Source organism: Clostridium sp. AN503 (assembly GCF_040719375.1).
Classification (GTDB): Bacteria; Bacillota; Clostridia; order Lachnospirales; family Lachnospiraceae; genus Brotaphodocola.
The window spans coordinates 115,344-173,014 of the sequence record NZ_JBFDTP010000002.1; the positions used below are offsets into that span (position 1 = coordinate 115,344).

Sequence of the window (57,671 nt, forward strand, 5' to 3'; positions counted from 1 at the left end):
CGGGAAAATCGGGGCGACCACCGCGGATGAGGATAACAGATGGGGCGTATTTGCAGGCGGCGCCAATGGTGAAGTGAAGAAATCCACTGTGATCGTGGATGGAGGAGACGTGAGCGCCTTATCCATCGGGCAGCGCGCATATGTGCAGAAGGCTGCTTATGAGCTGAACGGCGGTAAGATCGGAGAGATATACGCAGGTTCCTGGTATCCGGGCGGCGAACGCTTTGAAAACTATGAGAAAGGAACCAGTCGCGGGAATTTCCATTATGGTAAAGCGGAAAAGATGGATATTTCCATTGGACAGGGTGTAACATACAACGGTCTGTATGCAGGCTTCCATCTGCTGGATTCAGAGCGGGAAGGTGCTTTGGAATGGCTGGAAAAAGGCGGTTACGGATTCGTGACGGAGAATTATTACGGCAGTTCCAATAAGCCGGCGGTTACAGTTTCCGTAGGAGCATCCCCGGTGGAGGAACCGGGGGTCAGCGACTGGCTGGACGGCAATGACATGATCCATAATGGATTTGATGCTTCAAAAGAATACAGCGTCTATATGACGCTGAATCTTCCGAAGGTCACAGCAGAAAATGCGGCAATAAAAGTCGCAGACGGGGAAGTGGCAAAAGGGACCGCTGGGGAGATGTACATACTTCCGGGCACAGAAGTGAGCGTTATGGCAGATGAAGCGGAACAGGATCACAAATTCAGCGGCTGGGAATTTGCCGGCGCGGATCTGTCGGATGAGTTTAGCGGAAAAGAAAAAGAAGTGATTTTCACAATGCCGCAGGGAATGTCTGATATTATACTGAAAGCGCTTTACGCAGAAAAGGGACTGGTTCTGGATACGGAAACCCTGAATCTGGATCTGTATCAGAACAGTGGGGAAATGGATCAGGCAGACATTATGATCGAGGAGTCCGATTATGCGACGCCCAGCGTTGCGGATTATGATAACTCCGTTATTTCCATAGATGAGATCAACGAGGACGGAACAGTAAGCGGCTGGAGGGTCACTGCCCTTAAGACAGGAGAGACAACCATCACATTTACCGCGGCGGACAGCTCCAGAATCCTGGCAGAGGTTATGGTTACAGTAGTGGACACCACCCCGGAGCTTAAGGTAGAAGGCGGCAGGATCACAGCTGTAGACGGGAATCCGGTATCTGGAGGGATAACAACCGGGAATTATCCGGAAGGCGCGGACATAACCTTGAGCCCTGATACACTGCCGGATAAGATATTTACGGGGTGGAAAGTGACAGGAAGCAGCGGCGCATCGGTTGATGGTGAGAATATACTGGTGATGCCGGACAGCAGCCTTACTGTGACGGCACAGTACCGGGATAAAGTATTTAAGCTGGCAGACGGGACAAAAGAAGAAGTGAACCTGAATGTGGACCGGGCAGAGACCAATACGGACAAGACGCCGGACACCTATACATTCAGCATTGAGACTGACTATGGGACTGAAAGCATTAAGGTATACAGCGCAAACGAAAAATATGCGGCGGTGAGCATCAATGAGGACGGCTCCTACACTATAAAAGCGGTTAGCGCAGGGATAACTACGATCCTGGCAGCCCTGACAAAAGATAATGGTAATATGACCATGATAGGCATCACGGTCAATATCGCCGATACGGCCAAAAAGACTGAGGCCGGAAACGGAAAAGCAGATATCAACGCAGACAATGCGCAGATTGAGCAGCCGAAAACGCCGGATGGTATGGACGCTGAACAGGCAGAAGAACTGGAAAACGAAGCAGAGGTAAAGACACAGGAAGCCATAACCAGCCTGGTGACAAATGAGGCGGCAAAAGAAGGTGTCAGTGGTTTTGATCGGATCGGTGAACAGGCTTTGCTGGAAGCGGGAATACCGGCAGGCTCCAGTGTGGTGATCTATCCGAAACAGGAGCTTAAAAAGATTGAAACCGTGTTTGAGGAAACTAAAACCATAGATCCGGTGACAAAAGAAGAGACTGTTACCTACACTCCGGTAGTTAAAAAGGTTGTATTTGATATCAAGCCTTATGCAGCTTCCCATACCGGAGCAGGGACAGAGAAGCCGCTCAACAACCTGCGGGGCAGCTTCCGGTTCAGAATCCCGGTTCCCTCTGCAGTCAGCGCAAGCGCAAGATACGCGAAGCTGACCCATACTTCCGATAAGGGCGGCGTAGTATCAAATAACCAGTACCTGGCGATCCGGGAAGAGAACGGACATAAATATGTGGATGTGACAACTACACATTTCAGCATCTTTGAACTGGAGTTTACAGCCAGCAAACCGTTCGACGGATATTCCGGAGGCGGCGGTGGAGGCGGAGGAAGCCGGACCACAACCGTTACGGGCAAATGGATTCTGGACGCAACGGGCTGGTGGTATCAGTACGCGGACAAAACCTATCCCGCAAATGGTTGGGCCTACCTAACCTATACGACCAATGAGAACCGGTGGTATCATTTTGATGCAAACGGCTACATGCAGACTGGCTGGTTCACCGATACGAACGGACACCGGTATTACCTGCATGCGGTTTCCGACGGAACCATGGGCCATATGTATACAGGTTGGCATGAGATCGATGGAAAATGGTATTATTTCACCGTTGCAAAGACGGAAACCAATCCGGTCGGGTCTCTTCTGGTCAATGCCGTAACCCCGGACGGGTATCAGGTGGGCGCGGACGGAGCCAGGGTCCAGTAGCAATATGCAATTATGAAATACGGATTATCAGTTGCGGTTTAGCAATTGAGACAGTGGGATCAGAAAGCTCTGTGAATCGGCTGAGGGTGGCCGATCACAGGGCTTTTGTTAGTTTTTAATGTGCTACAGATAAAATAAAATTCGCTATGTCGTTCATATGAGTTTACTTAAAATACCTATTCTGATAAACTATATCCAGGATAAACAAGTGTATAGGATGATTTGTTATAGGGGGGATTACATGAATATAAGTAAATTGACAGCAAGAGATGATAAAAGCTGTTTTTTAGTGGACGTAATTGTGGCAGATTTTTGATTGAATTATTAATCATACCACTTACAATTGAATTGTGCATATTTTCATATAAAGAATATTGGGAAATATATCGATCCATAATTTCTAGAACTATTCGCTTGGTAAAAGATAATTGAATTACACTTAACCGGAAGTTATTTATTGGCAAAATCAAATAGATGATCAATTTATAGATAACAGAAATTATAATTTTAAAATTGAGTCGGATTTTTGTTATACTTGTATATTACTTGCGATGTTTGCAATGATTGTAAGTAGAGCAGAAATTTTTATTTATTAACTTTAACATCTTAATTAAATAATAATGAGTCTAAGAATAATAAATATTTATTTTGGCAGAGAACAGATATGAAAAAGCACCAGATAAGCAAGCGATACGAATAAATATATTGCGCCAGAAGACAAAGTTATTATTGGCCAGGAAGAATTTGAACCTAGAGATGAAGAATTGGAGTTTGCAGGAGCTATATAAGTTAGATATGAAAAATAAGATTACAATATTTTGAGTGATTTTTAGCTGATTTTTATTCGCTACTAATCTTGAGGATTTCCATACGCTGTGGTAGGATTTAAGATAGTTGTCGAAATGACACATCCACAAGAGGGAGCAGAAACGATTGTGAAGTATTTGAGAGAGAAACTATTTATCGCAGCGGCGGCCGCTGTGCTGTTGTCGCCGCTTTTGCTGGCCGGGACGGATGGACGGTTTGCCTTCCACGGCGTGGAGAATAAAAAGGAATTTCCGCAGATCACGGCGGATTCCCTGCTTAGCGGACAGGCCCAGACAGCCTTTGAGGAATATGTGCAGCAAAATTTGCCGGGAAAACCGTTTATGGTGCGCCTGCGCAATGAGATCACGTTTTCCCTGCTGGGGACTGTTTCTAATAATAATTACAGTATGAACCGGGACAGGAACCTGTTTTCCTGGGAGAATGTCAGCTATTATCTGCAGTATTTTGCGCCGGTGTCTGAGGAAGGGGCCGGAGAGCTGGTGGGGAAGCTTGAGCGGCTTGAGGCATTGCTTGAGAAGCAGGGAAAGCAGCTCTATCTGTTTATCACGCCCTGTAAGGTGCGCTATATGGAGGACGAGCTGCCCTGGGTGGACAAGGTGATGGCTCCTGAGCGGCAGGACGGGAACTATGAGCGGCTGACGGCGGCCCTTTTGGGGAGCGGGCTTAAGTATTTTGACAGCATTGCCTATATGGAGGAGCACCGGCAGGAGTTTGACAGCCGGGTTCCGCTGTTTTACAGGACGGGGCTTCACTGGTCCGTCTATGCGGGCAATGTGGTGGGCGCGGCCTTCGGGGATTTCCTGGAGGAAAAGAGCGGGTATAACTTACCGGAGATGGAGGTTGCCGCGAAGCCCTGTGAAGATCCGGTTTACCCGGACGCGGATTCTTTTGAGGTGTTTAACCTGCTGCAGAAGCCATATGATTCCTACTATGAGCCGGTGTTTACCGTGACGGATGAGACTACGGACGCTCCGGGGATGCTGTGCCGGGGCGGCAGTTTTATGGGGCAGAGCCTGGCGGCGCTCACCCGGAACCATTATTTTGGAAAAAATGTGTCCATAGAAAATAAACAGGTTTTCACCGATGAATTTGCCAATACGGTGGGATTTGACAGCTATGACCAGTTGGATCTGAAGGAGTATTTTAAAGATATTGATATTGTGATCCTGGAGGTCAATGAGACGGCGGTCTCGGAGATGAGCTTTGGATTTATTGATTATGTGCTGGAGCATCCGGAGTTATTGGAGGAATAATCATGGTATTTTCATCACCTGTATTTTTATTTTTGTTTCTGCCGTTTACCCTGCTGCTTTATGGAGTGGCGGCGAAGACGGGCAGCATCCGCGTGAAAAATGGCGTGCTGCTGTTTTGTTCGGTGTGTTTTTATGGATACGGCGGGCTTTCCTATCTGGGGCTTTTGTTCCTCTCGGTGCTGGTGAACTGGATCGTGGGTATCATGCTGGAGAGGCAGGAAGACGGCGGACGGCGGAAGCTTGTGTTTATCGCCGGGATCGTCTGGAATGTGGGGATCCTGGTGGTTTTTAAATACTTAAATTTATTGGGGGATTCGGCTGCATGGCTGATAGGTACGGTGACGGGCGGTCAGGTGGAGTCTGTGATTCCCAATATCGTGCTGCCGATCGGGATCTCCTTTTTTACGTTCCAGATCATGTCTTACGTGATCGATGTGTACCGGAAACAGGTGCCCTGCCAGAAAAGCCTGATGGATCTGGCGCTGTATGTGATGCTGTTTCCCCAGTTGATCGCGGGGCCGATCGTGCGATATATCGATGTGGAGCGGGAGATCGGAAACCGAAGCTCCAGGCTTGAGGATGTGTACGAAGGCGTATTCCGGTTCCTGGTGGGATTTATCAAGAAGATCCTGCTGGCTAATGCCATGGGGAAGGCGGCGGATCTGGCGTTTGCCAAGGATCCGGGTGTGGGGATGGTCTATGCCTGGATCGGGATCGTCTGCTACGGGCTTCAGATCTATCTGGATTTCTGGGCCTATTCTGATATGGCGATCGGGTTGGGAAGGATATTCGGATTCCATTTCCGGGAGAATTTTGACAATCCTTATTTATCGAAAAGCGTCAGTGAATTTTGGCGCAGATGGCATATCTCGCTGTCCTCCTGGTTCCGGGATTACGTGTATATCCCGCTGGGAGGGAGCCGGTGCAGCCTGGGGAAAAACTGCCGGAACTATCTGATCGTGTTTGCCCTTACGGGCATCTGGCATGGGGCCAGTTGGAATTTCCTTCTGTGGGGGCTTTATTTTGCGGTGTTTCTGATCCTGGAAAAGATCGGGGTTAAGAAGGCGCTGGAGCGGATTCCGGCAGTTTTACGTCGTATGTATACGCTTTTTGTGGTTGGGATCGGCTGGGTTCTGTTCCGGGCGGATAACCTGGGGCTGGCGGTCGGATATCTGGGGGATATGTTTTCCGGAAAGCTGGTCGGGACCTATGACCGGGAACTGGCGGAGCTGGTCGTGGGAGGTAAATTTATCCTGCTGTTTGTGGTTTCCGTCCTGTTCTGTACGCCGTTTTTTACGAAGGCGCATGAAAAGCTTAAGGAAAAGGGACTGGCTGCTGTTTCGGATACGGTAGTGGCGGTGTTATTCTTCCTGGCGGTCTGCGAGATGATGGCGAGCGGCTACAATCCGTTTATTTATTTCAGGTTTTAGAAGAGGATATGAAAATGGAGACGAATTACATGTATCTTCTGGAGTGCGCCGACGGTAGCCTGTACTGCGGCTGGACCAACCATCTTGAGGAGCGGGTGCGGGCACACAATGAGGGACGGGGCGCCAAATATACAAAAAGCCGGAGGCCGGTGACGCTGGTTTACTATGAGGAGTTTGCCACGAAGCAGGAGGCCATGCAGCGGGAGTGGGCGGTGAAGCAGTTGGACAGGAAGAAGAAGAGGGAGCTGATTGACGGGCAGAGGATAGCGGGCTTATGACCCCGCAGGGAGGTACAGATGGAGAAAGCCAATGTATTGGTCATGGGGAATTCAGGCACGGGAAAGAGCACGCTGATCAATGCGGTGTTCAAATTCGACCGGGCGAAAACGGGGGACGGCCCGGCGGTCACCCGGGAAATGGCGATCTATGAGAATGATCTGGTGCCTTTTCGCGTGATTGACACGAGAGGGCTGGAGTATGGGCTGATCGAACAGATGAAGACCAGGAACGCCATTAAGAAGTGGTCTAAGACCAGCGTGAAGTCGCAGGACAAGAAACGGTATATCCATTTGATATGGTATTGTCTGGATGCGACATCGAAGCGGGTGTTTAAGAAGAATCTGGAGACGCTTAAAAATGTCTCGAAGTTATGGAAGGATATTCCCATCATTGTTGTTCTGACGAAATCTTATTCTCAAACGGAGCGGGTGGATAATGAGGCGATGGTTCGGGCGGCTTTGGACAATTATACGAAAAGCAGTTTGAATGTGAAGGGGATCGTTTCGGTGGTGGCGCGTCCATATCGGATCAATGATGAGGTGATCGTGCCGCCGGTGGGGCTTGAGGATCTGATTGAGATGACCAATCAGGTGATGCCGGAGGCGCTGCGGCTGAATGAGACGGCGGTCTCTGCGCTTCAGATGCGGATCAGGCGGGGGAATGCCAATGCACTGATCGGTGCCGCGACGGTCAGCGCGTCTTTGATCGGTGCGATTCCCATACCGATCGCGGATTCTGCGCTGTTGGTGCCGCTGCAGTCAGGGCTGGTGATCGGGATTGCAAAGATTTATGGAGTGAAGAAGGATGATTCGGGGGTTAAGGATATCGCCGAGATCGTGGTGCAGAGCGGGATGGTGTCGGTGGGCGCAAAGACGCTTTTGTCCGGGTTAAAGGCGATCCCGGGGATCAATATTGCGGCGGATCTGTTGAATGCGGCGGTGGCGGGAGTGATCACGGCTGTGGTGGGGGAGATCGCTGCCACGGTCATGGAGAAGATCGCCAGGGGTGAATTGAGTGCGGAGGATCTGGATTGGGTGAAGAAGTTTGCGGACAGCGAGTTTTCAAGGTTGATCGCCGGGTATCTGGGGGGACTTGGTAAGGAGTTGAATGGGAAGGACGCGAAGGAGATTGGGAAGGTGATTGTTCGGTTGTTTGAGGGGAAGAGGAAAGGGTGAGGTGATGCGAGAGGTCAACGCTACGCTGGACCGCGGGGAGGGGGGCCGGGCGGGGAAAGTTTGATGGGGTACTGGCGGGAGTTCGCGGTGCGCGCCACCTCCATTCCGCTTCGCTCCATGCCCTCTGTGCGCTTTCACACTAGGCTCGGAAGACCTCGCCAAGTGTTCAATGCGTCGGTCGCGCGGGCTTCGCCCTATGAAAAGCCAGGTAAATAAATTACCGGAGATGAGCAAGCTCCCCTCCGGTAATTTATCTACCCGTCTTTTCGCACCGCTAAGCTACATACGCGTACATCATAACATAATGGCACAAACTGCCGCCCATGACGAACAAATGAAATATCTCATGTGAGCCAAAGTTTTTATGCATTTTATTAAATATCGGCAGCTTTAAAGCATAGATGATTCCACCCACCGTATATATGATGCCCCCGGCCAGGAGCCAGTAAAAGGCGGTTCTGGGGAGGGAGGAGGTGATCTTGCCGAAGGCCAGGACGCAGACCCAGCCCATGGCGATGTAGATCAGGGAGGAGAACCATTTGGGGCAGGTGATCCATAGGGCGTTGATGAGCATGCCTACGACGGCGATGCCCCATACCAGTGCCAGCATGGTCCAGCCGGTGCGGTCGCCCAGGACCAGTATGCAGATTGGAGTGTAGGTGCCGGCGATCAGCATGAAGATCATCATATGATCTACTTTCCGCAAAACCTGGTTGACCTTTGGGGAAATGTCCAGGGTGTGGTAAATGGTGCTTGCTGCATAGAGCAGTATCATGCTGATGATAAAGATGGTCACGGAGAGTATGTGGGTGTAGCCCGGCGCTTGCGCCGCTTTGATGATCAGTGGGGCAGAGGCAAATAACGCCAATAGCATACCGATAAAATGAGTGAGGGCGCTGCCTGGATCTTTAACTTTGAATTTCATAAAATGCCTCCTTTATGGATCTCAGAACGTTCTTTGGATGACGTTCCTGTCGATTTGAGTTTTAAAAACTTTAATATGTAGTAATCAAAACTACATATAACTGTTTAGTATACTATACATCTGTTGGAGAAAAAATGCAAGGTTTTTTAAAAAAGAATCATTAAACTTTGATAATCAAAGTAATGACCTGGAATATTTCTGATCTATGTCAGAAAGAAACTTTTAATCAAAAGAAAAGCGGAGGAAAAAACATGCTGCGCATTTTATATGAGGATGAACATATGATTGTGGTGTGGAAGCCGGTGGGGATGGAATCCCAGTCCAGCCGTGGTTTTGGGGCGGATATGGTCAGTGAGATCCGGCGGCATATACACAAGTTATCCACAAAGACATCCCCAAAAACCGGAGAACCCTATGTGGGAGTTATCCACAGGCTGGATAAGCCGGTCAGCGGCGTGATGGTGTACGCCAAGGAGAAGAAAGCCGCTGCGGTCTTAAGCAGGCAGGTGGCGGAAGGGAAGATGAAGAAGCGTTATTTGGCAGTGGTTTGTGGAAAACCTGTGGATAATGTGGAAAACTATGTGGATTATCTGTTGAAGGACGATAAAATGAACGTATCCCGGATTGTGGATATGGGGATAACCGGGGCGAAGCAGGCGGAACTTATCTGCCGGACGCTGGAGACAAAGCAGGTGGAGCCATATGGACTGCTGTCTTTGGCAGAGATCGAGCTGCTGACCGGGCGACATCACCAGATCCGCGTGCAGATGGCAGGCCATGGACTGCCGCTCTGGGGGGATAATCGGTATAATCCGCAGTTTGGCGGGACATGCGGCCCGGCAGGAGCGCCTGGCAGAGCGCCGTCAGTTCCATTGGCTGGACTTATCCACAACGGATCACGGGGACATTTGGCGGAGCCGGCGGCCAGTGTGCCTCCAGTCCCGTCCGTCCGCAGCCGTGCGGATGTCGCCCTTGCGGCATACCAGCTCACCTTCGCCCACCCGGTGACGGGAAAAACCATGACATTCCGGCAGGCTCCGGACGGAAAGATCTTCCGGGAATTTCATATACCTCAATAAACTGTGGAAGCGAGACAATATAAAATTACATCGCATAAAGCTGCTGAATATAAAGCTACTCAACATAAAGATACTTAACATAAAAATACCCAACATAAAAATATCCGATATAAAAATATCTGACAAAAAAATACAGGGGGATGAAACATGGACATACTCGAGACCAATCGAAAAAGCTGGAATGAAAAAGTAAAACAGGGGAATCCCTGGACACTGCCGGTAACGGGCGAGCTGATAGAAAAAGCCCGCGGCGGGATATGGAGCATCGTTGTGACAGCCACGAGACCGGTTCCTGCAGGGTGGTTTCCACCTGTCCGTGGAAAAGATGTTCTGTGCCTGGCATCAGGCGGAGGACAGCAGGGGCCTGTTTTGGCGGCGGCAGGAGCTAAAGTAACCGTGCTGGATTTTTCAGAATCACAGCTTGGGCAGGACCGTATCGTGGCAGAGCGGGAGAATCTTGATATTCGGACCGTATGCGCGGATATGCGTGATTTGAGCATGTTTGAGGACCGGCAGTTTGATCTCATTATCCATCCGGTCTCCAACGTATATATTCCCGATATTCAGCCGGTGTGGAATGAGGCATTCCGCGTATTAAAAGAGGGCGGGGTCATGATCAGCGGATTTATGAATCCCGTGTTTTACCTGTTTGACTGGGATCTGCAGGAGGAGGGGATCCTGCAGGTGAAGTATCCGATCCCCTATTCCGATCTGGATCATCTCACGGAAGAACAGAAGAGTGACCAGGAAAACGGCGCGATTGAGTTTGGACATACCTTGGAGGCACAGATCCAGGGCCAGATGGAGGCGGGATTTTATCTCACCGGTTTTTATGAAGATACGTTCGGCGGAGAAAGGCTGCTGGATCAATATTGCAGTTCCTTTATAGCAACCAGGGCAGTGAAACCGGCAAAACAGCGGTAGAAGCGGTAGAACAGGGCATATCCAGAAAAGGCAATCCATGTCAGATTGTCGATATCTGTTGACGCAGGCACAGATTTTCTTATATAATGGGTAAGAATTTGAATTCATAGTAATATACTATGGATAAAATTTCCCAAAAAGGAAATTGAAAAAGCTTTTCAACTGTAGGGATACAAAACAGTTCTAAAGCAGCGTGAAAACAGATGGAGGTAAGGAAATGAACAACAAAGCAGCAAAGAGAGAAAAGCTGACGTGGTTTGCCAGATTTTTGAATATAGTTGAAACTGCCGGCAACCGACTCCCCCATCCGATTACCATGTTTGCCATCCTGGCGGTGGCAATCGTATTGATTTCCGGTTTGTGCGCGGCACTGGGGGTGTCGGCTACCGGGGAAATGATTGATGCAAAGACAATGGAAGTATCGGAACAGACCATCACGGTAGTCAGCCTGATGAACCGGGAGGGACTGGCCTATATGCTCACCCAGGCGGTGAACAATTTTACAGGATTTGCACCTTTGGGCGTGGTGCTTGTGACCATGCTTGGGGTGGGATGCGCGGAGGGCAGCGGATATCTGTCCGCCCTGATGAAAAAAGCGGTGTCCGTGACGCCAGCCATGATCGTGACACCGATGCTGGTATTTTTGGGCGTCATGTCCAATGTGGCCTCGGATATCGGCTATGTGGTGCTGATCCCCATCGGCGCCGTGGTATTTATGGCATACGGAAGGCATCCGCTGGCAGGACTGGCGGCGGCGTTTGCGGGAGTTTCCGGGGGATTCTCCGCCAATCTGCTGATCGGCACCTTAGATCCGATGCTGGCAGGCTTAAGCACGGAGGCGGCCCGTATGGTGGACCCGGCCTATGTGGTGCAGCCTACGGCCAACTGGTATTTTATGATCGTGTCCACGGTGGTCATTGTGGTCATCGGGACCCTGGTGACGGACCGGATCGTGGAACCGCGCCTGTCGGCCCACCGGCATACCGGTGAAGATGTGGAGACGGCCACGGCGCTGAGCGGGCAGGAAAAAAAGGCCCTGCGGCTGGCGAATCTGACTCTGTTCGGATTCATTGCAGCGGTGGCGCTTTTGGCTCTGCCGCAGAACTCATTTTTGAGAAATGCAGAGACAGGGAGCCTGATGAACAACTCCCCGTTCATGGATGGTCTGATCATTCTGATCGCTCTTCTGTTCTTCTTGCCGTCCGTGGTATATGGCAGGGTGTCGGGCAATTATAAGGATGAGAAGGATGTGTGCAATCAGCTTGGCGTCAACATGTCCGCCATGGGAAGCTATATCGCCCTGGCCTTTGTGGCGGCCCAGTTCATCAGTTACTTTAACTATACGAAGCTGGGGTCCGTGCTGGCCTTAAAGGGCGCGTCCTTTTTAGAGCAGGCGGGCGTTGGCGGGCCTGTACTGATGATCTGTTTCATCCTGTTCTCAGCCCTGATCAATCTGGTGATGGGATCTGCCTCCGCCAAGTGGACGATCCTGGCGCCGGTATTTGTGCCCATGTTCATGCTGCTTGGCTACTCACCGGAGCTGACCCAGGTGGCGTACCGCATCGGCGACTCCTGCACGAACCTGATCACCCCCTTAATGACGTACTTTGCCATGATCGTGGTATTTGCCAAAAAGTACGACAAGGATTCCGGCATCGGAACCCTGATCTCCACCATGCTGCCCTACAGCCTGTTCTTTATGATCGGCTGGTCGGTGCTTTTAGTGGTATGGATGATGCTCGGGCTTCCGCTGGGGCCGGGCGCGGCCATGACATTCTGAGGAGTTAGGGCTGCTCCACTATGGTGTAAGCTTATTCTGCGCTCTCCACTCCCTGGGGGAGATCCCGTACACATTTTTAAATGCTCTGGAAAAATGGAGCTGGCTGGGGTATCCGACGGCGTTGCTGATATCCCGGATCGCCAGCTCTGTCAGCTTCAACAGCTCCGCCGCCTTGCTCATGCGGTAGCTGATCAGGAATTCCTGGGGGCTTTTGCCCGTTGCATCCCGGAAGATCTTTCCAAAATAACTCCTGTTTAAATTACAGAAAGCGGCAATATCCTCAACCGAAATATCATTCTGGAAGTTCTGTTCAATAAAGGACAGGGCTTCTTTTACATAGAAGTCCCGCATCTTCCCGCTCTGGAGAAGCTTGCGGGAGGCACAGGAGCGGGTCAGATAATCCAAAAACAGGTACAGATGCCCGATCAGGTGATAGGGGGACTGGTTTGGATTCTGAGCGATGTAGAGCATCTCGTTCTTTAACTGGGCCGTCAAGTCCCGCGCGTTGGAGTGGTAGACCGGATGATCCATATCCAGTCCCGCAAGCTCTATGGCTTCCTTCACCCGCAGCCCGTCGAACTCCAGCCAGGTGTACTCCCAGGGATGGTCCTTGTCCGCGTAATAGGTGTTCACCTGCTTGGGAAAGATCATAAAGCCTTCGCCGCTCTTGATCTTGTAAGTGTTGGTGATCCCCCTGGAATCGGTGGACTGGAGCGTGCCGGTTCCGGAGATCACATAGTGGAACAGATAATGGTTCCTGGCATAAGGGCCATAGGAGTGCAGCGGTTCACATTCCTCCCACCCATATTGATATAAACCAAGGTCAACAAACCGTTCATTTGGAAAAATAGAAAACATCATATGGTCCATAAAGCATCTCCCTTGTCACGAAAATCCACATAATCTGCAATAATCATCCCTATTATATACCAAAATGCGTCCTGACATCAACCATAAGAGAGAAAAACAGCATTTTGGTATATAATCCACAAAATCCATACATTTACTCTGAGCTTTGCAGATAGTATGATATCCATGTAAAGCATTACCGCGCGGGTAACCAGTAGGAAACAGGGGGTAGATATTATGCTGAAATGGAAGAAACAAAGCATTGCCGCAGGACTGGCGGTCCTGATGGCTTCTTCGGCTTTAAGCGGATGTGCAGGCGCCGGACAGGACGGCAAGGTCAGCCTGTCCTTTCAGATCTGGGATAATGCCCAGCGTGGAGGAATGCAGGCCATAGCGGACGCCTACATGGCAAAGCATCCCGAGGTGACGGTGGATGTACAGGTCACCAGTTGGGATGAGTACTGGACCAAATTGGACGCCGCGGCGGAATCAAACCAGCTTCCGGATATATTCTGGATGCATACGAACCAGATCTTGAAATACGCAGATTACGGGATGCTGGCAGATGTGACGGATCTCTATGACGATGTGGACCCGGATTATTACAACAAGCATTATTCCGAGATCTCCCAGGACAATGCCAGAGGCTCCGACGGCAGGATGTACGGTGTGCCGAAGGATAAGGATACCATAGGCCTGGTCTACAACAAGGTACTGTTCGACCAGGCGGGAGTCGCCTATCCGGATGAGACCTGGACCTGGGACGATCTGTGCAGCGCTTCCGCAGCCATCTATGAGAAGACCGGAAAATACGGTTATATGGCTTATGCGGACGACCAGCTCGGATACTGGAATTTCGTGTACCAGGCCGGCGGGTATATTTTAAACGAGGATAAGACGAAGGCGGGATTTGATCAGCCGGGTACGAAAAAGGGCATGGAATTTTATATCAATCTTCAGAAAGAACCCTGGTGCCCGGATCAGAATTATTTTGCGGAGACCAACCCGGGCACGGCATTCGCCTCCGGGCAGGGAGCCATGTACTTAGAAGGCAACTGGAACCTGATGTCCATGATGGAGAACAACAAGGATATCGAAGGCCAGTGGGACATCGCGGTGCTGCCCAAATGCCCGGATCCGGTGAGCGGGGACGGAAGGGCTACCATTTCCAACGGCCTGTCCTACGCTACCGGCGCAAAAGGGAAAAAGCTCTCCTACGCCCTGGACTTTCTAAAGTTCTGCGGTTCTGAGGAAGGGCAGCGGGTACAGGGAATGTCCGGCGCGGCCATCCCTGCCTACATAGGGCTTGAAGATACCTGGATCCAGGCGTTTGACCGGTTTGAACACAAGCTGAGCGTGGAGCACTGTGTAGAGATGTTCCCTTACGGCGTGCAGAGCGTCAACAATGCATCAAGGCCTAACTGGAAGACGCAGGTAAATGATATTCTGCTTAAGATCTACAGCGGCGAGCTGACCCTGGAAGAAGGGCTGGCGCGGATGCAGAAACAGGTTGACGAGGCGAAGGCGCCGTAAAAGGTTGACGTCTAGAGCGCTCAAGAACAGGAGGAAATCATGGGAAAGAAAAAATGGCTTACAGAAGATGCAAAATGGGGCTATCTGCTGGTAGCGCCAACGATCATCGGCCTGGTACTGTTAAACGTATATCCGTTTATCCAGACCCTGGTCTTAAGTTTTTCCACCACGCATCCCTTTGGATATTATGAGATCACGGGTGTCGGGAACTATGTACAGATGTTTTCCGATAAGGAATTCTGGAAAGCGACCTGGAATTCCATCTACTTCTGCATCCTGACCGTGCCGCTGGGAGTGTTCCTCTCCCTGCTGACGGCGGTCCTGTTAAATGCGAAGATCGCGGGCAAGACGGCGTTTCGGGCGATCTATTTCCTGCCGATGGTAGTGGCGCCCGCGGCTATCGCTATGGTGTGGAAATGGATCTTCAACGCGGAGTACGGGATCATCAACCAGATCATCGGAACCAAGGTAAACTGGCTGACCAACCCGGCGCTGGTGCTCCCGGCCTGCGCGGTGGTGGCGATCTGGAGCGCCGTAGGGTATGACGCGGTGCTGCTTTTATCGGGTATCCAGAATATTTCCAAAAGCTACTATGAGGCGGCAAGCTTAGACGGGGCCAGCAAGGTGCAGCAGTTTGAACTGTCCCCCTTGTCAAGGACATTTTTAAAAGTGGGGCAGTTTATTTTTCCTCCTCTTTTACCTACATCCTGTTCTCAGATGTCCTGTTTTCTATTATTATGGTATTCTATGATAGTTTTAAGTAATCTTGTTACTTTGAAGTATTCTGCCTCCTAATTCCTCCGGCCTTTTTGTAATCACCGGACAGGACGGCCTGTTGGGGATATCCAGTGGATACTTCCCAGTGATGAAAAAGTCATAAAACTCGTTTGGGGCTAACTTTGCAAGTTTCCATTGGTAACGCTCATTATTGTAGTACTCCATATAGTCATCTATCACACACTTTACTTCGATGAACGCAGCACAATCCGCCAGGTTTCCCCTGATGTGGTCCTTCATATGCCCGAAGAAGCTTTCCTGCGGGGCATTGTCCCAGCAGCAGCCCTTGCGGGACATGGACTGGCGCAGTTTTCTGTCATAAAGGATGTTGATAAAGCTTCGGCTGGTATAATGACAGCCCTGGTCGCTGTGGATAATTGTTTCGGCATGCAGGGAGATTCCATGGTCTGCGATCAGCCTCTCCACTGTTTCCAGTACGAAGTCCACTTCCAGCGATTCGCTGAGCACATAAGAGAGTATCTGTTTCGTAAAAGCATCCAGGATCGTAGACAGATAAGCAAACCTTCCGGCATAAGGCAGGTAAGTGATATCTGTCAGCAACACCATCCTCGGCCCATAACTTTCGAACTCACGGCGGAGCAGGTTATCCGAAACACTTCCAGTCCGGAGCGCTTTTGCGAGTCTCTTATTGGGATTCGGGCCCCGGTATGGGCAGGACAGCCGGAACTTTTCCATCAGCCTGCGGATCTTTTTCAGGTTCATGATGACCGGAGGGTCACTGTGGAGCAGAGCCATATGGATGCCCCGGGCTCCTTTGGGATAACCGTGCTGCTTATAAGCGGACAGTACCAGCTCGAAATCCCGGCGGTCCTCCTCTTCCTTCTGCTCACGGACCGGGGCAGCTTTCAGCCAGGCATAATAGCCGCTCCTGGAAACCCCGGCTGCCGAACAGAGTTCTTTGGCGGAGAGGGTGTTCCCGTTCTGTGCCAGGGTCTGCTGAATAATCTCAAAAATACACGAAGAGTCGTTCATGAGCAGTGCACCTACTTTCTGGTAGTTCTGACTGCAGAAATTTTTTTTAAAAACTCCACTTCCTGTTTCAGGTAATCGACCTCATGCCGAAGCTGTTTCAGTTCTTCTTTTTCAGATGCATGGTTATCACCCGTCTGCTCCTGGGGCTGCCTCTTTCCATGTGTGTAGTTCCCTTCGTAGAAACAGCCGTACTTCTTGTACTGTTCCCGGATGTGGCCGGAAATACTCCAGATCCTGCGCTCCCCCAGGATGGCCGGGTTATAGCCGTGATCCTCCAGAATCTTCCGGGGAAGTTCCCCTTTCTGGTATTCTGAATAAAAGATCTCTTTGAACTCTTTGGTAAGGTTCAATTGAAACTGGGTCACGCTGTAGGTGTAAGGGTTTTGTCGCAGCAACAGTATTTCTTCTTCGGTAAAGGGTTTTCTGCTCATGGTATTCCTCCTGTTGTTCTTAATTTAAGAATACCATAAGGAAAGTGAATATGCCAAAAGAAAACGGGGGCCAGGCTAAAGTTCCGGGGTGCAGTCCAATAAAACGGGTACACCAGCAGAGTGTGTGCATTATAAGGGGACGGGAATGCAGGGGGCTGTTCATATTTAAGGGGCTGACAAGGCGGTCTGTCTAAAAAGAGGGTCCCCCACTTTCCAATGTGTCCACACTTATGGGTACATTATAGTTCTTTCAGATCACCCTGCCGATGGTGTCCCCCACTCTGTTTGTGGTGCTGATCATGCGGCTTATGGCATCCATCAAGGTGTACGACCTGATCTACATGATGGTGGATCAGAGCAACCCGGCGCTGACCAGCGCACAGTCGCTCATGTATCTGTTCTACCGGGAATCCTTTGTGGCGGGCAACCGTGGATATGCGTCTGCGATCGTTGTCTGGACCGTGCTCCTCATAGCAGGTGTGACGGCGCTGCAGTTCTGGGGACAGAAAAAATGGGTCAACTACGAGGTATAAGGAGGGAAAATCATGGATTCGTTACAGAGAAATTACCGGAGAACAAAGATGCTGGTCTATCTGACGCTGGGAGCCGGGGCAGTGCTGATGATCTTCCCGTTTTTATGGATGCTCCTCACCAGCTTCAAATCAGCCGGGGAGAGCGTACAGATCCCCCCGACCATCCTTCCGAAGCAATGGCTGACGGACAATTATACCAAAGCATTGACCAGCCTGCCCTTTATGAAGCTGTATCTCAACACGACGCTGCTGATCATATTCCGCGTGATCCTGGCGGTAGCATTTTCCTCCGCAGCCGGATTTGCGTTTGCGAAGCTTCAGTTTAAGGGAAAGAACCTGCTGTTTGGCATCGTGCTGATGCAGATGATGCTGCCGTCCCAGATCTTTATCATTCCCCAGTATCAGATGCTGGCGAAGATGGGGCTGACCAATACGATCTTTGCCCTGGTGTTCCCGGGGATCGTCAGCGCTTTTGGGACCTTCTTCCTGCGCCAGTCCTATATGGGGATTCCCGACGAGGTGGGCGAGGCGGCTTACCTGGATGGCTGCAATAAATGGCAGGTATTTACAAAGGTGATGATGCCTCTCACAAAGGCATCCATGGCGGCCCTTACGATCTTTACGGCAGTATTTGCTTATGCTGACTTGATGTGGCCGCTGATCGCCAACACGGATTTAAATAAAATGACCCTGTCCGCAGGGCTTTCCACTCTGCGCGGACAGTTTACCACCAATTACCCGGTTCTGATGGCAGGCTCCATGCTGGCCATGGTCCCGATGGTGATCCTGTATCTGGCGTTCCAGAAGCAGTTTATTGAGGGAATCGCCATGACAGGCGGAAAATAAATACAGAATATTGACAGGCAGAAGGGAGACAGTTCCATGGGGATTACTTATCAGGAAAACGGACGGTTATTTACACTACATACGGAGCACACCACCTATCAGATGAAGGTGGACCAATACGGCTATCTGCTCCATCTCTATTACGGAGGGCGTGCTGACGGCTCCATGGAGTATCTCTTAAACTATGAGGACAGGGGGTTTTCGGGGAATCCATATGAGGCGGGAAGCGACCGCACCTATTCCCTGGACGCCCTGCCCCAGGAATATCCGACCCAGGGGACCGGCGATTACCGCAGCCCGGCCCTGGTGGTGAAAAACGGGGACGGGAGTGTCAGTACGGTCCTCAAATATGCCGGTCACAGCATCGTGGCGGGGAAATACGGGCTGCCGGGGCTGCCGGCTGTGTATGCGGAGGCCGGGGAGAGTGCGGAACCGCCGGGAGCTGCGGGCGAGGCAGACCGCGCGGAAACTCTGGAGATCTACCTGGAGGATCGTGCAAACGGGCTTCGGGTCACGCTGTTCTACGGCGTTTTGCCAAAGCGGGATGTGATCACCAGGGCGGTCAAGGTCGAAAACCGGGGCGGGGCGGATCTGGAGCTTTTAAAGGTGCAGACGGCCTGTCTGGATTTTCTCTACGGCGATTATGACCTGATCAGCTTTTATGGGCGTCATGCCATGGAGCGGAATTACCAGAGGACGGCGGTAGGTCACGGCGCGCAGGTGATCGGGAGCAGGCGGGGAACCTCCAGCCATCAGTACAATCCATTTGTGATCCTTGCAGGGCGGGAGGCCACGGAGCGTCACGGGGAATGCTATGGCCTGTCTTTTGTATACAGCGGTATGTTTAAAGCGGAGGCGGAGAGGGACCAGTACGGACAGACCCGGATCAGCATGGGGCTTCAGGATGAGCTGTTTTCCTGTGTCTTAAAAGCAGGAGAAACATTCTACGGCCCGGAGGTCATCTTAAGCTGCACCACAGAGGGGCTTTCGGCCCTGTCCCACAATTTCCACCGGGTGATCCGCCATAATCTCTGCCGGGGCATCTATAAGACGGCGCGGCGTCCGGTGCTGATCAACAACTGGGAGGCCACGTATTTTGACTTTGACGGGGAGAAGCTGTATCAGATCGCCAAGCAGGCGTCGGAACTGGGCGTGGAGATGTTCGTGCTGGACGACGGATGGTTCGGGAATCGGAATACGGACACAACCGGTCTGGGAGACTGGTCCGTCAATGAAGCAAAGCTTGGATGCACGCTGGGGGAGCTGGCGGAGCGGATCAACGGCCTTGGCCTGAAATTCGGCCTGTGGGTGGAGCCGGAGATGATCTCCGAGGACAGCGGGCTTTACCGGGCCCACCCGGACTGGGCATTTGCGGTTCCCGGAAGGAGACCGGTGCGTGCCAGGGACCAGCTTGTTCTTGATTTTTCAAGAAAAGAAGTGAGGGAGCATATTTTTGAGAGTATCTGTCAGGTACTGGATCACGCCAATATTGAGTATATCAAGTGGGATATGAACCGGAGCATTGCGGATGTGTATTCAGCCACCGCTTCCAGGGAGGACCAGGGGATGGTCATGTACCGGTATATGCTGGGGCTTTATGATTTTCTGGAGCGACTTCTGGCCTGGTATCCCGGACTGCTGATCGAGGGATGCAGCGGCGGCGGCGGACGGTTCGACGCGGGGATGCTTTACTATACGCCTCAGATCTGGTGCAGCGACAATACGGATGCGGTCGACCGTATCCATATCCAGTACGGGACCTCCTTTGGCTATCCGGTGTCGGCGGTGGGTTCCCACGTCTCGGCGGTGCCGAACCATCAGAACGGCCGGATCACATCCATGGAAACCAGAGGCTGCGTCGCCATGGCGGGCAGCTTTGGGTATGAGCTGGATCTAAGCCGCCTCACTGAGGAGGAAAAGGTTTGTGTGAAGGAACAGACGGCGGAATATAAAAAGTACTGGAATCTCATTCACAATGGGGATTATTACCGGCTTACCTGCCCGCCTGCGGGCGATGCGCTGGGGGCCTGGATGTATGTGAGTGAAGATAAGGGTGAGGCGCTTATGCAGGCGGTGACACTGGAAGCCCACGGAAACCCGCTGACCCTGAGTGTGAGACTGGCGGGGCTGGACCCGAAGGGCATGTATGAAAATACGGAAACCGGAAGCCGGTATTGTGGGGCGGCGCTGATGGAGGCAGGCATACCGCTTCCCCGGTTAAAGGAAGAATACCAGAGCTGCAAACTGCATTTGCGGCGGATCCAGGCGGAACACGGATGACAGGGAAAGCGCAGGAGGACGGATACGGATATGAAAAAAGGGGAGCAGACCTTCAGGGCGCGTCTGGAGCGCCACTTAGATGAGTTAAAATGGCTTTACATGGAACTTTATGATGATGAGTCACAGTTTGCATACCTGCTGGAACAGCTCCACCAGTTCTACGAGGAGCGCAAACCGGCGTTAAAAAGGCTGGATGAGCGGAGGGAACAGGACGGAGACTGGTACAGGAAACCGGGAATGACCGGGATGATGCTGTACGTGGAGCAATTTGCCGGTACATTGGCCGGGGTAAGGGAAAAGCTTGATTACATCCGGCGGTGCGGCGTTAACTACCTGCATCTGATGCCGCTTTTGGACACGCCGGAGGGGCGGTCTGACGGAGGGTACGCGGTGGCCGATTTCAGGAAGGTGCAGCCGAAGCTTGGCACCATGGAGGATTTAGAGACCCTGGCCGATGCCTGCCGCAGGAGAGGGATCAGCCTCTGTCTGGATTTTGTCATGAACCATACCTCTGAGGACCATGAGTGGGCGAAACGGGCCAGGGCAGGGGAAAAAGAATACCAGGACCGTTATTTTTTCTTCGGGGACGGATCTGTGCCTGCCCAGTATGAACGCACGGTACCGCAGGTGTTTCCAACCACGGCGCCGGGGAATTTTACCTGGCTGCCGGAGACCGGACATTATGTGATGACCACCTTCTATCCCTACCAGTGGGACTTAAATTACCGCAATCCGGTGGTGTTTGGGGAAATGATGTTTAACCTTTTATATCTGGCTAACCGGGGGATCGATGTGATACGGATCGATGCGGTGCCCTATATCTGGAAACAACTGGGGACCAACTGCAGGAATCTGCCGCAGGTGCACACGATCGTCCGTATGATGCGCATGATCTGCGAGATCGTATGCCCGGGCACCGTGCTGTTAGGCGAGGTGGTGATGGAACCGGATAAAGTGGCGCCTTATTTTGGCACAGTAGAGAAGCCGGAATGCCACATGCTCTACAATGTGACCACCATGGCGACTACCTGGCATACCCTGGCAGCCCGGGATGTGCGGCTCTTAAAGCGCCAGATGGAGATCGTGGGAAGCCTGCCGCCGGAGTACACATTTTTGAACTATCTGCGGTGTCATGATGACATCGGCTGGGGGCTTGATTATCCGCTTTTAAAGACCTGGGGCATGGAGCAGGTTCCTCATAAGAAATTCTTAAATGACTATTTTACCGGGAAGCGGGCAGACAGCGTGAGCCGGGGGGAACTTTACAATGAAGACCCGGCGACCGGTGACGCCAGGTTCTGCGGAACGTCGGCATCCATGTGCGGGATTGAGAAGGCGGGATTTGAAAATGATCAGGCGGCTATGGAGACGGCAATTCGGACCGATGTGATGCTGCATGCATTTATGCTGTTTCTGTCCGGCATCCCCATGATCTACAGCGGGGACGAGATCGGGCAGGTCAATGACTACAGTTACCACGATGACCCGCTTAAAGCCGCGGATTCCCGTTATATTCACAGGGGCAGCTTTCAGTGGGATCTGGTAGGGCGGATCGATCTGCCGGGAACGGTCCAGAACGGGATATTCCACGGACTGAGGAAACTGGAAATGATCCGGGCGCAGCAGACGGCATTTGACGCCTCAGCATCCTTTGGCACACTGGACACCGGAGACGATGCGGTGCTTGGCCTTGTGAGGGAATCAGGCGGCGAGCGGATCATCGGAGTATTCAATTTCAGCGGACAGCAAAGGAACATAAGGGTGAGCGGAGAGGAAGGCAGTTATGAGGATCTTATGGATGGAGCAATCCGTGAGCTGCCGCAGGCAGAGCTGGAGGCCTATGGATTTTGTTGGTTAAAACGATTGGAGCCGTTGTTATAAATGGAAAAATATCCCGCCGGTGTTATTTAAAACCTGTTTGAAACGTCGTATATTTTTAGTTGTGACGGACAGAATAAGACGTGTACAAAGGAAGTACAAATCAGAAACAGGTGAGTCCATGGGTAAACCGGAAAAGAAACTGAAGAAAATTATATTAATACTGGGAATTACAGGCGCAGTATATGGGAGCTTCCGCTTCCTGCTGCCCCTTGTGATTCCCTTTTTGCTGGCCTGGGGGCTGGCGGTTCTTCTGCGGCCGTCGGCGCAGTGGATCGCCGGACACTGCCGGGTGCGGATACCAAGGGGGATTGTTACTCGATGGTTTGCAAGTCGGGCGGGCGGGAAGCCAGGACCGCCCGGTGTAAAGGCCGGGGAATATTACATTGGCATACCTGTCGGCGTGGCGGGGGTGCTGGAGCTGCTGGTCATTACAGCAGCGGTCTCTGTGGGAATATATCTGGGCGGCCGGAAGCTGTGTCTGGAGGCCAGTCTTTTCATAAACCGCATACCGGAATGGATCGGGATACTGGATACATGGCTGACAGCGGTCTGCCATGACATGGAAGATATCTTCTGTCTGAAGGCCAATGTGCTGGTGGTTTTGATGCGGGAAATGTTAAAAGGGCTGATGGGCAGCATCAAGAATGCGGCTATGCCGTATGTGATGGTGAATTCCGTCTCTGTGTTTAAGTGGGGGATCGGCATCTCCGTGATCCTGGTGGTGGTGTTAGTCTCTGTGGGACTCTGCCTGCAGGAGATGGACCGGTGGAAGAAACGGTGCGCCATGTCCATTTACAACCGGGAATATGCATTGATCGGGCGGCGGCTTGCGATCGTTGCCAATGCGTATCTGAAGACCCAGGGAATCATCATGATGCTGACCGCGGCGATCTGCACCGTGGGCTTTTGGCTGCTCGGGAATCCCTATTATATCCTGGCGGGAGTGGGGATCGGGATACTGGATGCGCTGCCCGTGTTCGGGACAGGGACCGTGCTGATCCCCTGGGCGGTGGTCATGTTTTTTAGCGGACGCTGGGGACGGGGGATCGTACTGCTGGCGCTATATCTGATCTGCTATTTTTTGCGGGAGATCCTGGAAGCAAAGCTGATGGGAGACAGGGTGGGCCTGTCCCCCTTAGAAACATTGATGTCTATGTATGTGGGCCTGGAACTGTTTGGGATCGTGGGGTTTTTGCTGGGGCCTGTGGGGCTGCTGCTCATAAAGGATCTGGTGGAGGCGCTTGAGTAGACATTTCCTTAAAATACCGGATCATCTCATGGGTTAAGCTGGCATGGTCGTCGTCCTCTAACGGGATGTCCTCACGTTCAAACCATTCCGCCAGCGCCAGCTCATTTTCATCCAGCCGGATCTCTCCCGGCTCTGCCAGATCGCAGAAATACCCCACCAGCAGCGTGCCGGAGAAGGACCAGGGCTGGCTTTTGTAGTAGCGGACATTGGAGACCTTAAGGCCCACCTCCTCCATGACCTCACGTTTCACCGTCTCTTCTAAAGTCTCTCCGATCTCCGTAAAGCCTGCCAGCAATGCGTACTTTTTATAGGTGCGCCCGTTGTATTTGGAGAGCAGCAGGCGGCTGCCGTCTGTGACCCCGATGATGACGGCGGGGGAGATCCGGGGATAATCCATCTGATGGCAGGCGTCGCAGTACATCATGCGCTCGGTCTCATGGGGGCGGAGCGGCGCCCCGCAGCGTCCGCAGTAGCGGCTGCTCTCGTACCACAGGTACAGCTGGTGTCCGGTGATCCCGGCAAAGGCCAGGTGGCGCGGCGCGCTTCCCCGGAACATGCGGATATTTTCCATCGTAAAGCCGGAGGGCGCCGGCACCGTGATATGGTCCAGCAGGTAAAACGGCCTGCCGTCAATGGAAAACAGATAGGTGTAGGTGTGGTAGATATCATTATTTAAAGCTTCTAAATCTCTGAATTTCGGAAAATCAAACGTGCCGTCCACTAAAAGATCCACGAGTACGGTTTGTCCCTCGTAGTATAAAGCATAGCTGTCCGGCCCCGGAGCCGGATTCCTGTAAGCGTTGTCAAATGTGTGGGGTGCGATGTCCTGTATCATAAATGCCTCTTTTCTCACGGTTTATTTTCATCTACCGGCAATTATAGTACGGAAAAGGAGCGGGCGCAATAGAGAAAAAGAATGATAATTTTCTAACAAATAAATAAAATGAAATTAATTTTTAGTGATTAAGAGGATTTTTAAGATACATACAGAAAACGAAAATGGTTGTTGCATATAGTGAAACAACCGCCGTAAAATGGGGTGAAATTGGTGTTTTTTGATGGTATAGTGAAATTACAAGAGAAGTAAAGCTGAGGCCCAAGAAACAGAGGAGGAAAAAAATATGCTTCTAAATGAGCAGCTGGCGGTGGATGTGGGAAATAAGATTTTAAAAGAAGCTGTGACAGAACAGGATTTTGACGACGTGTTCCAGGCGTTTGAGGAAATCTGTAACAGCGATGAGATCCTGCTGTTTACGCTGAAAGGATACTCAGAGAGTTTCCAGTTTGTATTTGATGAGTATTCCTACGTGATCCTGTTTGAAAACGGAGTATGCAGGACCTTGAAGGGAACGGTCCAGTTTCCGGCTGTGACGTTCTGGATCCATAAGGATGCGGCGCTGGAGATCATAAACGGGCAGGTCTATTCGGCGGTCGCACAAATGAACGGCGATGTGGATTACACAGGCTATAAAGACGGAGCCATCCGGTTTATCCCGATTCTGGAAAGCGCGCTGGACGGGATCGCAAATATTGCAAAAGAAAAGGGGGCGGGAGCATGAGGAAGGTGAGATTTGGCGTAGTCGGCGGAGGCGGTGCGTTCTATTTCCATGCCAACGGCATCCGGGATTCCGAGATCCTGGAGTACACGGCGATCTACGATGTCAACTATGAGAATGCAAAACGCATGGCAAAGAAGTATAAAAACAATCCGATGACCGCATATGAGACCCTGGATGAGATGCTTGAGAGCGATATCGACGCCGTGCTGGTCATGGTACCGCACATTTTCCATGATGATATCGTGGTGAGATGCGCACAGAAGAAAAAGCATGTGCTCTGTGAAAAGCCCATGGGCACCACCATGGAAGGGTGCCAGAGAATGATCGACGCCTGTGAGGAGAACGGGGTCCTGTTCATGATCGCGGAAAACCACCGGTTCCTGCCGGCCCATAACTGTGTCCATGATCTGATCGCGTCGGGCGCGATCGGAAGGGTGCTGATGATCCGGGCATACGAGGGCGTCAATGAGATCCCGGGCCTCAGCATGAGCGGCTTCTGGAAGGGCGACCCGATCAAGGCGGGCGGCGGTTCCCTGATGGATATGGCGGCCCACAAGTTTGCGACCATCGAGTATATCATGGGAAGCCGGTGTGAGGAAGTGACCGCTGTGGCGGCAAAGCAGATGATCAACCTGCCGGAGAAAGCGGAGGACAATGCGGTGGCGATCGCCAGATATGAAAATGGCGCGATCGCGGATGTGATGGTGAGCTTTACACAGATGACGCCGCCCTTTAACAGCCTGGAGGTCTACGGCACCGAGGGGACCATCTTTGAGAACCATGCGTGGGAGAAGCCGGTGCGGGTCTATTCCATGACGTCCAGGGATGAGCGGATGCGGCAGAAATGGTACGAGCCGGACTGTGAACACGCACCGTTCCCCAGATACTATCCGATCTCCGTGAAACGGGAGGATGAGCATTTTGCGATGTGCGTGCTGGAGAACAGACAGCCGGAATTTACGCCTTACCAGGCGATGCACGCTATTGAGGCGATCCTGGCCGGGTATCTGTCCCATATCGAGAAGCGTCCGGTGAAATGTGAGGAGATCCGGGAGATGGGAAAAGAAGGCAGGACTCATGAGATCCTGGAAAAGCTGGCGGCGTCCATCCCGGTCAATAAGAATCTAAAGGAGATAAAAATGGCAGAACCCATAGGATATGAGAAAGGAAAAGCGGCGGCGGTGATGGAAAAATACGATCTGGATCTTCTGATCGCCACATCGCCGATCCACACCTATTACACCACAGGGCTTCCGGTGCTTCACAGCGCGCCGAACCCCATACTGGCGGCCCTGGCAAACCAGTACCCCTATATGGGGCTGATCCGCAGGAGAGGGGAAAATACCGTCGTCCACTGGAACGTATTTAAGAGCGCCGAAGACCTGTGCTGGGCGGCTGACAGCGTAGGCATTGAAAGCCCGCTGGATGTGCAGAGGGCGTTAAAGTGGAAACTGAAGCAGTGGGGGATGGAAGGAAAACGGGTCGGAGTGGAGTCCACCGCGCCCAAGTACGTGATGGATGTGCTGAGCGATCCCAAATGGAACCTGCAGATCGTGGAGGCAGACCAGGCGTTCCGGGATATGCGCCTTGTAAAATCCGACCGGGAGATGGAGCACATATTGAAGGCCACGGAGATCACCGAGACCGCTCTTCGCAGATGTATCGACGCCTGTGCAGTGGGCGTGACGGACAATGAACTGCTTGCCATCGGGAAGAGGGCCATGCTGGATGCCGGCGCGTCCGACTGGGACCACCTGACCATGACCATCGGGGATTCCGATCCCGAGGCCCCCGGAACGGGAAGGGCCATCAAAGAAGGGGAGATCATCCGTCTGGATTTCGGCGCCAACTATAAAGGCTATGTGGCGGACGTGAACTGCCACGTGATCGTCGGGAAAACGCCGGAGGCGGCAAAGCAGCATATTGACGCGCTTTTGGATTTCCAGCATTACATTGAGGAGCGAGTAAAGCCCGGGACCAACATGAAGGCGCTGGGAGAGGAAGCGCGGGCGTACTACACCGCCAAATACCCGGACAGCCTGGCATTTTCCATCGGCCACAGCATGGGGCTAGAGTGTGAGGACGTCCATATCCTCGGGACGTTGGGCGCCATAGACGGCCCGTTTGAGAAAAACATGGTGTTTGAGATCGAGGCATGGGAGAGCTTTGGCGGCGCATTGATCGGCGTCGAGGATACTTATGTGGTGACAGAAGACGGATGCAGGAAGGTAACGACCATTTCCAAGCATATTATTGAGAAATAATCCGGTATCAAAGGGGTCAAAAATCATTTTGGCCTCAACAATATAAAACAAAAATAAGGGGGAATTTATCATGAGAAAACAGGAACCGCTGATCATCGTAGCAACGCCTAATGTCTGCTGGCTTCATCCGGAGGTTGGCTATCCGCAGAACGCGCAGGAGATCGGTGAGGAGGCCGCGCTGTGCCGGGAGGCGGGCGCGACGGTACTCCACACCCACGCGGAGGGGCAGTGGAAAGAGGTGTATGATTCTGTGAAGGCCAAATCCGATATCCTGCTCCAGGGCGGCATGTCCAGCATCCCGCTGCAGGAGAGGATCGAGCTGTTCGAGCTGAAATACGACATGGTCTCTATCATTGCCAATCATCATGCGGAGGCGTTCAAGCAGGTAAACTGCGATATGCTGCATCCGCTTGCAGAGCTTGAGGAATATGCCGCCGCATGCCGTAAGTACGGTGTGAAACCGGAGTTTGAGATCTGGCATACCGGCGCGATCTGGAATCTAAACCGCCTGATCGAGAAGGAGCTTTTGGACGGGCCGTACATCACGACGCTGTTCTTTGGCTGGCCGGGCGGCACCTGGTCCCCGGCAACCTTGGAGGAGTACTTGTACCGCCGCAGGATGATGCCTGACAACTGCGCCTGCACCGTTACCATCATGTGCGAGGAGCAGATGGATATTCTGGCGGCAGCGATCGTAAACGGGGATAACGTGCGTGTGGGAACAGAGGACTATCCCTTCAACCAGGCGGGGAAGATCTGTACGACCCATGAGCTGGTCCAGGAGATCGCCGATATTTCCAGAAGCCTTGGCAGGGAAGTGGCGACTGTGGCGCAGGCAAGAGAGATGCTTGGTTTATAGGACAGGCCGATAAAAGCTTAGAAGGGAAGAAAGATGGATATGGGGAAAAAAGTAGCAGTCGTAACTGGAGCCGCCAACGGGATCGGCCAGGCTTCCGCCCTGAAATTCGTGAAGGAAGGGTATGCGGTGGCAATGATCGATATCAGCCCGGCGTTGTCAAAGACAGAAGATATGATCCATGAGATGGGCGGCGAGTGCTTAAGCTGCGTGGGGGATGTACAGGATGAGAAAGCGATGGAGGCGTTCATCCAGAGCGTGGAGGATACATACGGGACCATCGATGTGCTGAACAATAATGCGGGGATCGTCGTGGTAAAGCCGTTGGAGGACACAAAGTACGAGGAGTTTGAGCGGGTTGCCAAAGTGAATATCGGCGGGACCTTCGTGCTGACCAAACTGGTGCTGCCGGTTATGAAAAAACAGAAAAAAGGAGCCATCGTCAATCTGGGCTCCATCTCAGGCCATGTGGGACAGACCGAGCATGCGATCTACGGCGCTACCAAAGGGGCGGTGATCTCCTTTACCAGGGCGGTGGCATGGGAGGTGGCGGACTACAATATCCGCGTCAATTCCGTAAGCCCCGGTTCCGTAGATACACCGATGCTGCGCTCCGATATCCAGCTGGAGTCGACCAGGACAGGGATGCCCTTTGAGGAGGTCAAAAAGCTCCGGGAGGCGGAGCAGGCGTTCAAACGGTGGGCGGACCCGTCGGAGATCGCAGATGCGATCTATTTCCTGGCAAGCGACGGAGCGTCCTTTATCACTGGGACGGACCTGCTGGTAGACTGCGGATGGGCGGCAAAATGATTCAGGGGGAAATGCAATCACATACAGCTTAATTGGAGGAGGATGGATATGAAGATCAGACGTTTTACAGCAGCAGTAATGGCAGGGATTTTGGTATTGTCAGCAGCGGGCTGCAGCAAGCCGGCAGACGCCACAACGGCAGCCCCGGCGGATACAAAAGCTGCCGCAGAAAATACAGCGCAGGAAAAAGAGGCAGCTCCCGCGGATACCGGAGCGCCGGCAGGGGAGGCTTCCGGTGAGCAGCTCCATATCGGCGTTACCATGCAGGGGAACCAGAGCGGATTTGTGCAGTATTTCACTTCCGCCATGTATGAATACCAGGCCACCAAGGCCCCGGACATCAACATGGAGGTGGTTTTCGCGGATGACGACGCTTCCAAGCAGTTCAGCCAGGTGGAGACCTTTGTCAGCAAGAAAGTGGACGCGATCATCATGCAGCCGGTCGACAAGGTACAGTGCGCGGCGGCGGTAGACCTTGCCTATGAGGCGGGGATCCCGCTGATCACCATCAACACCATCACCGACAGCCCCAACAACACGGCCCATGTGGGCTGTGACGATGTGCAGTCGGGGATGCTACAGATGCAGAGGATGATCGACGTGTGCGGGGAAAACGCAAAGGTCGGTTATGTGGACGCAACCCTTGGCCATTCCGCCCAGGTGCAGCGGTCTGAAGGTTATCAGAAGGTCCTGGCTGAGAATCCGGGCGTGGAGCTGGTGGTGCACGATACCGGCAACTGGTCTCCGGAGGAATCCATGAGGCTGGTGGAGAACTGGATCCAGTCCGGTAAGGAGTTTGACGCGATCCTTTGCATGGCGGACTGCCAGCTTACCGGTGTGATCACCGCGGTGGAAAATGCGGGCAAGATCGGGGAGATCAAGCTGGCGGGCATGGACTGTGACCCGGTCGTGATGCAGGCCATAAGAGACGGCAAGGTGGACTGCTCCATCTGGCAGGACGGCCTGGCTCAGGGTGAGATGGCCCTGGAGACTGCCATCAAGGCAGCTAAGGGAGAGCCGGTTTCCGATATTATCATCGATTACGAAGTCTGTACGAAGGAAAACATCGAAAAATATGAAAAGATGGCTGAGGAGAGAGACGCTCTGGCTAAGAAGTATTTTTAAAGATGGAGAGCTGACAGCCTGATGAAGGCTCTGGGAAAGAGAAGCGGGATGCTGTTTGGGGGACAGCATCCCCATCAGGCAGAAAGGGGGTAAGCCATGTCGAAGGATAGTGAGATCATCGTTGAGATGAAACACATTGATATGCGGTTTCAGGGAGTACATGCGCTGGATGATGTCTCCATCACTTTGAGGAGAGGGGAAGTGCATGCGCTGATGGGAGAGAACGGCGCAGGCAAATCTACGCTGATGAAGATCCTGGTGGGCCTTTATGTGCCTACGGGCGGTGAGATATTTTATAAGGGGGAACAGGTCCATTTCCGGTCGGTGATGGACACGAAAAAGCTGGGGATCAGTATGATCTTCCAGGAGTTTAACCAGGTAAAACATATGACGGTCATGGAGAATATCTATCTGGGCCGGGAGCCGAGGACAAAAGCCGGCAATGTGGATTACCAGAAAATGTATGAGGATTCCAAACGGCTGTTGGAAAGCCTGGGCGTGGATCTGGAACCGAAAACGGAGATGGCTAAGCTGACCGTAGCGAAGTTCCAGCTGGTGGAGATCGTCAAAGCGATCTCTTATGATGCGGATGTGATCATCATGGATGAGCCGACCTCCGCCCTCAGCCAGTCGGAGATCGAGTATCTGCTTAAGACTGTCAGGCTTTTGTGCAGCCAGGGCAAGGCGATCGTATTTATCTCACACAAGCTGGAGGAGGTGTACGGCGTCTGCAACCGGGTGACGATCCTGCGGGACGGGCATTTTATCTATACAGGTCTGGTGAAGGATATTACGGAACAGCAGATGATCAAATATATGGTGGACAGAGAGGTTTCCGAGATGTACCCGAAGCAGTACGGTGAGATCGGGGACGTGGTGATGGAGGTGAAAGGCCTGTCCAGGAGCGGCGAATTCCAGGATGTGAGCTTCACTTTGAGAAAAGGCGAGATCCTGGGACTGGCTGGACTGATGGGAGCGGGACGCACCGAGGTGGTGGAGACCATCATGGGGCTTCGGACTCCGGACAGCGGCGAGATCTATTTAAACGGCGAAAAAATTGTGAACCGGATCCCCGAGGACGCCATCAGGCGCGGGATCATCATGGTTCCTGAAGATAGAAAGAAAAACGGGCTTGTGCTGAAGCTTGGAATCAAAGATAATATCCTTATGTCATCCATCCGCAAATGCGTGAAAAACGGTGTGATCCAGAAGTCCCTGGAAAAGAAGTACTGTAAGCAGTTCGGCGACATGCTGGAGATCAAGCGAAGCAGCGACGACCAGCTCTGCGGCAATCTGTCCGGCGGCAACCAGCAGAAGGTTGTGGTCGCACGGGTGCTGAATGCAGACCCGGATATCATTATCCTGGACGAGCCGACAAGGGGAATCGATATCAAGACCAAGTCCGATATCCACAGGCTGATGTCCCAACTGGCCTGTTCCGGAAAGTCCATCATCATGGTATCCTCTGAGCTTCCCGAGGTGCTTGGGATCAGCGACCGGATCATGGTGCTGAACGAGGGCAGGGTAACGGGGATCCTGGACCGCAGCGAAGCAGACCCAAACATCGTTATGAGATACGCAGTGAAGAATGAAAGCGGGGGGAACTGATATGGCACAAAAATCTATTAATAAAAAGGATGTACAGTATTTTCTCAATAATAATGGTATACTCATCGGATTTGCGGCGATCTTTATTTTTTTATCTGCGTTTGCCCCGAATTTTTTAAGTGCGGACAACATGGTAAATATTTTAAAGCAGATATCCTGTATCGGGATCGCCACCATCGGCGTAGGCATCCTGATCATCATGAACAACAACGACTTGTCCATCGGCTCCATGTTTGGCTTGGGCGGCGTTGCGGCAGGGCTTATGGTGTCCACCAGCGTTGCGGGCATGGGATTTCCGGCTCCGGTGGGGTTCCTGGCGGGAATCGGCATCGGCCTTCTGTTTGGACTCTTCAACGGCGTGGTGGTTGCAAAAGGGCATATCCCGGCGTTCATTGTGACCATGGGCACCCAGTCCATCGCCAGAGGCCTGGCGCTGGTCTTAGCGCACGGCATGCCGATCGGCGGCTTTCCGGACACCTTTAACTATCTGGGCACCGCATCCCTGTTCGGGGTCGTGCCGTTTACGGTCATTATCTTCATCATCGTTGTGTTTGTAATGAACTTTGTCATGAAGAAACGCCCCATCGGGCGATACATCTACGCCGTGGGCGGCAATGAGGACGCGGCAAAAGCGGCGGGCATCAACGTGGATAAGATCAAGATCCAGGCGTATCTGATCGAGGGCGCGCTTCTGGGGCTTGCCAGCACCCTGATGGCGGCCAGATTAAAATCAGCGTCCCCCAACTTGGGCACTGGCTATGAGCTGGATGCGATCGCCGGCTGTATCATCGGCGGCGTCAGCTTTACCGGCGGTATCGGAAATGTGTTTGACATGGTGCTGGGGGCGCTGATCATCGGCGTCATCAACAACGGCATGGATTTGATGGGAGTAGAAGCATTCTACAAACAGATCGTAAAAGGAAGCATTATTATTATTGCGGTATTACTGGACAGGAAACGTTCAGGAAGGGGATAATTTATGATCTTACAATCACTTGACCGGGGACTTCAGGCGCTGAATATTCTGGCGAACCGGGAGTCCATATCGGTAACGGAGCTGGCAAAGGAGCTGGATATTGACAAGAGCACGGTTTCCAGGATCATGGAAACGCTCAGGCAGCACGATATGGTGCAGATGGACAAGACCACCCGGAAATACAGGCTGGGGTTCCGGATCCTGTATCTGGGCGAGCGGCTGAGCAATTATCTGGAGGTCATCGATATTGCCAGGCCGATCCTGATGGAGGTAAGCCGCCTGCTGGGACAGAGCGTCCATCTGTGCGCTTACAGCCGGAATATGGTCTATGTGATCGATCAGATCGTGAGCAATCTGCCCTATACCATGTCGGCGAGGGTGGGGATGATCGAACCGATCCACTCCTCGTCCGTAGGCAAATGCATCATGGCCTACCGTCCCCAGGATAAGGTGGACGAGCTTCTGGCGGATTATGAGATGACTCCTTATACGGAAAAGACGATCACCGACAAAGCGGAGCTTTTGGCCCAGTATGAAATGATCCGGGGACAGGGGTATGCGGTGGACGATGAAGAGATGTTTTTAAATGTCCGCTGCATTGCCGTCCCGATCTTCGATTATCATAACAATGTGCGTTATGCGATCGGCATATCCGGGCCGATCGGCCTGATGTCATCGGAGAATTTAAGCCTGTATAAAAAGAAGCTGGAGAGTGCGGCACGAAAGATCGGGGCGAAGCTGAAGTGACATGGGGGGACATAAAAGAGAGACGTATGGCAGTGACACGGATAGCAGTGTGATGAACAAAAGTGCGAAGAATAAATAAAGAGAAGGTGGGGATTATGGTGTTTGATTTTACAGATAAAGTTGTTTTACTGACGGGGGCAGGTGTTGGGATCGGGGCCGCGGCTGCGGAGGCTTATGCTGAGAATGGCGCAAAGGTAGCGGTCAATTCTGTATCGGATTCCGGGCAGAGGCTGGCGGAGAAGATCGGGGCTTTCGGTGGACAGGCGCTGTCTGTCCGGGGCGATGTGAGCGATCCGGGGCAGGTGCAGGAGATGATCCGGCATACGGTGGAACAGTTTGGTGGTCTGGATATTGTGGTGAACTGTGCGGGGATCGTGTGCGGCGGCACGGTGGAGGAAGTGGAGCTTGAGCAGTGGGAGCATGTGATGTCTGTGAATGTGACCGGGACCTACCTGGTCTGCAAATACGCCATGCCGCACCTGAAAAAGTCGAAGGGCGTTATCGTCAATATTTCTTCGCTGGTGGCGGTCAAAGGCATCGCCAACCGCGCCGTCTACAGCGCTTCTAAGGGAGCGGTCCTGGCTTTGTCAAAGGCCATGGCTTCGGATCATTTAAAGGATGGGGTGCGGGTCAATGTGGTCTCCCCGGGGACAGTACTGTCGCCGTCCCTGATGCAGCGGATCCAGTCTGAGCCGGACCCGGATGCCGCCATGAAAAATTATGTTTCCAGGCAGCCCCTTGGAAGGCTGGGCACACCGGAGGAGATCGCAGCGGCAATCTTGTTTGCCTCCAGCGGGGAGGCCGGGTTCCTGGATGGGGCCAATATCCAGATCGATGGGGCTGGTTCGCTTTAAAGGAATAGCAGGTTTAAGAATAAGTTAGAGACTAATACGGTAAATAAGATAAATAACCCGGAATGATGCGTGGATTCCAGACGCGCGGTCCGGGTTGTTTTACTTTGTCTGTAAGCCGAATAGATGTTTAGAATGGGGAGATTATAATAAAATCTGGTGAAAAAGAAATCTGTTGGAGTAAATTTGAATCATGTTCTAAAACAAAATAGAAAATATAACGGATTAAAAACATAAAATACAACGGAATACAAATTTAAAATTATACGGAATGGAATGTTAAAATTTCACGGAATACAAATTATAAATATGACGGAATATTATTGTAAAATATGACGGAATAGGGTATACTGACTGATAGAAGGAGGTTGAAGACATGAACCACGAGAATTATAAACCGCGGATTATTGACAAAGCAGTGAAGCAGTACCTGGCTACCTTTGGAGCGGTGTGCATAGAGGGGCCAAAATGGTGCGGCAAGACCTGGACGTCTTTCTATCATAGTCAAAGCGCCATATTTTTAGGAGATCCTGAGGGGAATTTTCAAAACAGGAAACTGGCCGAGCTGTCCCCGGATCTGGTTCTGGAAGGGGAGGTCCCCAGGCTGATCGACGAATGGCAGGAAGTGCCGATGCTGTGGGATGCTGTGAGATATCGGGTAGATCAGCGTGCGGCTACGGGACAGTTCATTTTGACCGGGTCGGCAACTCCGAACCATAAGGGGATACTGCACAGCGGGGCGGGGCGTATAGCAAGGCTCCGTATGCGTCCTATGTCCCTGGCTGAATCAGGGGTGTCAAGCGGTAAAGTATCTCTGGAAAAGCTGTGCCATGGAGAGCTGGTTCCCGCTATGACTGGGGATGTATCGCTGAAGGACCTCATTAATCATATTATCAGGGGCGGCTGGCCTGCAAGCCTGGATATGCCGATCGACCAGGCAATGCTGCTGCCTCAGGAATATTTGAATGCAGTGATCGAGGATGACGCCTACCGGATCGATGGCATCAAACGTGATACAGGAAAAATGAAGCTGCTGCTGCGTTCACTTGCCAGAAATGAAAGCACGACCGCAACCAACAAATCCTTAAGACGCGATGTGAAGGCAATTGATGATGAGGATATCGATGTAGATACGATCGCAGATTACCTGGATATTTTCAGAAGACTTTTTATTATAGAAAATCAGCCGCCGTTTGCATCGAGGATACGATCCTCTGTGCGTGTGAAGCAGGCCGAAAAGAGACATTTCTCAGATCCCTCCCTGGCGTGCGCCCTTTTAAAAGCAACACCAGATATGCTTCTTCATGATCTGGAAACACTGGGATTTCTTTTCGAGGCATTGTGCGAGCGGGATCTGAGAATCTATGCAGAATCATTCAGAGCCAGCCTTTATCATTATCAGGATTACCGTAATCGGGAGATTGACGCGGTCATAGAACTGCCGGACGGAAACTGGTGTGGGTTTGAGATAAAGCTGGGGGCGAATCAGATTGATGAAGCAGCAGAGAATTTGAGGAGGATCCGGGATGAGATAGAGGCGGACGGCGGAAAGCTGCCCTCAGCCCTCTGTGTCCTTTGTGGATTATCAAATGCGGCGTATAAACGTGAAGATGGGATCTTTGTGGTCCCGATAACTGCATTGAAAGAATAGGTTTCCAATTTTCAGATTGGTGGAGCGAAAACTCTGTAAAGGCTTATAAAAAATACCCCTCACCTTTATCCCCCACTTATGTTATAATGTATAGGTGGGGGATAAGTGGGGGATATTTATTTGAGGAGGAAATACTATCGTGGAAGATCTAAAGGCATTAATTCAGGATTTAAGATCATATACGTTAGAGGAAGAATGGTTTGAGTTTAAAGAAAATTGGTATGAGCCGTCTGGAATTGGCGAATATATATCGAGCATGTCTAATGTCGCTGCTATGATTGGAAAGGAATATGCATATCTGGTTTGGGGAATCAATAATGAAACGCACGAATTGACAGGCACTACCTTTGATTATCACAGAGATGTAAAAAATGAACCATTGGAACATTTTTTAGCAAGACAAATTTTTCCTGATATTAATTTTCAGTTTCATGAATTGACAGTTGAAGAAAAACGAGTTGTTATTCTAAGTATTCCAGCAGCAGAAAAGGTGCCTACGGCATTTAATAATAACCGTTTTCTACGTATTGGTTCGAGCAAGGTCAACTTAAATAAATTTCCAGAACGAGAATCAAAGCTATTTGATATTTTGCGAAATGATTTTCCGACAATGGAGAGTATGGAAAGTTACAGTCAGGAACTGACATTTCGCAAATTATTTTTATATTATGAAGATAAAGGGATTGTATTAAACAAAGATACTTTCAAAAAGAACTTGGGCCTGCTTACAAAAGATGGAAAGTATAATCTTTTAGCGCAATTATTATCAGATGATAGTAAAATTCCTATAAGGGTATCTATTTTTAGCGGAACTGATAAAACATCACCACTGTATTCTGTTCGTGAATTTGGAAACAGTTGTGTGCTTATCTCGTTAGATAAGATATTAGAATATGGGGATGTGCTCAATATTATTCAAGCGAATGAGCAGAACCGTATTGTTGAGAGAAAAGAAGTTCCATTATTTAACCCAAATGCTTTTCGCGAAGCAATTATAAATGCATTTGTCCATAATTTATGGATCAGTGGAAATGCACCAATGATCACGATTTATTCGGATCGTATAGAAATATTGTCAAGAGGGACACTTGCACCAACACAGACAATAGAAGGATTTTATCTTGGAGAGTCGGTTCCGGTGAATAGATGCCTTTCAGATATATTTCTTCAATTGCATATTAGTGAGCGGTCGGGCAGAGGTGTACCGATTATTACAAAAGAATATGGGAAAAATGCCTATGAATTTAGAGAAAAGTCAATTGTTGTAACAATACCATTTGAAAGACTGGCAAATAAGGTGGGGGATAATGTGGCAGATAAAGTGAGGGATAAATCTCTCAATGCCACAAGAACCCGAATATTGGAAGAAATGAGAAATAATCCAAATATAACCCAACCACAACTTTCAACTATAATTGGAATTGGAAGAACCGCAACTCAAAATAATATTTCTTATTTGAGAAGGAATGGTTTTATTGAACGCGTTGGATCGAATAAAAACGGGTACTGGAAGGTTCTTCAAAATTGATATCAACATGGTAAGGCATCATATTTTCGCCGTGCTATATGCATAATGTTTCTCCTGCTTCCACATAATAACAACACAGCACCGAGTTTGTATTATGAGGAAAGCACAGGAGGAAAAATGAATAAATGAAAGCTACGGGAATAGTGAGAAGAATTGATGATCTGGGCCGGGTTGTGATCCCGAAGGAGATCCGTAGAACGCTCCGCTTAAGGGAAGGAACCCCCCTTGAGATCTTTACAGACAGGGAAGGGGAGATAATCCTGAAAAAATATTCCCCCATGGTGGAGCTGACCGCATTTGCCACGCAGTATGCGGAGTCTATGGCGCAGTCTACCGGCATGATGGTCTGTATCACGGACCGGGATCAGATCATCGCCGTTTCCGGCGGTCCCAAGAAGGATCTGCTTCAGAAAAATATCAGCAAACAGCTTGAGCATTCTATCAACGAGCGTGAGACGATCGTTGCGGGAAAGGATGACAAGCAGTTTGTGCCGATCACTACAGAGGAGATCGAGGGTGTGACGGCGCAGGCGGTGATGCCGATCATCTGTGAGGGAGACGCTATCGGTTCCGTAGCGCTCTTAAGCAGAGAACCAAAAGCCAAATTTGGCGAGATGGAGGTCAGGCTGGTGGCAACGGCTGCCGGTTTTTTGGGAAGACAGATGGAAAGCTGATAAGGACGGGAGGCTTGATCTGGATTATGCGTATGGACAGAGGGGATACCACACTGTTTTTCGGTGTGATGTCCCCTCTGCTTTATCATATTTTGTCAGATGAGCAACGACTATCCAACCAGGGTCTTCCGGCTCCATTTGCCGCCCCTCACCCGCAGGATGGAGAAGACAGAACCGATGACCCAGCCGGTGGGAATGGACCACCAGATCGCGCTGACGCCGATAAAATGAGCCAGAAGATAGGCGGCAGCCACGCGGCAGAATAAGTTTGCCACAGAGCTTAACATAAATGCGCCCATATCCCCGGCTCCGCGCAGCAGGCCGTTGCTGACGAAAAGGACTCCCATCAGGATGTAGAATACAGATACGGTCTGCATGTACTGGAGGCCATAGCTCATAGCGCTGCCCTCAGATCCCTGGTTGAGGAACAGGCCTAAAAGCTGAGGGCCAAACAGGAAGATAAATGCGGTAATGACCAGGGAAAATATTACCACCATAAACATGCTGGCTTTGTAGCCCTGTTTTACCCGGTCGTGCTTGCCTGCGCCGATATTCTGGGCAGTGTAGCTGGACATGGCGTTGGAAAAGTTCATATTGGGCAGCATAGCCAGGGTATCGATCTTGGTGGCAGCAGTGTAGCCCGCCACAAATACCTTGCCGTAGGAATTGACCAGGCCCTGCATCATCATCATGCTCACGGAGACAATGGATTGCTGGAGCATGGACGGAATCCCGACCTTGGCGATCCTCCGGGCGGCGTCCGCGTCGAAGTAGGAGAAGGAGATCTGTGTATTGCCCGGTTCGTCCTCCATCTTCTTTAAGCGTCCGATCAGCACAAAGAAGGAGACAAAAGCGCACAGTCCCTGTGCGATCAGGGTCGCCCACGCCACACCGGCCACGCCCATGTGAAACTTAATGACGAAAAGCAGATCCAGCACAATGTTGGTCAGGGCGGAGACCATCAGGAATTTTAACGGGGTCTTGCTGTCTCCCAATGCGTTGTAGATACCGTTTAAGGTATTATACAGGAACAAAAATACTGCGCCTCCGAAGTAGATCCGCAGGTAGGCGAGGGAGTCAGCCATGATATCCGGGTCGGTCCCAAGAAGCTTCAGAAGCGGAAGGGCGATCATTTCCCCTAACGCCATGATGCCAAGGCCGATGACACCCAGGGAGATGAGGGAGGTGGAGACCGTGACCTTCATGTCGCGGATCTTGCCTGCGCCGAAAAACTGGGAAATAACAACCGTACAGCCCATGGACAGGCCGGCGGCAATGGCTACGGAGAGGAATACCACCGGAAAGGAGGAGCCGACCGCCGCCAAAGCGTCCTCGCCCACGAAGCGGCCCACCACCATGGAATCCACCATGTTATAAAGCTGCTGGAACAGATTGCCCACCACCATGGGCATTGCAAAGAAAAATAACAGTTTTAAAGGCTTTCCTTCAGTCAGATTATTTACCATCGTTATCGTCTCCTTCTCTATGTCTGCAATTCATCACATTTTCGGCGATCCGCCGGACAAAATCCTGATAAAGCTTTTTTTCTTCCTCGGTGAAGCCGGTGTAGCACAGCTCATCCCACTGTTCAAAGATCCTGTGGATCTCTTCCAGGATGCGGCGTCCCTGCTCCGTGACCACCACGAATTTCTGCCGTTTGTTCCTTGCGTTTATATGGCGGCAGACCAGGCCGCATTTTTCTAACTCGGACAGGCTTCTGGCGATCCGCCCTTTGTCCAGGTCAAAATGGATGCAGATGTCTTCCTGGGTACATTGATGGTCCTCCAGGTATATGAGGATTTTCCCTTCCAGGGGCTGGAGGCCAAACTGTTCCAGGGAGTGGCGGATGTATAAAAGCTCACACCGGCGGTAGATACCGGAATATTGGTTCATAGCATTCTCCTTTATTAAAATAGCAGCCATATTCTTGTATTACACAACAGTTGCATTAAGCAACAATTATAAAACGGCTGGTGGCAGTTGTCAAGATTCATTTTCATTTTGGGGAATTTGTGTTATAGTAAGAACAGATGCGGCTGGCGGACTGACAGGAAAGCGGAAGGGGCTGAGATTTTGAAACTGTATCATGGGAGCAATGCAGAAGTATCATATCCGATTATTCGTCCTAATTTACGTGCACTGGATTTTGGCGCAGGTTTTTATCTGACTTCCAGTGAACAACAGGCCGTAAAATGGGCAAAGGTGGTCGCGAGGCGCAGAAGAAAAGGGGCTCCCCAGCTTAATATTTATGAGTTTGATGAGTCTGGATTGCTGATGCTTAACGTTTTGAAGTTTCAGACTGCCAATGCTGAGTGGCTTGATTTTGTTGTTAATAACCGCAAAGAATTGTTGATGGTAAATCCATATGATATTGTAATTGGGCCAGTGGCAAATGATTCGACTTTGCCAGTCATCGATGATTATATGGATGGTGTTTATACGAAAGAAGAAGCGGTGAAACGGTTACTGCCTCAGAATTTGACAGATCAATATGCGTTTTTATCCGAAAAAGCATTAGCATATTTGAAATTTAAGAGGAGTGAACAGTTATGAGGAAAATTCCAGCCAGAACTATGGACTTTTTTGACAGGCATGTGATCAAGCAGATCATCGATAAATATGGACTCAATGAAATGGATGCGATTCGCAGATTCCTGGAGTCAGAAACATATCGTATGCTGGCCGATCCAGAACTTGAAATTTATAAAATGAGTCCGCGCATTGTTTTTGACATGTGGGAGAGTGAGCAGGTGACAGGCGACCCTTGTGATTCACAATATTTAAGAGGTGGTAATTATGAGTAAGGAGGCTGCATTTTTCATTTACCTGATAGAACGATATGCGGAAGACAAAAAAACTACAGCACAAAAAGTGCTGGTGTGGTGGGATTCTCTGAATCTGACGGAATTTATTTATGGTATGTATGAAATCTACCATGTAGAGCGTTTACAAAATGCTTTTGCTGATATTGATGAACTGATTATAAGCAAACAGGATAAACAGTAGGAGGAAAATAATATGTCATTGGAGGATAAAGCAGGTCTGGGAGAGGACTGGGAGTTTTCAGAGGATTTTTACAAAGCTGACGGAGAGAAAAAGGAACTGAGCCTGGAGGATTTCATGGATGATGATTCTGCGGATCTGAATGCAGAGTCCGGGCTTTCGCAGACAAACTCAGTAAGCGAAGAACTAAACCATGTGGCGGAGCAGGTGAAACAGGTGATTGCCCTCAGCGGACAGGGAAAGAACGCGGCTGAGATTGCCGAAGCCCTTGGTGAAAAGGAACAATATATCAGTGATATCATGGTCTGCGTGCAGGCATTCCCGGAGGACAACCCGGTGGCGGTGGCGCGGCTGATCGTGCTGGGTTAGATTGTGTTAATATTTGTGTTATGGCAGCAGGAGTACAGGAAATGTTTTTTATCATGGGCGTCAGCCAGGGACAGAAAAAACTGAATTTTGACCAGCTGGTCATCTGTGGGCACTGCGGCAGATATGGGCATCTGGAAGTCTATATGGTGTATTCCTATTTGAGCCTGTTTTTCATACCGGTATTTAAATGGGGACGCCGATACTATGTGCGGACGACCTGCTGTGATACTACAGTGGAGATAAGCGGGGATCTGGGCAGGCAGATCGACCGGGGAGAGGTAACGTCGCTGCCGGAGAGTATTATCCCGGCGGATTATCAGTACCGGGGACAGGGGCAGCCGCAAGGACAGACACAAGGGCAGGCACAGCCGCAAGGGCAGACACAGACGCAGCCGGAAGTTTGCGCTCAGGCAAAAAAACGCTGCCCATCCTGCGGATTTGAGACGGAAGAAGACTACCAGTTCTGCCCAAAATGCGGACAGCGGCTATGAAAATGGTGATCATGCGATTGTGGCTGTACGGAAGCAAACGTGCAGAAAGCGGGCATACCAGGAGCTGGAATAAAAAGGATCAGCAGTCAGGAGGAGAAGATGGATATTCAGTTGAAAAAATGGTCTTTAGAAATGAAAGAAAGCCTTATGGCCATATGCAATGCCGTAGACAGGCAGTATCTGGCTAACAGGCTGCCCTATCCTTATACGGGTGCGGATGCAGAATGGTGGCTTACTATGGTGGCGGAGCACGATGGACAGGACGGGATTTTTCGTGCGATCATGGCGGACGGTAAGGTTGTGGGCAACATTACCGTGGAACAGAAATCGGATGTGTATGGCAAGGATGCGGAGCTCGGTTATCTGCTCAATACGGAGGAATGGTCAAAGGGGATCATGACCGAGGCCGTCAGGCTCATCTGCGAACTGGCTTTCTCAGAACTGGATATTCTTCGGATCACCGGGCTGGTATATGAGCCGAATACGGCATCCCGCAGGGTCCTGGAGAAGAATGGGTTTGAATTAGAAGGACTGATGAAAAATGCAGTCGTCAAAGATGATCATATCTATAATCTGTTCATCTATGGAAAGATAAAATGATTCATTTTATGGAGCGGAAGGACAAGAAGCCAGCCATGTGGGACATGCAGATCCCCAGGCTGGCTTCTTGTAAATAACAGGCCGGTACAGCAGACTTCGCAGCAATATTTGCCTGCTGAAAGTTTACTGGAACATCTCGGTCATTTCCTTAAATAATTCAACATCATCGGCTTTCAGCCGGACGTTGGCGGACAGTTCTTCTCCCTCTGGGGTGGTCACCTTGAATTCGATCAGGGTTCCTTCTTTTACGCCCTTTTGGTACACGGCGGAGAGGTACTTGGGGAATTTGGGATGGTTGTTCTTGAAACGGTCCCAGGCAGATTTGAGCTGCAATAATTTCATTGGATTCATGTAGTTTTCACTTCTTTCTCTGGTTAAGGTCAACAGTAAGTTTATTATTTCCGGATGCTGTATTTTTATTATAGCAGAGACGCGTAAAAAATGCAGCAGCGGATTTTGGCGGCAGAATTATGCGGGAAGGAAAGAAAAGACTTGTAAAATTAAGGTAAAGTGAGTATGATAAAAATCAATTGCATTTTTAGATGATACAACCAAAGCGTATAAAATTCTGATGAGATACAAGGGGATATGATGAGATGATGTTTTCGAGACGAGACTTATTCCGGCTTCTGGGGCCGTTGATCGTGGAGCAGATCCTGGCGGTGCTGGTTGGGATGGTGGATGTGATTATGGTGGCGGCAGTCGGGGAAGCGGCGGTGTCCGGCGTGGCGCTGGTGGATTCCATCAGCCTGCTGATCATCCAGCTTTTAGCGGCTCTTGCCACGGGGGGAGCGGTGGTGTGCTCCCAGTATATAGGAAAGCAGCGGCCGGATCAGGCGTGCCACGCGGCGGGACAGCTGATCCTGATCACGGCGGGGTGTTCCGTCCTGTTTACGGCGGTGGCCCTTTTGGGCAACCGGAATCTGCTGGAGCTGATCTTCGGCAATGCGGAGGAAGCGGTCATGAACAACGCGGCTACTTATTTCTGGTTGACGGCTCTTTCCTATCCGTTTTTGGCGGTGTACAATTCTGGGGCGGCGCTGTTTCGGTCCATGGGCAATTCCCGGGTCTCCATGATGGCCTCCCTTGTGATGAACGGGATCAATATTGTGGGTAATGCCATCTGCATTTACGGGCTGCACATGGGAGTGGAAGGCGTGGCGATCCCTACCCTGATCTCCCGTGTGTTTGCTGCGGTTTTAATGATGGTTCTGGTGCAGCATCCGGAAAATGTCATCCGCGTGAAGGGGCTATCCCAGCTCAGGCCCGAGTTCTCCATGATCAAAAAGATCCTCAGCGTGGGCGTGCCCAGCGGATTGGAGAGCGGTATGTTTCAGTTCGGTAAACTTGCATTGCAGAGCCTGGTGTCAACCCTGGGGACGGCATCCATCGCAGGCTTTGCGGTCGCCAGCAACCTGGTAACCCTGGAATATCTGGCGGGAAATGCGCTGGGTCTGGGACTTATCACGATCGTGGGCCAGTGCGTGGGCGCTAATGAGAGAGATCAGGCAAAGGCTTACACGAAAAAACTGCTGGCGCTGAACTATGGGATATTGCTGCTGGTGTGCAGCGTGATGATCCTGGGGAGAGGACCGATCGTGGGGATCTACAACCTGTCGCCGGAGGCCGCGGGCCTGGCGGGAAGCCTGATCCTGGTCCATTCCTGCGCCATGGTTGTCTGGCCGCCGGCCTTTGCATTGCCCAATACCCTGCGGGCTGGTCTGGATGCCAGGTTTACGATGGTCGTATCTGTATTCTCCATGTGGGCGTTTAGGATCGGGTTTGCGTATCTGTTCGTGCGGGTCTGGGATCTGGGCGTTATGGGCGTGTGGTATGGGATGTTTATTGACTGGATCTTCCGGGCGGCGGTGTTTGTGTGGAGGTTCCGCGGGTTTACAAAGCGGGTGCGGCAGGTGTAAACGCGAGGGGAGGAGAATGTATGAAAATTGAATTAGTGCAGGCACAAAAAATGCTTGAGTGGTTAAAGACTAAATTATATTTAGATGCGGTGTCAAGTAATGCAAAAGCAAGAGCTATAAAACGAGGACAGGTATACCGGTGTAATTTTGGTTGTGGAATTGGAAGCGAGATGCAGAAAGAGCGTCCAGCAGTAATTATTCAAAATGATATTGGAAACAATAGATCAGGCAATACCATAGTACTTCCAATTACTCATGATACAAGTTCCCTGCCCTGTGTCGCAGATATTACTCCGGTAGTGGATGCATCGGGTAATCTTATACTTGATGGACAGGCAAATGCGTCAAATATAATGTGTGTAAGCAAAGCGAGACTAGGTGATTTTGTGTGCACAATATCATCGAAAGATATGAAGAAGATAGATGAAGCTATTGCCAGGACTGTTGGTTTAATGGGATATTATTCAGATTTGACCAAAAAACTTGCGGATAAAATATCATATATTGAGCGCATTAAAGAAGAACGAAACAGGGCGCAGGACGAACTGGCAGCTTTGAAATTAACGCTTGACAAACCCACGGATAGCAATTAGAATGAAATTACAAAGAAGTCCTTTCCGGGAGTGAAAGGAATATATGATTTATTCAAAGAAAAGGGACTTGGGACAAGTTCCTTTTTATGTGTATGAGAAAAAGAAAAGCTGCATATTCTTTAATACAAAGTAATTTCAAACAGGACGTTTGAAATTGTAATGAAAAGGGACTGCCACAAGAAGTTTTTGTGTGCAGTCCCTTTCTGCATACTTTTGTAAACAAGGCGGGGATTCAGGGGTTGATCCTGACCAGCTCCGCCGGTTCGCCGGTTTCCTGCTTTTTTAAAACGCGCTGCCGTTCGTTCATCTGTGCGATGAGGCTTTCGGCGTTGTAGTTCAGCATTTCTGTGAATTTCTTTATATATTCTTCTGGTACTTCATCCAGGATCTCAAAGGATTTTTTGAAACGGCGTTCCCACAGGGAATCTACGTATTCCTGGTAAACCTGGCGTCCTAAGGGGGAGGCTTTGATGATAATGTCCTTTTTGTTGTTGACGCTGCGGTATCTTTCTAAAAGGCCCTTTTCTTCCATCTTTTTGACGTTCTTGGAGAAGGCGCTGGGAGAGATGCCCAGACGGTTGGCTACTTCCGCCATCTTCTGGTTCTTTTCCTCGTTTTCCAGGATATATTCTAATACCTGGATCTGGGCGACGGAACAGGGGACGGAGGTGTCGTGGAAGCCCTGGCTGGTATATACCTGTCCGTATATGTTGACGTAAAAGATCAAGCTCTCTATAAAGGCCCTGTATTTTCCAAGCCATTCTAACTGCATGTTTTGCCACCTGCCTTTCTGCCGGTTATACCTGAGGATATCGAGTGTCCATATTATAACACAAAATATGTATTCGCGCTATGCTGCCATTATCTGAATTTTCGCATAACATGTTGATATTACTGTATTTGTATATAGTAAACAAAAAAAGTGCGTAAAATTTGTATCTTTATACGTTGAAATTATTTTCCATAGAAAGTAAAATTATTTCCATAGGCAACTATATTTACGTGAAAATCACGAAAGGGGGTAACAGGTTTATGAAACCAGCTAAGACAAAGAGGTGGCTCTGCATTGCATTTGCGCTGATCCTGGTGGGGAGTGTGGCAGCGGCAGTTCTGCAGACCAGTTCAGGTAAGGTGCAGGTGAAGGATATCAACCTGATGACGGAGAATCATCAGTATATCCATGCCCTTGCATTTATCCCAAAGGAGGCGTCGGAGGAGAATAAGGTGCCTCTGGTAGTGACCAGCCATGGATGGCTGAACAGCGCGGAGGTGCAGGACGCGGCTTCGATCGAGCTTTCCCGGAGGGGGATCGCGGTGATCGCCATGGACGCCTACGGGCACGGACTGTCCAGCAGCCTGGATGTGGGGATTGATTCGGATTCTGCCAACTATGGCCAGGGCATGGTGGCCCTGGTGGAGTATGCGGCCAGCGGGATCATGAACTATGTGGATACGGACCGGATCGGCGTCATGGGCCATTCCATGGGCGGACGTGCGGCAAAAAATACGGCGATCCACTACAGCAACCTGTATAACGCGGCGATTGAAGCGGCCAAGGCGCCGGATTCTGACGGAGGCGTGGAGATAACTCCGGCGGAACAGGCGTATGCGGACTCCCAGATGAAGATCTGCGCATCCCTGCCTACGGGACAGTCGCCGGGAAGCCTTGCGGACTGGAGTGCGATCCGCTGCAATATGGGATTTCTCTATGGACTTTTAGAAGAGGGCGGTTATGGAAGCACCACCGGCACCGCCAATCTGCTGGGTTCTTCTAAGGAAGCCTTAGATATGGTGAACAGTTCAGATCCCAGCGTGACCAGCGTGGAGGAGGGCGTGTTCTACGGCGATAAGGAAGCAGGGACACTGCGTGTCCTTTACCAGCCCTACGTCACCCATCCGTTGATCCATTTTGACCCGGCATCCACGAAGGATGTGGTAGAATTCTTTACATACTGCCTGAATGTTGACACTGGCTTGAGCAGTACAAACCAGGTATTCCTGATAAAAGAGTTCTGCAATCTGATCGCCATGATCGGACTGCTGATGCTGATCGTGCCGTTCTGTGACCTGCTGCTGGCATGTCCCTGCTTCGCAGACCTGCGCGGCGTGGAAGGACCGAAGGTCCCGGCACTGGATCAGAAGCGGAAAAAGGCGTTCTGGATCGGCTGGGTGCTCTGCGGGGCTATGTCATTCTTGTTCGCTGTGATCGCCACGGTCACGGTGCCGTCGCTGGATGCCACAAAGAACCATGGATTTTTCATGAGCAACTGGACCTTCTTTGCGGCGCCGACTATGAACACGGTGGCGGTGTGGACCGGGCTGAGCGCGGTATGGACGTTCTTCTGGTTCTTCTTTAACTATAAGAAGGATAAGGCGGCGGGAATCCGCAGCGATGGGATGATCGGCTTAAAGATCACAGGGAAGAAACTGCTTAAGACCATTGCATTTTCCGCAGGCGTGGTAGGCATGATCTATATTGTGGTCTGGTTCTGCAAATGGGCCTTTAACACAGATTTCCGGTTCTGGACTCCGGCGTTTAAGACCTTTGACGTGGGTCATCTGTTCTACTTCATCCAGTACCTGCCGATCTTCTTTGCATTTTACTTTGGCAATGCCCTGATCGTAAATGGGGCGGGCCGGTTTGAGGGAATGAACGGGCGGAAGAACCTCTTTATCCTGGGACTGGGCAATATTCTCGGCTGCACGCTTTTATGGGCGCTGCAGTACGGTAAGTTCCTTCTGACCGGAACGGTCATTTGGGGACCGAGCTGGATCAATGTGCTGGTGATCGTGTTCTGCGTCTGGCAGTTGTTCCTGGCTCCGTACCTGCTGCGGGCGATCTATAAGCGCACGGGGAATAACTGGGCAGGTCCGCTGATCGTTTCCAGCCTGTATGTGCTCTGTGGTATTATGAATACAGCGATCCACAGTACGGTGCTGTAGACTGATCTATATGATTGAAAAGTAGGATTTAAAAGGCCGCAAAGTCAGATGGATATATGACTTTGCGGCCTTATAATTTTTGAATCGGGGGAACGTTTTATGAATTAAAATGCCTGGCGGGGAGTGCCATGTCCTGCGGTTAAACAGCGTTTGGTGATTTTTCATTGCCGGACTGCAAAGTCTGCATAAGGGCATAGAAATGTTCCGGTTTCCCGGTGCTGAAATATTCATACCACGCTTCCAGGGTGTCCGGCTTAAAAACTTCTAAATGTTCTATAATCTGTTTCGCCCACATCAATGCGCCGGTGGAACCGGCAGTGACCAGGTTGTGATCCGATACAGCTGGCTGGTCTATGTAAAAGGGCTGCCCCTGATAGCCAGGAGAAAACATTTCCAGAAATCCCGGTCCGTTGCTGGTATGAGGACGCTGATTCAACAGACCCAGATTGGCAAGGGCAGCGGTTGCCCCACAGATTGCGCAAACGAAACCGCCTGACGCGAGAAATTCACCTGCTTTTTCGATGACAGCGCCATGCTTTGGGTCGTTCCATGTATCTGCGCCCGGTAAAATCAGCACGCTCGTTTCATTCACAGCCATATCGTCTATTAAGCAGTCCGGTATGATGGTCAGCCCGCCCATTGTATGGATTGGCTCTTTGGAATGACTGACCGTTTTGAGCGATATGCGCGGAGCGTCCTTTTTGAAAAACCTGCCGGAATTCAGCTCCGCAGTAACATGGCCCAGCTCCCAGTCCGCCAAAGTATCAAGAATATAAACATAAATGGTAAACATAATCTTCCTCCGATTTCAGATCCAATTTCATTCTTTCATTGATTTGTTTTCGTTTTTATTGTACCATGTAATTGTTGACAGCAGTATGGCAGCAATTGAATGGCTATCATTATTTTGCTGTCACAATAGGTTATAATCTTGGAATCTTGTCAGAAAGGAGATCAGCAGATGAAAGTAGACAGGCTTGTCAGCATTATTATGATACTTCTTGATAAAAAACGAATCGGTGCGCGGGAATTGGCGGATATGTTTGAAGTCTCCACGCGCACGATCTACCGCGATGTAGATGCGATCAATATGGCTGGGATTCCCGTGCGTTCCACGCCGGGAGTGGGCGGTGGCTTTGAGATCATGCAGGAATACAAGCTTGATAAGAAGGTCTTTTCTACTGATGATCTTTCTGCGCTTCTCATGGGGCTTTCCAGTCTTTCGGGCATGGTGAGGGGCGAGGAGCTGGTACATGCGCTGGCAAAGGTTAAGAGTTTCATTCCCGCGGACAGGGCAAAAGACATTGAACTAAAGGTAAATCAGATCTGTATCGATTTAAGTTCCTGGACAGGCAACAGAAACATACAGCCGTATTTGGAAACTATCAAAGCAGCTTTGCAGGAAAGCAGGCTGCTGACCTTTGAGTATATCGCCCACCACGGTAATAGAACGGCGCGGACAGTCGAGCCATATCAGCTTGTACTAAAAAGCAGTCATTGGTATTTGCAGGGGTATTGCCGTGAAAGGAATGATTTTCGCTTATTCCGGCTTTCACGCATGGCGGATCTGCAGATCCTGGAGAAAACATTTATTCCGCGGGATTATGAAAAACCGGTTTTGGACTTTGCGGATATGTGGGAGACGATGCATACAAAGGTCAAGCTCCGCGTTCATGGGTCGGTGATAGACAGAGTGCTTGATTTTTGCACGTATGAGGATATTTCGCCGGATGGGGATGAGTATTATATTGTCAGTTTTCCTTTTGTAGAGAATGAATACCACTATCATATACTTCTTGGTTTTGGGGAGAAGTGCGAGTGTCTGGGTCCGCCGCATGTGCGTGAGGAAATGAAGCGGAGAGTGATGGCGGTGGCTGCGGTGTATGGAGATTGAAGTGGCGGGGGGATGGTTAAACCGTGACGACAAGATTCGACAATAATAGCCTGGATTAGATAATATAATATGTCGAGTATTAACGTTTTCGCCTGAAAACAGCTAGGTGTTACTAAAAATCTTTACATGGATAGCATTATGGTGGACACAGGTAAGAAAATTGTGGTAAAATAGGATAAAAATGAAAACAATAAATTTTATACTTACTCTATTAATTGGGAAAGACGAACTCATTGATATATGAAAAAGGGAGAAATACATTGAATGTTCAAATTCGCGATTGTAATAACATTGTTCAGGGGGAAATTTTACTAAGAGAAGGATGCCTTAATATTAAATATGCAATTAATGGCACTGGAAAATCCACCATTGCAAAAGCGATCTCCGCTAGTGTGTCTGGAGATGCTAACGCCATTACGGCTTTGACACCATTTCATTATCTCCCAGAAACAGAAGGACATATCCCATCCATCTCTGGATTAACCGGGATTGAAAGTGTTCGCATATTTAATGACGAGTATGTTGGGCAGTTTGTGTTTCAATCAGATGAGGTAATCCAAGATAGTTTTTCTATCTTTGTGAAAACGTCTGATTATGATGCTCATATGTTGGAAATACAAAATCTTTTGTCTGAAATCAACTTTGCTTTTCAGAATCATCCTGAACTTGATTCACTTATACAGAATTTTACTCAATTTATTGATGGATTTGGAAAAGCAAAGTCTGGTTATTCAGCAGCTGGATCTATCGGAAAAGGATTTGGGAAAGGGAACAAAATTATCAATATTCCACAGGGACTTGAAGCCTATGCTCCCTATTTAACAAGGACACAAGATGCCTCAAACGTGAAATGGTTAAAATGGCAACTTGAAGGTAAAACATATTTAGACTTTGCCGATCAGTGCCCTTATTGTTCTGGTTCAGTCAAAACTAAGAAAGAGGCAATATTAAAAATTACTGAGGAATATGATTCAAAGTCAATCGAGCATCTGAACAAAATGCTTCTTGTATTTGAAGAACTAATGCCCTATTTTTCTGATAATACCGCTGCAAAAATATGCGAAATACGAGATAATGTTGCTGGCATTACGAAAGCGCAGCAAAACTATTTAACTGAGGTTAAAAATCAAGTTGAAACTTTGCTTGCTCTGCTTAGGGGGCTTAAACATCTCGGATTTGAATCATTAAAGAAAGCAGATAAGATTACAGATGAGCTGAAAAAATATATTATAGATTTGTCCTATTTCACACACTTGAATTCTGCAACGACTTGCGAAAAAATTAAAATTATAAATGCATCACTTAATACCATAATGCAGGTGGCTGGTAAGCTGCAAGGAGAAATTATACAGCAAAATAGATTGGTGCAAAAGACAGTTGAAGAGAACAGCAGTGCAATTAACGAGTTTTTATTGTGCGCTGGTTATAATTACATTGTTGCAATTGATGAAACAGCTGACCAAAAGTATAAGATGGTTTTAAAGCCAAGAAGTGTTGATACGATTGTTGATTCAGCAAAAAATCGGTTAAGTTACGGAGAGCGTAACGCATTTGCTCTTGTGCTGTTCATGTTCAGTGCACTTAAGGAAAATCCTGATTTGGTAATCCTCGATGACCCCATTTCATCTTTTGATGGGAATAAAAAGTTTGCAATCATTAATATGCTTTTTCTTTCAAAACATTCATTGAAGAACAGAACAGTATTGCTATTAACTCACGAATTTAATACAGTGATTGATATTATCCACACAATGCCACAGAATTTTAATCCTAATCCAGTGGCTGCCTTCCTGACAATAAAAGGTGGATTTCTTTCCGAAAAAGCGATTACCAAGTCTGATATTTGTTCTTTTAGCATGATCGCAAAAAATAATATTAATGCTACAATTGATAATTTGAATCGAGAAATTTATCTGAGACGGTTATTGGAAGCGGAGGGAAAGAAGGATAAAGCCTGGCACTTGCTTTCAAATCTTTTTCACAAGCGTAAACAACCAACTTTTCCTGATGAAAACGGTTTGCGACTTATGACGCAAGAAGAAATCATACAGGCAGAAATGAGTATTAGAGAATACATTCCTTCTTTCAACTATGATACCGAATATGAAAAGACACAGAATATTGCTTTATTGGTTGCTCTCTATAATGAAAGTACAAGCAATTATGAAAAATTACAAATATATCGTATTATCTTCAATGAGAACAATGGGAATCGTGTTGTACGTAAATTTGTAAATGAGACCTTTCATGTGGAGAATGACTATCTTTTTCAGCTTAATCCTCGTGAATATGATACTATTCCGCAATATATTATTGATGAGTGTGACAAAGACATAATGGCTATCCCATGAACAGGTAACTGAAAGAGTTGCGTTATGCTATCGTCTTATTTGTATGGCAAACAGTATGCGATTGAAGAATTTAATAATACCATTGACTTTCAGGCAATTCTGAATTTGAAATTTTTACAAAGATATTTGGTATAATATTAGGTAAACTTGTCGGAGGTTGAAAATGAAGGATGACAAAGTCTTAAAAGCGAAGATCAATGCAAAGGGGATGCAGATTACCGTTGTGTCAGATGGGATTGAGGATGATTATATTTCTTTAACTGACATAGCAAAATATAAGAATCCCGAATATCCAGGGTATGTAATACAAAACTGGATGAGGAACAGAAGTACTATTGAATTTTTGGGGCTGTGGGAACAACTCAATAATCCTGATTTTAATTACCTCGAATTCGAGGCAATTAAAAATGATTCAGGTAGTAATGCTTTTGTTATGACACCTAAAAAATGGGTAGCAGACATTCACGCTATTGGAGTGATCACAAGACAAGGTCGTTATGCAGCGACTTATGCTCATAAAGACATTGCATTTGAATTTGCTTCGTGGATTTCACCAGAATTCAAACTATATATTATCAAAGATTATCAACGGCTAAAGGCTGATGAAAACAGCAGGCTTTCTCTTAATTGGAACATGAACCGTGAGATTTCAAAAATCAATTACCGAATTCATACGGACGCTATCAAAGAACACCTGATTGTTCCGGAACTTCCAAAACAATATCAGGGCTTTACATATGCCACGGAAGCTGATGTCTTGAATGTGGCAATGTTTGGTAAAACGGCAAAACAATGGCGAGATGCAAATCCGAGATTAGATGGAAATATTCGTGATCATGCAACCTTGCAGCAACTTATTGTACTTTCTAATATGGAAAGTTTGAATGCCGAGATGATTAAACTCGGCATGAGCCGTGAGGATCGATTGGTGGAGTTGAATCGGATGGCAAGGGAACAAATGCAGTCATTGATTGATTCGGCAGGGATTAAACGACTAGCGGAAATAAGTAAAGAAAATTGAAGTGGGCATTGTGGCGATTAGAGGACGGGAACCGCCCTCTTTTCATTAACAGTGAAAAAAAATTGTCGTGGCCTTGACAAACGAGTGACGGAAATTGTGACGACAAACGTATATTATTTAGTATCAAACGCAGACAGGTATACTGTATCATAAAAGCATATGTATATAAAGAGGGTGTCGCAAAATCATCAAAATAGATGATTGAGCGGCACCCTCGCTCTGCCTATAGAAAAAAATCAGTTTCCTCATCTTGGACTTACTTTACAGGTCTTTTCTTTAAAATCTTTGGGATACTCCTAAATCAGTATCTTAATCCAATTCCGCACCCCTATATACCTCAAACTGATACCGCCCACTTGAGCCGATCATCCGCATATAGCTCTTAATAAACGCCTTCATGGCTTCTTCCACAGCTTCATTCAACTCCATATACTGGATATCCGGTTCTTCCTTCAGAATCTCCAACATACTGTCCTTGGCATGGTTCATCAGATCAGTGCAGACATTGATCTTATTGATACCAAGCGCAACCGCCCTTTTGATATTTGCCTCTCCGGCGCCGCTGCCTCCGTGGAGCACCAGCGGCACGTCGAGAGCATGTTTCAACTCCTCCAGCCGGTCAAAATCCAGCTTCGGGATCATATTCTTCGGATAGCTGCCGTGAGCGGTTCCAATAGCGATGGCCAGGCAGTCACAGCCGGTCCGGCGGACGAACTCTGCGGCCTGCGCCACATTTGTGTAATAATCAGCGTTCTGCCCATCCGCATTTGCCGCCACGCCCACGTGGCCCAGCTCCGCTTCCACGGAGATGCCCTTTGCGTGGGCCAGGGAGACCACCGCACGGACACGGCGGATGTTCTCCTCGAATTCATAGCTGGAGGCGTCCACCATGACGCTGGAGTAGCCGCAGTGGATGGCCTGGACGATGTCCTCCATATTGACGCCGTGGTCGATGTTGAGCGCTACCGGGACGGATGCCCGCTCTGCTAAATCCCTCACCATGGGAGCCATGATATACGGGTAGGCGTGAGCTTTCATCTGCCGTGGGGAGATATTTAAGATGACGGCGGAATGCTCCTCCTCGGCGCTCTCAATGCAGGCTTTTACCTGTTCCATATTGACCACGTTGATCGCCATCACTGCGTAGTTGTGGTCCCTGGCGTGTAAAAGCATTTCTTTCATAGATGTATACATAAAACCTCCTTGTTTATTCTGCTTTCTGGTCAGCCAGCGGACGTTTCAGAACTGCGTAGAGCACTCCGGTGATACAGCTTCCAAGCATCCACAGGCCGATGAACAGGAGCGGGTTGGAGGTCATGGCGATGACGAAGGCGCCGCCGTGTACCGCAGGGGATTCCAGCATAGTCACCATGCACAGGCCGCCGGTGACGGCGCCGCCGATCATGCAGGATGCAATGACGCGGATCGGGTCGTTTACCAGGAACGGGATGACGGCTTCTTCTATGTAGCAGAAGGATAGCAGAAATGCGGATTTGGCATTCTCACGGTCCACGTCGTCAAATTTCTTTTTGCCGCCAAGCAGGGTTGCGATCGCAATGCCCATGGGCGCGGTCATACCGGAACACATTTTGGCGGAGGTGGGGATGAAGAAACCGTCCGCGTTTAAGCCGTTGGTGAACATGGCGGCGGCTTTTCCGATGGGGCCGCCCATATCAGCGCACATCATGGCGCCGATCACTGCGCCCAGCACGAACTTGGAGCCGGTGTTTAAGCTCATCAGCCAGGACTGCAGCGTATTCATGCACCAGCTTATGGGCGTGCCCAGGATGTAGTACATGACAAGGCCGCAGATCAGGGTGGTAAATACCGGGATCACCAGGATCGGCATGATGCCCTGCAGGTTTTTGTGGACCGGGATCTTTTTCATGGCAAGGACCACATAGCCCACCAGGATGCCGCCGATCAGACCGCCGACGAAACCGGTGTTGATGGAGTTTGCCAGGGCGCCCATGGCCAGGCCGGGGGCGATACCGGGTTTGTCCGCCATGGCGTAAGCGGTGAACGCCGCCACCGCCGGGACGGTGAACTGCCAGAGGCTGGTACCGATCAGGTAGATGACCTTGGCAAAGGTGTCAATAGTCGCCATCTCGGCGCCGATGTTGTAGCCGCCCATCATCTTGGCGATGGCCTGGAGGACACCGCCGCCGACGATCACCGGGATCATATAGGAGATACCGGTCATAAAGGAATCTTTGATAAATGCACCTGTACTTTTCTTTTTCGCATTCTTTCTCTTAAGCTCTGCCATAATTATTCCAACGCCTCCATCAGTTCTGCAACAATACCATCGGGATCTTTTACGGCCTCCTGAACGGCTACGGTCATGGTCGGCACATCCTTGAACCGGTCAGCGTTCTTGATACGGATATCACTGGCGATCAGTGCGGCGTCGGCTCTCTCTAAATCCTCCGCGGTGATCTCATTTTCCAGTCCCTGGGCCCCCTGAGTTTCAACTTTTACTTCGTGTCCAGCGTTCTTGAACGCCTTTTCCAGATTGGCTGCCGCCATATACGTGTGGGCGATCCCCACCGGGCAGGCTGTTACACATACGATATACATACATTAAACCCCCTTCTTTGATAATAGATTTTTTATATCTTCAATGGTTTCCGATTCCAGAAGGCCGTTCCTGAAATCGTCATCCATCAAATTTCTTGCCAGTGTGGACAACATGGTCAAATGCGCGTTGTCGCTGTCGTCCGGTGCGGCCAGCATGATGATGAACGTCACCGGTTTTCCGTCAAATGCGTCCCAGTCGATGCCGCGCTTGAGTTTTATCATAGAAAATGCGGCTTCCTTCACTACGCTGTTCTTACAATGGGGGATGGCTACCTGCATCCCGATGCCGGTGGCAAATTCATTTTCCCGCTCTAAAACGCCCTGGGTGTAAATGTCACGGTCGCTCACTTTACCCGCCTCATAAAAGAGAGAAGCGATCTTCTGGATGGCGTCGTCCTTTGTAGCAGCGTCAAAGTCAAACCGGACCAGCCGCTCGTCTACCATACTGCTTAAGTCTAAATCCATATTATTTCCTCCAAACATTCTATTATCCGTGCAGGCCGTTCTGGTACTGGCTGCCGGATTTTCTTCGCCGGAACTTCTGATGTCGTCCGGCGTTGTTTGCTATGGCTCTAAGATACCAGTTAAATCCGTGGAAAACAAATCAATAATCTGCACCAGCATGGTGAAAAGTTTGGTGAAATGGAGAGATGAAAGAGAAAACGAGGGAATATAAGAGGAAAACCACGAAATAAGCAGAATTATCTTTGAAATTGACAAAAGTGCCGCACGATACTGGTGCAATTAATTGATTATTGTTTATTAGAAAAAACAATTATAATGATAACAGTCCAGATGACCGAAAATTGGATATGCGGACAGTCACAAAACAATAAAAACACAAAGACATGAAAATAGGAAAAGGAGAGAATGTTCTATGGAAAATTTTGAATTTTATTCACCGACAAAGGTTATCTTTGGAAAAGACGCAGAACTGCAGGTTGGCGCTGAGATCGCATCCAGAGGTTATAAAAAAGTGCTGGTGCATTTTGGAGGGACTTATTTAAAAGAAACAGGAGAGCTGGACCGGATCCATAAGAGCTTGACGGACGCGGGGCTTACGTTTGTGGATCTGGGAGGAGTGGTCCCGAATCCCAGGCTTTCCCTTGCAAGGGAGGGCGTGGAGCTGTGCAAAAGGGAGGGCGTGGACTTTATCCTGGGAGTTGGCGGCGGAAGCGCCATCGATTCCTCCAAAGCGATCGCCTATGGGCTTGCCAATGATTTTCCGCTGGAGGATCTTTTCCTGGGCAAGGTGAAGACCACAAAGACCGCTCCGGTGGGGTGCATCACTACGATCGCAGCCACCGGGTCTGAGACCAGCAATTCCACGGTGGTAACGTTAGAGACCAAAGACCAGGGCGTTTTAAAACGTTCCTATAATCATGACTGTGCAAGGCCTCTGTTTGCAGTGATGAACCCGGAACTGACCTATACCCTTCCCGCTTACCAGACAGCCAGCGGCGGCGCGGACATCATGATGCACACCATGGAGCGCTATATTACCCAGGC

At 50.0% G+C, this 57,671-nt stretch carries 54 protein-coding genes (2 of these 54 cut by a window edge); 40 read left to right on the plus strand and 14 right to left on the minus strand.

Translation table 11 applies throughout. From position 1 onward, the window contains the following. The 5 genes from AB1I67_RS07685 to AB1I67_RS07705 form a co-directional block, all read left to right on the plus strand. On the plus strand, window positions 1-2,704 hold the 3' portion of the coding sequence (locus tag AB1I67_RS07685) for a hypothetical protein (RefSeq protein WP_367029288.1). The gene continues 722 nt to the left of window position 1, outside the view; only the last 2,704 of its 3,426 coding nucleotides appear in the window; its start codon lies off the left edge, out of view; it ends in the stop codon at window positions 2,702-2,704. A 935-nt stretch (window positions 2,705-3,639) separates the two neighbouring features. Beyond that, window positions 3,640-4,785: a hypothetical protein gene (locus AB1I67_RS07690; RefSeq protein WP_367029289.1), complete on the plus strand. Its 1,146-nt coding sequence runs from the start codon at window positions 3,640-3,642 to the stop codon at window positions 4,783-4,785. Window positions 4,786-4,787: 2 nt separating this feature from the next. Further along, window positions 4,788-6,215 (plus strand): MBOAT family O-acyltransferase, encoded by a 1,428-nt coding sequence (locus AB1I67_RS07695; protein ID WP_367029290.1) that lies wholly within the window; start codon window positions 4,788-4,790, stop codon window positions 6,213-6,215. A gap of 14 nt (window positions 6,216-6,229) precedes the next feature. Then, window positions 6,230-6,493, plus strand: coding sequence for a GIY-YIG nuclease family protein (locus AB1I67_RS07700; RefSeq protein WP_367029291.1), 264 nt, complete (start codon window positions 6,230-6,232; stop codon window positions 6,491-6,493). 18 nt (window positions 6,494-6,511) lie between these two features. Then, window positions 6,512-7,669 (plus strand): GTPase, encoded by a 1,158-nt coding sequence (locus tag AB1I67_RS07705; protein WP_367029293.1) that lies wholly within the window; start codon window positions 6,512-6,514, stop codon window positions 7,667-7,669. 274 nt (window positions 7,670-7,943) lie between these two features. Here AB1I67_RS07705 and AB1I67_RS07710 read toward each other — a convergent pair whose 3' ends face one another. Then, a complete protein-coding gene (locus AB1I67_RS07710) occupies window positions 7,944-8,594 on the minus strand; it encodes a hemolysin III family protein (RefSeq protein WP_367029294.1) in 651 nt (216 codons plus the stop codon). Window positions 8,595-8,845: 251 nt separating this feature from the next. On the opposite strand from AB1I67_RS07710, the gene AB1I67_RS07715 reads away from it, so the two are divergent. The 3 genes from AB1I67_RS07715 to AB1I67_RS07725 all read left to right on the plus strand — a co-directional run bounded on the left by AB1I67_RS07715 (window position 8,846) and on the right by AB1I67_RS07725 (window position 12,377). Continuing rightward, window positions 8,846-9,673: an RluA family pseudouridine synthase gene (locus AB1I67_RS07715; protein WP_367029296.1), complete on the plus strand. Its 828-nt coding sequence runs from the start codon at window positions 8,846-8,848 to the stop codon at window positions 9,671-9,673. Between the two features lie 147 nt (window positions 9,674-9,820). Next, entirely contained in the window at window positions 9,821-10,597 is a 777-nt protein-coding gene (locus tag AB1I67_RS07720) for a methyltransferase domain-containing protein (RefSeq protein WP_367029297.1), read from the plus strand. A gap of 217 nt (window positions 10,598-10,814) precedes the next feature. Then, window positions 10,815-12,377, plus strand: coding sequence for an AbgT family transporter (locus tag AB1I67_RS07725; protein ID WP_367029299.1), 1,563 nt, complete (start codon window positions 10,815-10,817; stop codon window positions 12,375-12,377). 18 nt (window positions 12,378-12,395) lie between these two features. On the opposite strand, the gene AB1I67_RS07730 is transcribed toward AB1I67_RS07725, so the two are convergent. Next, window positions 12,396-13,247, minus strand: a complete 852-nt coding sequence (locus AB1I67_RS07730) for an AraC family transcriptional regulator (RefSeq protein ID WP_367029300.1) — start codon at window positions 13,245-13,247, stop codon at window positions 12,396-12,398. Between the two features lie 216 nt (window positions 13,248-13,463). Here AB1I67_RS07730 and AB1I67_RS07735 point away from each other — a divergent pair, with 216 nt between their 5' ends. Then, complete coding sequence (locus AB1I67_RS07735) at window positions 13,464-14,759, plus strand: sugar ABC transporter substrate-binding protein (protein ID WP_367029301.1); 1,296 nt, start codon at window positions 13,464-13,466, stop codon at window positions 14,757-14,759. A 39-nt stretch (window positions 14,760-14,798) separates the two neighbouring features. Further along, window positions 14,799-15,554, plus strand: a complete 756-nt coding sequence (locus AB1I67_RS07740) for a sugar ABC transporter permease (protein ID WP_367029302.1) — start codon at window positions 14,799-14,801, stop codon at window positions 15,552-15,554. On the opposite strand, the gene AB1I67_RS07745 is transcribed toward AB1I67_RS07740, so the two are convergent. Beyond that, window positions 15,516-16,529, minus strand: a complete 1,014-nt coding sequence (locus tag AB1I67_RS07745) for an IS3 family transposase (RefSeq protein WP_367029303.1) — start codon at window positions 16,527-16,529, stop codon at window positions 15,516-15,518. The genes AB1I67_RS07740 and AB1I67_RS07745 overlap by 39 nt on opposite strands. 11 nt (window positions 16,530-16,540) lie before the next feature. Beyond that, a complete protein-coding gene (locus AB1I67_RS07750) occupies window positions 16,541-16,960 on the minus strand; it encodes an HTH domain-containing protein (RefSeq protein WP_367029304.1) in 420 nt (139 codons plus the stop codon). Window positions 16,961-17,259: 299 nt separating this feature from the next. On the opposite strand from AB1I67_RS07750, the gene AB1I67_RS07755 reads away from it, so the two are divergent. From AB1I67_RS07755 to AB1I67_RS07775, 5 genes are all read left to right on the plus strand, one after another. Continuing rightward, window positions 17,260-17,493 carry a hypothetical protein gene (locus AB1I67_RS07755; RefSeq protein ID WP_367029305.1) on the plus strand — a complete coding sequence of 78 codons (234 nt, stop codon included), beginning with the start codon at window positions 17,260-17,262 and terminating at the stop codon, window positions 17,491-17,493. Window positions 17,494-17,505: 12 nt separating this feature from the next. Continuing rightward, window positions 17,506-18,339, plus strand: a complete 834-nt coding sequence (locus AB1I67_RS07760; protein ID WP_367029306.1) for a carbohydrate ABC transporter permease — start codon at window positions 17,506-17,508, stop codon at window positions 18,337-18,339. A gap of 36 nt (window positions 18,340-18,375) precedes the next feature. Beyond that, on the plus strand, window positions 18,376-20,619 hold the full coding sequence (locus tag AB1I67_RS07765; protein ID WP_367029307.1) for an alpha-galactosidase: 2,244 nt from the start codon (window positions 18,376-18,378) through the stop codon (window positions 20,617-20,619). A 30-nt stretch (window positions 20,620-20,649) separates the two neighbouring features. Then, window positions 20,650-22,500, plus strand: a complete 1,851-nt coding sequence (locus tag AB1I67_RS07770) for an alpha-amylase family glycosyl hydrolase (protein WP_367029308.1) — start codon at window positions 20,650-20,652, stop codon at window positions 22,498-22,500. A gap of 118 nt (window positions 22,501-22,618) precedes the next feature. After that, a complete protein-coding gene (locus AB1I67_RS07775; RefSeq protein ID WP_367029309.1) occupies window positions 22,619-23,749 on the plus strand; it encodes an AI-2E family transporter in 1,131 nt (376 codons plus the stop codon). Here AB1I67_RS07775 and nudC read toward each other — a convergent pair. Beyond that, window positions 23,718-24,584, minus strand: coding sequence for an NAD(+) diphosphatase (nudC, locus tag AB1I67_RS07780; protein WP_367029310.1), 867 nt, complete (start codon window positions 24,582-24,584; stop codon window positions 23,718-23,720). The two genes, AB1I67_RS07775 and nudC, sit on opposite strands and share 32 nt — an antisense overlap. Window positions 24,585-24,870: 286 nt before the next feature. Here nudC and AB1I67_RS07785 point away from each other — a divergent pair, with 286 nt between their 5' ends. The 12 genes from AB1I67_RS07785 (at window position 24,871) to spoVT (ending at window position 38,398) form a co-directional block, all read left to right on the plus strand. Beyond that, window positions 24,871-25,308, plus strand: a complete 438-nt coding sequence (locus AB1I67_RS07785) for a hypothetical protein (protein WP_367029312.1) — start codon at window positions 24,871-24,873, stop codon at window positions 25,306-25,308. Then, window positions 25,305-27,572, plus strand: a complete 2,268-nt coding sequence (locus AB1I67_RS07790; RefSeq protein WP_367029313.1) for a M24 family metallopeptidase — start codon at window positions 25,305-25,307, stop codon at window positions 27,570-27,572. Before AB1I67_RS07785 ends, AB1I67_RS07790 begins: the two co-directional genes overlap by 4 nt. A gap of 70 nt (window positions 27,573-27,642) precedes the next feature. Beyond that, window positions 27,643-28,431, plus strand: coding sequence for a 3-keto-5-aminohexanoate cleavage protein (locus AB1I67_RS07795; protein WP_367029315.1), 789 nt, complete (start codon window positions 27,643-27,645; stop codon window positions 28,429-28,431). Between the two features lie 39 nt (window positions 28,432-28,470). Continuing rightward, window positions 28,471-29,238 (plus strand): SDR family oxidoreductase, encoded by a 768-nt coding sequence (locus tag AB1I67_RS07800; protein ID WP_367029317.1) that lies wholly within the window; start codon window positions 28,471-28,473, stop codon window positions 29,236-29,238. A gap of 48 nt (window positions 29,239-29,286) precedes the next feature. Then, on the plus strand, window positions 29,287-30,363 hold the full coding sequence (locus AB1I67_RS07805) for a sugar ABC transporter substrate-binding protein (RefSeq protein WP_367029319.1): 1,077 nt from the start codon (window positions 29,287-29,289) through the stop codon (window positions 30,361-30,363). A gap of 96 nt (window positions 30,364-30,459) precedes the next feature. Next, window positions 30,460-31,971, plus strand: coding sequence for a sugar ABC transporter ATP-binding protein (locus AB1I67_RS07810; RefSeq protein ID WP_367029320.1), 1,512 nt, complete (start codon window positions 30,460-30,462; stop codon window positions 31,969-31,971). Between the two features lies 1 nt (window position 31,972). After that, window positions 31,973-32,947: an ABC transporter permease gene (locus AB1I67_RS07815; RefSeq protein ID WP_367029322.1), complete on the plus strand. Its 975-nt coding sequence runs from the start codon at window positions 31,973-31,975 to the stop codon at window positions 32,945-32,947. Window positions 32,948-32,950: 3 nt separating this feature from the next. After that, complete coding sequence (locus AB1I67_RS07820) at window positions 32,951-33,694, plus strand: IclR family transcriptional regulator (protein WP_367029324.1); 744 nt, start codon at window positions 32,951-32,953, stop codon at window positions 33,692-33,694. Between the two features lie 95 nt (window positions 33,695-33,789). Then, window positions 33,790-34,548, plus strand: a complete 759-nt coding sequence (locus AB1I67_RS07825) for an SDR family oxidoreductase (protein WP_367029325.1) — start codon at window positions 33,790-33,792, stop codon at window positions 34,546-34,548. A gap of 373 nt (window positions 34,549-34,921) precedes the next feature. Beyond that, on the plus strand, window positions 34,922-36,196 hold the full coding sequence (locus AB1I67_RS07830; protein ID WP_367029326.1) for a DUF4143 domain-containing protein: 1,275 nt from the start codon (window positions 34,922-34,924) through the stop codon (window positions 36,194-36,196). A gap of 139 nt (window positions 36,197-36,335) precedes the next feature. Further along, entirely contained in the window at window positions 36,336-37,724 is a 1,389-nt protein-coding gene (locus tag AB1I67_RS07835) for an RNA-binding domain-containing protein (protein ID WP_367029328.1), read from the plus strand. A 125-nt stretch (window positions 37,725-37,849) separates the two neighbouring features. Next, window positions 37,850-38,398 carry a stage V sporulation protein T gene (spoVT, locus tag AB1I67_RS07840; RefSeq protein ID WP_367029329.1) on the plus strand — a complete coding sequence of 183 codons (549 nt, stop codon included), beginning with the start codon at window positions 37,850-37,852 and terminating at the stop codon, window positions 38,396-38,398. 110 nt (window positions 38,399-38,508) lie between these two features. On the opposite strand, the gene AB1I67_RS07845 is transcribed toward spoVT, so the two are convergent. Next, a complete protein-coding gene (locus AB1I67_RS07845) occupies window positions 38,509-39,864 on the minus strand; it encodes an MATE family efflux transporter (protein ID WP_367029330.1) in 1,356 nt (451 codons plus the stop codon). After that, window positions 39,854-40,291 carry a MarR family winged helix-turn-helix transcriptional regulator gene (locus AB1I67_RS07850; RefSeq protein WP_367029332.1) on the minus strand — a complete coding sequence of 146 codons (438 nt, stop codon included), beginning with the start codon at window positions 40,289-40,291 and terminating at the stop codon, window positions 39,854-39,856. The genes AB1I67_RS07845 and AB1I67_RS07850 overlap by 11 nt, the downstream gene beginning before the upstream one ends. Window positions 40,292-40,471: 180 nt before the next feature. Between AB1I67_RS07850 and AB1I67_RS07855 the strand changes: the two genes are divergently transcribed. From AB1I67_RS07855 to AB1I67_RS07880, 6 genes are all read left to right on the plus strand, one after another. Further along, complete coding sequence (locus tag AB1I67_RS07855) at window positions 40,472-40,951, plus strand: DUF3990 domain-containing protein (protein ID WP_367029333.1); 480 nt, start codon at window positions 40,472-40,474, stop codon at window positions 40,949-40,951. Beyond that, the gene (locus tag AB1I67_RS07860) at window positions 40,948-41,202 is read left to right on the plus strand and encodes a hypothetical protein (protein ID WP_367029335.1); all 255 of its coding nucleotides are present in this window, start codon (window positions 40,948-40,950) and stop codon (window positions 41,200-41,202) included. Before AB1I67_RS07855 ends, AB1I67_RS07860 begins: the two co-directional genes overlap by 4 nt. After that, entirely contained in the window at window positions 41,195-41,404 is a 210-nt protein-coding gene (locus AB1I67_RS07865; RefSeq protein ID WP_367029336.1) for a DUF3791 domain-containing protein, read from the plus strand. The genes AB1I67_RS07860 and AB1I67_RS07865 overlap by 8 nt, the downstream gene beginning before the upstream one ends. A 12-nt stretch (window positions 41,405-41,416) precedes the next feature. Then, complete coding sequence (locus tag AB1I67_RS07870) at window positions 41,417-41,770, plus strand: hypothetical protein (protein ID WP_367029338.1); 354 nt, start codon at window positions 41,417-41,419, stop codon at window positions 41,768-41,770. Between the two features lie 41 nt (window positions 41,771-41,811). Next, the gene (locus tag AB1I67_RS07875; RefSeq protein WP_367029340.1) at window positions 41,812-42,261 is read left to right on the plus strand and encodes a zinc ribbon domain-containing protein; all 450 of its coding nucleotides are present in this window, start codon (window positions 41,812-41,814) and stop codon (window positions 42,259-42,261) included. Window positions 42,262-42,360: 99 nt separating this feature from the next. Next, entirely contained in the window at window positions 42,361-42,861 is a 501-nt protein-coding gene (locus AB1I67_RS07880) for a GNAT family protein (RefSeq protein ID WP_367029341.1), read from the plus strand. 123 nt (window positions 42,862-42,984) lie between these two features. On the opposite strand, the gene AB1I67_RS07885 is transcribed toward AB1I67_RS07880, so the two are convergent. Next, entirely contained in the window at window positions 42,985-43,212 is a 228-nt protein-coding gene (locus tag AB1I67_RS07885; RefSeq protein ID WP_367029342.1) for a hypothetical protein, read from the minus strand. 245 nt (window positions 43,213-43,457) lie between these two features. Between AB1I67_RS07885 and AB1I67_RS07890 the strand changes: the two genes are divergently transcribed. Then, the gene (locus tag AB1I67_RS07890; RefSeq protein WP_367029343.1) at window positions 43,458-44,780 is read left to right on the plus strand and encodes an MATE family efflux transporter; all 1,323 of its coding nucleotides are present in this window, start codon (window positions 43,458-43,460) and stop codon (window positions 44,778-44,780) included. Window positions 44,781-44,800: 20 nt separating this feature from the next. Beyond that, window positions 44,801-45,373, plus strand: a complete 573-nt coding sequence (locus tag AB1I67_RS07895; RefSeq protein ID WP_367029344.1) for a type II toxin-antitoxin system PemK/MazF family toxin — start codon at window positions 44,801-44,803, stop codon at window positions 45,371-45,373. Window positions 45,374-45,605: 232 nt separating this feature from the next. Here the strand turns inward: AB1I67_RS07895 and AB1I67_RS07900 are convergent, their stop codons facing one another. Beyond that, window positions 45,606-46,145: a MarR family winged helix-turn-helix transcriptional regulator gene (locus AB1I67_RS07900; RefSeq protein ID WP_367029345.1), complete on the minus strand. Its 540-nt coding sequence runs from the start codon at window positions 46,143-46,145 to the stop codon at window positions 45,606-45,608. A 260-nt stretch (window positions 46,146-46,405) separates the two neighbouring features. Between AB1I67_RS07900 and AB1I67_RS07905 the strand changes: the two genes are divergently transcribed. Then, window positions 46,406-48,316, plus strand: coding sequence for an alpha/beta fold hydrolase (locus tag AB1I67_RS07905; RefSeq protein WP_367029346.1), 1,911 nt, complete (start codon window positions 46,406-46,408; stop codon window positions 48,314-48,316). A 139-nt stretch (window positions 48,317-48,455) separates the two neighbouring features. On the opposite strand, the gene AB1I67_RS07910 is transcribed toward AB1I67_RS07905, so the two are convergent. Continuing rightward, a complete protein-coding gene (locus AB1I67_RS07910; protein WP_367029347.1) occupies window positions 48,456-49,109 on the minus strand; it encodes a type 1 glutamine amidotransferase family protein in 654 nt (217 codons plus the stop codon). 168 nt (window positions 49,110-49,277) lie between these two features. On the opposite strand from AB1I67_RS07910, the gene AB1I67_RS07915 reads away from it, so the two are divergent. From AB1I67_RS07915 to AB1I67_RS07925, 3 genes are all read left to right on the plus strand, one after another. Continuing rightward, on the plus strand, window positions 49,278-50,210 hold the full coding sequence (locus AB1I67_RS07915; RefSeq protein ID WP_367029348.1) for a YafY family protein: 933 nt from the start codon (window positions 49,278-49,280) through the stop codon (window positions 50,208-50,210). Window positions 50,211-50,470: 260 nt separating this feature from the next. Next, complete coding sequence (locus tag AB1I67_RS07920; protein ID WP_367029349.1) at window positions 50,471-52,561, plus strand: AAA family ATPase; 2,091 nt, start codon at window positions 50,471-50,473, stop codon at window positions 52,559-52,561. A gap of 163 nt (window positions 52,562-52,724) precedes the next feature. Then, window positions 52,725-53,582 carry a KilA-N domain-containing protein gene (locus AB1I67_RS07925; RefSeq protein WP_367029350.1) on the plus strand — a complete coding sequence of 286 codons (858 nt, stop codon included), beginning with the start codon at window positions 52,725-52,727 and terminating at the stop codon, window positions 53,580-53,582. A 309-nt stretch (window positions 53,583-53,891) separates the two neighbouring features. On the opposite strand, the gene AB1I67_RS07930 is transcribed toward AB1I67_RS07925, so the two are convergent. The 4 genes from AB1I67_RS07930 to AB1I67_RS07945 are packed head-to-tail and all read right to left on the minus strand — an operon-like array spanning window position 53,892 to window position 56,627. Continuing rightward, entirely contained in the window at window positions 53,892-54,776 is an 885-nt protein-coding gene (locus tag AB1I67_RS07930; RefSeq protein WP_367029351.1) for a class II fructose-bisphosphate aldolase, read from the minus strand. Window positions 54,777-54,789: 13 nt separating this feature from the next. Then, window positions 54,790-55,851, minus strand: coding sequence for a PTS fructose transporter subunit IIC (locus AB1I67_RS07935; RefSeq protein WP_367029352.1), 1,062 nt, complete (start codon window positions 55,849-55,851; stop codon window positions 54,790-54,792). A 2-nt stretch (window positions 55,852-55,853) separates the two neighbouring features. Next, window positions 55,854-56,162, minus strand: a complete 309-nt coding sequence (locus tag AB1I67_RS07940; protein WP_367029353.1) for a fructose PTS transporter subunit IIB — start codon at window positions 56,160-56,162, stop codon at window positions 55,854-55,856. 3 nt (window positions 56,163-56,165) lie between these two features. Continuing rightward, the gene (locus AB1I67_RS07945) at window positions 56,166-56,627 is read right to left on the minus strand and encodes a PTS sugar transporter subunit IIA (protein WP_367029354.1); all 462 of its coding nucleotides are present in this window, start codon (window positions 56,625-56,627) and stop codon (window positions 56,166-56,168) included. A 412-nt stretch (window positions 56,628-57,039) separates the two neighbouring features. Between AB1I67_RS07945 and AB1I67_RS07950 the strand changes: the two genes are divergently transcribed. Beyond that, window positions 57,040-57,671, plus strand: partial view of an iron-containing alcohol dehydrogenase gene (locus tag AB1I67_RS07950; RefSeq protein ID WP_367029355.1) — the 5' portion only. 166 nt of this gene lie beyond the right edge of the window; 632 of the gene's 798 nt are visible here — the first part of the coding sequence; the start codon lies at window positions 57,040-57,042; the stop codon falls past the right edge of the window.

Excerpts from the sequence above, each read along its gene's own strand:
- AB1I67_RS07695 (WP_367029290.1), top strand. The coding sequence starts at position 4,788 with ATGGTATTTTCATCACCTGTATTTTTATTTTTGTTTCTGCCGTTTACC.
- AB1I67_RS07700 (WP_367029291.1), top strand. The coding sequence starts at position 6,230 with ATGGAGACGAATTACATGTATCTTCTGGAGTGCGCCGACGGTAGCCTG.
- AB1I67_RS07705 (WP_367029293.1), top strand. The coding sequence starts at position 6,512 with ATGGAGAAAGCCAATGTATTGGTCATGGGGAATTCAGGCACGGGAAAG.
- AB1I67_RS07710 (WP_367029294.1), bottom strand. The coding sequence starts at position 8,594 with ATGAAATTCAAAGTTAAAGATCCAGGCAGCGCCCTCACTCATTTTATC.
- AB1I67_RS07715 (WP_367029296.1), top strand. The coding sequence starts at position 8,846 with ATGCTGCGCATTTTATATGAGGATGAACATATGATTGTGGTGTGGAAG.
- AB1I67_RS07720 (WP_367029297.1), top strand. The coding sequence starts at position 9,821 with ATGGACATACTCGAGACCAATCGAAAAAGCTGGAATGAAAAAGTAAAA.
- AB1I67_RS07725 (WP_367029299.1), top strand. The coding sequence starts at position 10,815 with ATGAACAACAAAGCAGCAAAGAGAGAAAAGCTGACGTGGTTTGCCAGA.
- AB1I67_RS07730 (WP_367029300.1), bottom strand. The coding sequence starts at position 13,247 with ATGGACCATATGATGTTTTCTATTTTTCCAAATGAACGGTTTGTTGAC.
- AB1I67_RS07735 (WP_367029301.1), top strand. The coding sequence starts at position 13,464 with ATGCTGAAATGGAAGAAACAAAGCATTGCCGCAGGACTGGCGGTCCTG.
- AB1I67_RS07740 (WP_367029302.1), top strand. The coding sequence starts at position 14,799 with ATGGGAAAGAAAAAATGGCTTACAGAAGATGCAAAATGGGGCTATCTG.
- AB1I67_RS07745 (WP_367029303.1), bottom strand. The coding sequence starts at position 16,529 with ATGAACGACTCTTCGTGTATTTTTGAGATTATTCAGCAGACCCTGGCA.
- AB1I67_RS07750 (WP_367029304.1), bottom strand. The coding sequence starts at position 16,960 with ATGAGCAGAAAACCCTTTACCGAAGAAGAAATACTGTTGCTGCGACAA.
- AB1I67_RS07755 (WP_367029305.1), top strand. The coding sequence starts at position 17,260 with ATGCGGCTTATGGCATCCATCAAGGTGTACGACCTGATCTACATGATG.
- AB1I67_RS07760 (WP_367029306.1), top strand. The coding sequence starts at position 17,506 with ATGGATTCGTTACAGAGAAATTACCGGAGAACAAAGATGCTGGTCTAT.
- AB1I67_RS07765 (WP_367029307.1), top strand. The coding sequence starts at position 18,376 with ATGGGGATTACTTATCAGGAAAACGGACGGTTATTTACACTACATACG.
- AB1I67_RS07770 (WP_367029308.1), top strand. The coding sequence starts at position 20,650 with ATGAAAAAAGGGGAGCAGACCTTCAGGGCGCGTCTGGAGCGCCACTTA.
- AB1I67_RS07775 (WP_367029309.1), top strand. The coding sequence starts at position 22,619 with ATGGGTAAACCGGAAAAGAAACTGAAGAAAATTATATTAATACTGGGA.
- nudC (WP_367029310.1), bottom strand. The coding sequence starts at position 24,584 with ATGATACAGGACATCGCACCCCACACATTTGACAACGCTTACAGGAAT.
- AB1I67_RS07785 (WP_367029312.1), top strand. The coding sequence starts at position 24,871 with ATGCTTCTAAATGAGCAGCTGGCGGTGGATGTGGGAAATAAGATTTTA.
- AB1I67_RS07790 (WP_367029313.1), top strand. The coding sequence starts at position 25,305 with ATGAGGAAGGTGAGATTTGGCGTAGTCGGCGGAGGCGGTGCGTTCTAT.
- AB1I67_RS07795 (WP_367029315.1), top strand. The coding sequence starts at position 27,643 with ATGAGAAAACAGGAACCGCTGATCATCGTAGCAACGCCTAATGTCTGC.
- AB1I67_RS07800 (WP_367029317.1), top strand. The coding sequence starts at position 28,471 with ATGGGGAAAAAAGTAGCAGTCGTAACTGGAGCCGCCAACGGGATCGGC.
- AB1I67_RS07805 (WP_367029319.1), top strand. The coding sequence starts at position 29,287 with ATGAAGATCAGACGTTTTACAGCAGCAGTAATGGCAGGGATTTTGGTA.
- AB1I67_RS07810 (WP_367029320.1), top strand. The coding sequence starts at position 30,460 with ATGTCGAAGGATAGTGAGATCATCGTTGAGATGAAACACATTGATATG.
- AB1I67_RS07815 (WP_367029322.1), top strand. The coding sequence starts at position 31,973 with ATGGCACAAAAATCTATTAATAAAAAGGATGTACAGTATTTTCTCAAT.
- AB1I67_RS07820 (WP_367029324.1), top strand. The coding sequence starts at position 32,951 with ATGATCTTACAATCACTTGACCGGGGACTTCAGGCGCTGAATATTCTG.
- AB1I67_RS07825 (WP_367029325.1), top strand. The coding sequence starts at position 33,790 with ATGGTGTTTGATTTTACAGATAAAGTTGTTTTACTGACGGGGGCAGGT.
- AB1I67_RS07830 (WP_367029326.1), top strand. The coding sequence starts at position 34,922 with ATGAACCACGAGAATTATAAACCGCGGATTATTGACAAAGCAGTGAAG.
- spoVT (WP_367029329.1), top strand. The coding sequence starts at position 37,850 with ATGAAAGCTACGGGAATAGTGAGAAGAATTGATGATCTGGGCCGGGTT.
- AB1I67_RS07845 (WP_367029330.1), bottom strand. The coding sequence starts at position 39,864 with ATGGTAAATAATCTGACTGAAGGAAAGCCTTTAAAACTGTTATTTTTC.
- AB1I67_RS07850 (WP_367029332.1), bottom strand. The coding sequence starts at position 40,291 with ATGAACCAATATTCCGGTATCTACCGCCGGTGTGAGCTTTTATACATC.
- AB1I67_RS07860 (WP_367029335.1), top strand. The coding sequence starts at position 40,948 with ATGAGGAAAATTCCAGCCAGAACTATGGACTTTTTTGACAGGCATGTG.
- AB1I67_RS07865 (WP_367029336.1), top strand. The coding sequence starts at position 41,195 with ATGAGTAAGGAGGCTGCATTTTTCATTTACCTGATAGAACGATATGCG.
- AB1I67_RS07870 (WP_367029338.1), top strand. The coding sequence starts at position 41,417 with ATGTCATTGGAGGATAAAGCAGGTCTGGGAGAGGACTGGGAGTTTTCA.
- AB1I67_RS07875 (WP_367029340.1), top strand. The coding sequence starts at position 41,812 with ATGTTTTTTATCATGGGCGTCAGCCAGGGACAGAAAAAACTGAATTTT.
- AB1I67_RS07880 (WP_367029341.1), top strand. The coding sequence starts at position 42,361 with ATGGATATTCAGTTGAAAAAATGGTCTTTAGAAATGAAAGAAAGCCTT.
- AB1I67_RS07885 (WP_367029342.1), bottom strand. The coding sequence starts at position 43,212 with ATGAATCCAATGAAATTATTGCAGCTCAAATCTGCCTGGGACCGTTTC.
- AB1I67_RS07890 (WP_367029343.1), top strand. The coding sequence starts at position 43,458 with ATGATGTTTTCGAGACGAGACTTATTCCGGCTTCTGGGGCCGTTGATC.
- AB1I67_RS07895 (WP_367029344.1), top strand. The coding sequence starts at position 44,801 with ATGAAAATTGAATTAGTGCAGGCACAAAAAATGCTTGAGTGGTTAAAG.
- AB1I67_RS07900 (WP_367029345.1), bottom strand. The coding sequence starts at position 46,145 with ATGCAGTTAGAATGGCTTGGAAAATACAGGGCCTTTATAGAGAGCTTG.
- AB1I67_RS07905 (WP_367029346.1), top strand. The coding sequence starts at position 46,406 with ATGAAACCAGCTAAGACAAAGAGGTGGCTCTGCATTGCATTTGCGCTG.
- AB1I67_RS07910 (WP_367029347.1), bottom strand. The coding sequence starts at position 49,109 with ATGTTTACCATTTATGTTTATATTCTTGATACTTTGGCGGACTGGGAG.
- AB1I67_RS07915 (WP_367029348.1), top strand. The coding sequence starts at position 49,278 with ATGAAAGTAGACAGGCTTGTCAGCATTATTATGATACTTCTTGATAAA.
- AB1I67_RS07925 (WP_367029350.1), top strand. The coding sequence starts at position 52,725 with ATGAAGGATGACAAAGTCTTAAAAGCGAAGATCAATGCAAAGGGGATG.
- AB1I67_RS07930 (WP_367029351.1), bottom strand. The coding sequence starts at position 54,776 with ATGTATACATCTATGAAAGAAATGCTTTTACACGCCAGGGACCACAAC.
- AB1I67_RS07935 (WP_367029352.1), bottom strand. The coding sequence starts at position 55,851 with ATGGCAGAGCTTAAGAGAAAGAATGCGAAAAAGAAAAGTACAGGTGCA.
- AB1I67_RS07940 (WP_367029353.1), bottom strand. The coding sequence starts at position 56,162 with ATGTATATCGTATGTGTAACAGCCTGCCCGGTGGGGATCGCCCACACG.
- AB1I67_RS07945 (WP_367029354.1), bottom strand. The coding sequence starts at position 56,627 with ATGGATTTAGACTTAAGCAGTATGGTAGACGAGCGGCTGGTCCGGTTT.